This window comes from Halobacillus seohaensis (genome assembly GCF_042663045.1).
GTDB classification, from domain to species: Bacteria; Bacillota; Bacilli; order Bacillales; family Halobacillaceae; genus Halobacillus_A; species Halobacillus_A seohaensis.
The window spans coordinates 1-57671 of record NZ_JBHSZV010000051.1 but is presented as its reverse complement, the minus strand read 5'-3'; the positions used below and the strand labels follow the sequence as shown (position 1 = coordinate 57671).

Here is a 57671-nt window from a genome sequence, read left to right as displayed (position 1 = left end):
TCTTGAAATGGTCGAGGAAGGTGCAGATTACATTTTCCATGCTGCCGGATTTACCGGTGTGGGAGTAATGAAAGAAGCTGAAAGACAAGGGGTTTATGCGTTTGGTGCAGATAGTGATCAATACTATGTTGCAGAAGATGCTGTAGTTTCCTCCATGATGAAAAATGTGGATGTGGCCCTTTACGATGTAATGAGCCAGCTGGTTCAAGGTGAAACTCTAGAAGGTGGTTTAAAAGAGCTTGGTATTGCAGAAGAAGGAGTAGGCCTTGCCCCGATCCGTCTTATTAATTTATCTGATGAAGAACAAGATCGAATCAATGAGGAGGTTGGGCAATGACTATAGGCAAGCGTTTATACACGATGACACTAATCCCCTTACTATTGAGTTTATTACTGATTTCTTATATCGTTTTTCAAATGATAAGCTTTGAGAGCTCTACAAATAAAGACGTTGAATTTTTACTTGAAGCAAAGGATGTGAACAGCCAGCTTATTTCAATTGAACAATCTTTAGATACATATGGATACAATCCTTCCGAAGCTACTAAAAATGATGCCACTACTCAAATGGAAGCAACTAGTGAGTCGTTTGAGAGCTTAGGATCTATGGTTGTTACACCCTCTCAAGAGCAATGGTATGAACAGGCAAAAGCAAAGTATAGTGATTGGCAGCAAACAGCGATAACAGCTTTAGCAGAAGAGGATCAGAACGAAGTACAACGGCAAGCTTCTCGTACTTCTGGGATTTTAAATGATATGTATATGTTACAGCAAGAAGCCCAAGCCTGGTACGATGATAAAGTTTCTAGTCAGGCGGATGCGATTCGAAGTCTCATCCTCTTTGCCCTTATTGCAGGTGTCGTTTTAGTTCTCCTTTCCGTCTACTCAACCTCTCGTTTAACGAAGCATATTGCAAAACCAATGAGAGATTTAGCTAAACAAGCCTCGCGGGTCGCCAAAGGAGATTTAACTACAACCATTCATCTGTCAGAAAAAGATAAAGACGAAATTGGACAGCTAAAGCATGCCTTTCAAACAATGATTGATAATTTAACATCTACTCTTCAATCTGTTCATAAAATTGGTGGGAATGTCGGAGAGTTCAGCTCTAAACTTAATAAAGAAATGACGGGTCTATCCGAAGTGAACGAACAAGTAACAAGCTCAACAGATGAGTTAGCTCAAGGAAGTCAGTCGATTTCTAATGACATTCAAGATGTAGCTTCACTGATGGAACAAATGAACCGTAATTTTGAATTAAATACAGAAGAAAGTCAGAAAGCTTCAGAGAAGAGTACTCAAGCACTAACTTCAGCAGAAGAAGGCCAATCGGCTATTAACGACCAGCGTCAAGTCATGGAGAAAAACAGTCAATCGATTTCCAACGTCGAAAGCTCGGTAAACGAATTTATTAGTTATACTGACCAAATTGAAGTGACTGTGAAACTCGTGAACGACATTGCTGAGCAAACCAACTTACTCGCTTTAAATGCGGCCATTGAAGCCGCTAGAGCTGGTGAACACGGAAAAGGGTTTGCTGTCGTAGCCGAGGAAGTAAGAAAATTAGCGGATCAATCTACAAAAGCTACAGGTGAAATTTCAAGCATGGTTCAGCAGATTAAATCAGGTGTGACTACAATAGAAAAAGAAATGCATGAAACGATGAAATTATCAGACCAGCAGCATCAATCTTTGGATGCATCTGAAGGTGCCTTTCAAGTAATTCATAAGCAAGTGGATACCATTTACAAACAATTAAATGATTTAGTTGAAGGAATGATTCAATCAAAAGACCAAAGTTCACAAGTCTCTTCTTCTGTTGAAAATGTGAGTGCGATCACTGAAGAAACAGCAGCTGGTACAGAAGAAATTTCTGCCTCCACAGAAGAGCAGAAGCTTGCGTTTAATCAGTTGATGAAAGAAGCAAATGAACTAGAATCAATGGTAAATGACATGAACAAACAACTTGAACATTTTCAGTGGGAAAATGTTCAAAATCCGGCAACTGAAGAGGTTCTTACCTTAGACGAAGAAAGTTCACCAAAAGCTGCTAGCTGATGCTCTTAATATTATAAAGAACATCTTCTTAACGAAGTAATATTTTCAGGCATAAACGTTGACATATATATGTAAAATGGAGCATTGAATTACAGAATAATTTAATGCTCCATTTTAATTGTCATATCAAAACCCATTAGTTAAGGGTATGATGCTTTTTTGTATTTTAAAACGTAACCACTTACCCAAACGCAGCAGATAATCTTTGTCTATGTAGCTACTTACGGGATGGTCTCGCCTCTGGCCGCTCAAGTGATAACAGGTCTTCATCTAAATTCATCACTTTCTGCTCCACCATTAAACGTGCATCTTCAACCCCTCTGTTATACATAAAAGGTCCCAACTCCTGTATCATAAAATGAAGAAGTTGATCTGCAGCTAATTCACCTAGTTGCTCATCACGTTCTAACTCAAAGTATTCTTGAATCTGATCCAGCATATATGCTTTTTGTTCTTTAGATAATGATTTATTCATTCTATCCCTCCCCATTCACAGCTTCTGATTCTATCGTAGCACAGACCATCAAAAAAGCAGAATCCTCAAAATAAGTAGTTCCGTTTCGGCGGAAAAACATACGAATTAGCAGACCAAATCGCATATGATTTGGTCTCTTATTTTCCCCTTATAATTCAATGGTTATCGGTTGATAACATATAAAATAACACACGGAACCACAACCCAAATAACATTATGACAACATCCATTGTCAACGTCTAATTACCACGTTAATTGTGGTGCTATTTGCTGTGTTAATATTTAAAAAGAAAATTGTAATTTTATGTTAAAATAAACATAGGGATTGTGAAGAATTGTTCTTAAACTAACCTAGCAGTATTGTTGAAGACTCGATTCCAAGATTGTGTGGCTGTTCCGTCATCGGTAGGAGGAGAAGGAGGTCGGGGAAATAACTCGCTTTCCGTGGGAGTACGGTGAGCCTCCTTGGACTTCGTCCTGCGGGGTCTCACCATGTCCTCTAATCCCACAGGAGTCACGTCATTTCCCCGACCCCCTTGCCATGAAGAAGAGGGACGGAACATCTACGAATCTAAGAAGTCGGCACGTAGCTCTTGTTATAACAGCATGTTTATCCTCTATTTTCATTATGGAGGAAGGCCCCTATTCGGGTCCGTTTGTGAAAGTAAAGAAACGAGCCCCACAGAGCAAAGTGAGCCACTAAAAAGTCTTTACAAAGAAAAATACAATGAGACCACCCACTATATCGGTGTTTGTCTTCTTTATATTGATTGATTTAGTTCTTTTTCTCTTATATTATCAATTTTTCAGTGTCCTCAACGATTCTCTCGCATAAGACGTTCTGCTCACGTGAAGTAGCTTAACCGATACTTCCGTTCTCCTTACGAAAGCAAGAAGGTCCGGGAAATTGCGAGACTCCTGTGGGATGAACATGATCGGTGAGATCCCGCAAGGCGTAGCCTGTGGAAGCTCACCACATGCCCACGGAAAGCGAGTGATTTCCCGGACCTTCAAACGCCATCCTTGGTAACGGAAACCACCGGAATATCTGAAGTTGAGTCTTTCGTAATCTTGGGCTATAGCTGCACTGTTGCTAGCTTGTACTAGCGGGCAGTTATCTGGAAGGAAAGCTCATTCCGAGTCATAGTGGTTCGTTACCATATAGGGATAGGAATGTGTCTTACCTATGCTATAGAATAGAGCATCACCACCCCACACGATTCTCACGTATGAAGCTTCTGCTCACGTGAAGATGCTTCCGTTCTCCTTACGAAAGCAAGAAGGTCCGGGAAATTATGAGACTCCTGTGGGATGAACATGATCGGTGAGATCCCGCAAGGCGTAGCCTGAGGAAGCTCACCACATGCCCACGGAAAGCGAGTGATTTCCCGGGCCTTCTAACGCCATCCTTTGTATCGGAAACCACCAGAATGTCTCGAATCTGAGTATTCCACAATCTGACGCTTTAGTTTAACAACAGTATATAAAGATAGAACGCATGGAAATCAAAATTCAAGCGTTTTTGTTTGCCATTTATACTATTACTTATGGTGCTTTTTAGATTGTTAATTCATCTGTTTTTTTACATTTTCTCCACGGTATCGGAACTACTTACTCTCAAAAACACAACTCTTTTCTCCCCTGCAAAATACTCGCAGCACATGCAACGCTTCATAAGATGGCAAAAGAATGCGTTCAAAAGTCCTTAAATGAACGCTATCGAAAGCAATTACATTAAATAGTTGATAGTTTAAGCACCTTTTTCACCGGTAACCGAGCCGATTCAAACTGTTCAATCGTTTCCCAAACGATCTAAATATTTGTATGATAGATGACAGAACCGAATTCGTTCTCCTGTTATTTTTATCGAAAGGAGGATTCACATGAAACGCTTTTTCATCGTTGTCTTTATTCTAATATTAGCAGCTTGCACTCAAAAGGAAACTACTCCCTCTTTAGAAAATATAACCGAACATACTTGGTCAGATATTGAAAAAACAGCAGCCAGCTCTGAGGTTCGATTGTATATGTGGGGTGGAGATGAAGGAATTAATCAATACATTGACGAGTGGCTTAAGCCTAATTTGAAGGAAACACACAATATAACTCTTGAACGCGTACCGATGGCTACCGAAGAAATTTCACAAAAGCTACAAACAGAAAAACAAGCAGGTGAACAAGATGGAGCCATTGATATCATTTGGTTAAACGGAGAAAACTTTAAAAATGCTAAAAATAATGATTTACTGGCAGGTTCCTTTGTTAATCAATTACCTAATTTCATTGACTATTATCAAAGCGATGATCCAGCCTTCACTACCGACTTTGGTACTTCTGTAGACGGTATGGAGGCGCCTTGGGGTAAAGTGCAATTCGTCTTTCATTATGACCGTGAGAAGTTAGACCACCCCCCTTCTTCTTTTGAAGAATTACGTGCATGGATTGAAGATCACCCTGGAGAATTTACGTATCCAGCAGCAGCAGATTTCACCGGAAACGCTTTTCTTAGGCATCTATTATATGATCAGGTCAAGGACCCATCTACTATTTATGATGAACCTTTACAAGAGGAAGAAATATCTGAAAAAGCAAACGGAATGTGGGAATATTTAAACACCATTAAGCCGAATCTATGGCGCTCCGGTAACCATTACCCCAATTCCTTAACTGAACTTGATCGCTTATATGGAGAAGGTGAAGTAGCTATGACAATGGGCTATAACGAAGCTAGAGCTGAATCTCTTATAGAAGAAGGTGTCTTTCCCGAAACTACAGAATCCTTTGTCATGGACTCCGGTTCTATCGGTAACACCCACTTCTTATCGATTCCCTATAATAGCACCAATAAAGAAGGAGCTTTAACTGCTATCAATTATATGCTTTCACCAGATGCCCAACTAGCCAAACTTAAACCAGATTATTGGGGAGAAAATACGCCGATCAGCTTCGAGAAATTATCTGATACACAACAAGAGGAATTTGAAAATGTTAAGCGTGGAAAAAGTGTATTAGATCAGCAGGAGTTAGAAGAGAGTTTTTTACCAGAAGCTGATGCAAGTTATGTAGATTGGATAGAGGATCAGTGGTTCAATGAAATTATTCAAAAATAACCCATGGATCCTACTTTTTCCTTCTCTATTGTTTATGATTATCCCTATGTACGGGCTTGCGATCGCTGTGTTAGAAAGTACTACAGGGACCATGGGTTTCACTTTAGCGTCCTATCGTCAATTGTTGGAGTCCGACCGTTTCCTATCATCTATCTTATTCAGTTTAAGAACTTCCTTCATTGCTACTATACTAGCACTGCTTGTTGGGCTCATCATCACTCGGAGTTTTTCCCATTATTTAGAAAGAAATCTCCCTCGTCTTTCTTTATGGCTTCCTATGATTTTCCCTCATTTTGTATGGGGATATGTTATTATCTTGATCTTTTCAGAAACAGGTCTATTCGCTCAAATGTTTGTTTCGATGGGATTGATTGCTAATACAGGTGATTTTCCTATCTTAACAAGAGATTCTGCGGGCATGGGGATTCTTCTTACTTATATTTGGAAGGAAGTCCCTTTTGTTGTTTTAATGCTATTCCCTGTATACAGTGCGATTCCTCAAAGTTATTATGACCTAGTGGAAACATTAGGCGGGAATCGCTGGGAGCAATTTAAAACGGTAGATTGGCCTCATATTCAATCTGTTTTAATTGAAACCTTTTTTATCATCTTTGCCTTTACTTTAACGGCTTATGAAGTTCCTGCTTTGATCGGGACCAATTTTCCAGAGATGGTCTCAGTGTTAAGCTACCAATGGTTTTATAGTGGAAGTTGGGACGATCGTCCTCTAGCTTTTGCTGCCATGACATCCATTAGTCTATTTATTACACTAACCGCTTTCTTAGGCTATATGTACCTTAACCGCAAGCGTTTGAGGGCTATGAGAGGGCGGTTATAATGAAAAAAGTAAACATCTCTTTCTATCTAGTAGTTGGCACTTTATTTATATCTCCAGCACTTCTGCTTTTGTTTCAAAGCTTTACAGCTCCTTGGAGATTTCATACAGGAGAAAAGTTAAACTTCCAATGGACGAGTTGGAATACTTTATTTTCAGAACCAAACCTATTGACCGCTACAATCTGGTCTATTGGCATTGGAGCATGTGTGTTATTGATCAATTTAGGTATAGGTTTAACAAGTGGTAAAGCATTAGCCCTTTATCCTTTTAAGGGGAAATCATTCATAGAATCCCTATTACTTGCCCCTATTCTCATTCCCGTCCTTGCGGTAGCCATGGGACTCCATCTATTTATGATTAGAGTAGGAATAGCTGATACTTGGATAGGAGTGGTTGTCATTCACCTTGTTCCTACTATCCCGTATAGTATAAGGATTTTCCACCATGCGTATAGCCAATTAGGTAAGGACTTAATAGAACAGGCGGAGCTCCTTGGTGCGTCCATGAGGAAACAGTTTCTAACCATAGAGCTTCCTTTACTTCGTGCAGCTATTCGCAGCGTTACATTTTTAACGATTGTTATTAGCTTAAGCCAATATGCTATTACATCAATCATTGGTGGGGGACAAGTAATCACGCTTCCCATGATTTTCTTTCCGTTTTTGGATACAGCAAATACTTCCATAATGGCCGCTTTTGCTGTTTGGTTCGCAATTCCACCTCTTGTTATGTACGTTTTAGTCGAAGGACTGTTACTTCTGCTACCCTACTCGAAAAAGTACTGGAGGAATTAATCATGACAATCGCAATTGAAGTCAATCAACTTACTAAAAAATTCCGAACGGAGACTGTACTTAATCAGTTAAGCTTTAAAATGAATGAGGGCGAAAAACTAAGCATTGTTGGCCCGTCTGGTAGTGGAAAATCAACACTGCTTCGAATTTTAGCAGGGCTTGAAAATCCTTCTCATGGTTCTATTATTTTAGGAGGCAAAAACGTTACAACTATTGGAGCTCGTAAACGCAATATAGGTTTAGTTTTTCAACAGCCGCTGCTTTTCCCTCATATGACGGTAGAAGAAAATATAGCATATGGGGCTAAGGTGATGGGTGGTCACTCAAAAGAAAAAACGACAAATCTCCTAGAAGCTATTAATCTAACAAAGGCTAAGTCTCAATTTCCTAATGAATTATCAGGAGGCCAACAGCAGCGCGTTGCCTTGGCAAGAGCACTGGCTACAGAACCTGATATATTACTACTTGACGAACCTTTTAGCAGCCTCGATCCTAATCTAAGACAAGAGCTAAGATATTGGGTTAGGAAGCTTTTAACGAATCATTCGATCACCTCAATATTTGTTACTCATGACCATGAGGAAGCTATGCTCATGGGCGATAAAATCGGATTATTTCATGAAGGGAAATTTCAACAAATAGCTAGTGCTTACGATATTCATAATTCTCCGGCCAATCCCTTTGTTGTTAAGTTTTTTGGTAACCATCTTCTTCTTGATGACAACCATTATGTTCATTTAGAATCTATTTCACTCTCTAACCCAAAGGATAAAGGAATAACGTTTCATGCAGAACTTTTACAAACAACCTATTATCAAGGACAAATGATGGCCCACCTTTTTATAATAGATTTGGCTGAAAAAATCACCTTACGTGTTACACATACCAGTTTATCGAAACATCTAACCATTCATATACCAGAGAATTCTATTCACCAATTTAACAAAGGGCAAGGGACCTATGAATAAACAAACACTCGTACGAACCGGAATTTTTCTATTCATCTTTATTGCATTAGCATGGGTGGTTCGAACTCAAATAGATAGCTCTCCTGAACAAATTCGTTCCTATATCCTTTCATTTGGTTTCTTGGGTCCCCTCCTGTTTATGGTTCTCTACACAGTAGGACCTATCGTTGCTTTTCCTACATCTATTCTATCTTTAGCCGCAGCCTTTGCGTATGGGATATGGCCTGGAATGTTATACATCATAATTGGAGCTACTGGGGCTTCTGTTACAGGTTATATAATGGGGCGTTTTTTTGGCGACTCTATCATAAAGTTTCAAAGAACCAAATGGGCTGACGCTTTATACAATCGCATGAAAGAAAATGGCTTTGTCTATGTATTAGTCTTGCGCTTAATCCCTCTTGTTGGATTTGATATCTTAAGCTATGCAGCAGGGATAACTAGAGTTAAAATCCGTTCCTTTATTCCTGCAACAGTTGTTGGGATGATTCCCGGAACCTTTGCTTATAGCCTAGTAGGGACAAGTTTAGCTAGCGGCAATTCCACGTTAATCTTCGCTGCTCTCAGTATATTTGGCCTTTTATTATTAACTACCTTTATTTTTAGAGAGACCGTTCGTAACTGGCTAACCAAATAGATCAAACGTCCGTTCAATTATTGAATGGACGCCTTATTTGTATTTTTTCATAAAATTTGTATCTATTTTGTTTTTTAATTTCCATGCCTGATGACTATGGTGTGAAAACTTTCCATATAATAAAAGCCCCTTTTCCCCACCTGTAGATAAAATATAAAGAGCCTTTTTCTGAGGTTCATACGACTGCAAAGGTTGATTGTTTATATAGCGATGAAGATTTTCAAAAAGAATCGGACCTTGCCTTACCGCATAAACTCCGCTCTTGTCAAGGTTAGGGTAAGATCGTAGCGTTACACAATCACCCGCTCCAAACATAAAGCTATACTTTTCAAATTGAAGAGCATCTGTTATAAAAGCAAATCCCTTTTCATCGACGGCAAGATTAGATAACTGAAAAATAGGTTCACCGATAGGACCACCTAGCCATAACAAACCACTGTGATGAATGTGGTTATTGAAAGAAGTCTCAATGTAATCATCGTATATATCACTTACCCTTTCATTCTCCCAAACTTGGACACCCGATCGCTCCAATAGAGATTTAATCTTTCCCGACGTTTTGTTAGATGAAGAGGATAAAACTTTATCTGCTGTTACAATTCGGACATCTCCCTTGATCTCTCGATTGTTTTTATACGCCTGAATAGAAAGAGCAAGTTCGCAACCTGCTGCACCTCCCCCTACTACAAGAGGAGTAGATGACTCTCTAATTTCATTGATTTGTTCTACAAATTGGAAATTAGGCTTCACAGAACAAACTTGGGAATGTACGAATTCAGGTGGAATACTTTTAGATCCCAAATCAAAACTTATCAGATCAAAAGGATAAACAGCACCGTCTTCACAAAAAAGTTTCTTCCGCTCTGGAAAAACTCGACTAGCCGATTTCTTTATAAAATTCACACCACATTTATTCGTGAGTTCCCTAAGGTTAATCCGTATATCATCTTCATCATACAAACCTTCTGTATAACCAGAAAACATCCCTGAATAATACTGATAATCTGATGGAGAGATCAAATAAATCTCTATATTCCCCAGTGGCATAACACTATTCAAACGAATAACCTCCAAATGAGCATGCCCCGCCCCAACCAAAATCAAACGCAACCTCAAAAAAACACCCCCTGACTTGAAGTGCGGAGAGGGGCGGTTAGGCCTGAAACGCATAAGCAAAATACCGTAATCGGGACGACCTAACCCGATGAAGGTAGATTGCTTATGTCGCGAAGGCCTGCCCCTCCTCTAAAAGCATAAAAAACCCACACAGCAACAAACCATGTGGGCGTGATCGTTTACAGATGAATCTGTAAAAACTCTTCTACTTCTTCAGGTGTTTTTGCATTAGCACTGTGTAAATGGGCAATTTTATCGCCTTCTTGAAACACAAGAATACTAGGTATCCCCATCACTTCATACTTTTCTGCAACCTCAGGCAGTTCATCATTATTTATATCGTACCACTTGTAGTCTTTGTATTCCTCTAGAATATCTCCAATAAACATATCCATCCGACGGCAATCCGGGCACCAGTCAGCCTGAAACTTTATAACTATTGGTTTACTGCTTTGGATAACATCTTCAAATTCTTCAATCTTATGAATAGATTCCATTATCATTATCTCCCATCTCTCACGAATTAACATACAATTTTTATCATACTTGAAATTAATCCTGATGTCTTATAATCCGCTTTTACTTATATTCAACTCGACCAAGTAGCCAAGCTGCAATTAATCCAGAAATTAACGTTAGTATACTAATACCCCACATGAAGCCATCTTCAGGAACGCCTGGAAAGATAACAAACACTGAGCCTATAACTAACCCAATAATTAAAGCAAACGTTGCGGAAGTGTAATTTTCCAAGAAAAAATTAATTACTTTACTCATGACTATGATGCCAATAAAAATACCAAGACCGACAACTAAAATTATATCGAACCTGAAATTAGCGATTCCATAGATAATCGTGCTAAACATTCCTATAATTAGTAACAAAAAGGAACCGCTTATTCCTGGAAGGATCATGGCACTACTCGCTAGCCATCCAGAGAAAAATAACCCTATATAGGAAGCCAGTGTCAAATCAGTCATCGGGTCTCTTTCAGCCACTTGAAAAACTGCCATCGATCCAACTAGGATAACTCCTATTAATAATAAAACATAATGTCTACCTTCAAATTGGTGTTTCATATCAGCTTTATTGGCTAAATAAGGAAGCACACCTATAATCAACCCTAAAAAAAAGAACTGGGTCGGGTTTGGATAATGTTCAAATAACCACTCAATAAGATTGGCAAGCAACAAAATAGAAGTGATAATTCCTAAACCTAATGGGAGTAAAAATTTCAAATGGCGTTTCCATTCTTTACTGAAAAATCCGTTAATCGCTGCAATTAAGTCATCATATATTCCTAATACAACTGCAATCGTACCCCCACTTACCCCTGGAACAACATCACTTGCTCCCATAAGTATGCCGCGGAGTATATTTTTCCAATGCCACATAAGTACTGTTCTCCTTCTCCATCTATATTCTATAAGTTAATCTATTTTATTTTATCAAAGTTTTCCTATATATATGGCTTATTATAAAAATTAAGACGGCAAATTTAACCTAAGTAGTTCTGACACTGTAGAGAGAACGTGAAATAACAGTCTTTTCATCATATTAAAACACGGCATATTTAACACCATTGAAACAAAGCGTTCTGGACTATGCGATATTAGTATGTTTCTACCACCGAAATGAAACTACTTAGATTTAGTTATAGATTTTTATTATCTTGTGCATATTCATAAAACACATGAACCTTCGTTCAATATAAAAGCTTTTCTAGCCATGGGTGATTGGGCTGATGTTGAATCAATGCCTGTTTTAGCCATTCTTTTTGATGTTCATTTAAGTGAGGAAATACATACGCAAAGTCAGCACGATCTTTTTCTCTAGTTTTGTTTGCTTTATACAAGAGGACGATTTCAGGATTAAGATAAGGAATTCCTTGTTCTGACCGTAAATTCATGTTGGAAAGAGGAAAAGTGGTATGTTCATCCCTTCGAAATATCCAGGATCCTTTACTTTTATCGTTCAACAGAATTTCCAGTTTTTCTTCTTCCTGATAGGCATGTATCTCGTGAATATGAGCATCTAGAGGTTCATTTACGTCCCACTTCACTAATTGAGCATGATTTGTTATGAACGTTTCCCACCCCTGAAGCAACTGCACTAATTGTGGCAAGTCCTCGCGGAAGATAGCAATTTCAATATCATCATGGTCTCTTGTTTCCTCTCCGATATGTAAATCAATAGCCCAACCACCAGCAATCATCCATTTTCCATCAAACTCCTCCATGAATGCTTTGATTTGTAAGCATCGTTCAAACATTTCACATGTCTCCTTCCTCACATAAGATACGATTCCCTAAAAAGAATAACCTACAATACTTTTCAATTATAAAGTTCATATTATGATACCCACATATTACAAAATGAAAGAAAGCTAACCTTATAATTAATAAGGAGGAGCGACGACGAAAAAAACAATCACAAAATCCTGTCTTCATTATTTCAGCTATCGTTATAAGTATTCTTGTCGTGCTCATTCTTAGTAACATCTGCTGACTCTTCTACTTATATACTAGCTAGTATGACTTCGAATGGAACTTTAACACCACCGCTCCTCGTTAAAATTGTTTGGGGTGTATTGATAGCAGCAATTGCTGGCGTTCTACTTTTAGCAGGTGGTTTAGATGCCTTACAAACGGCCTCCTTAGTTGCGGCATTGCCTTTCACGGTAATCATAATCATATTTGCGTATGGTTTTCTTAAGATGATTCGAAAGGAATCGCTACCCGAGCAGAAAATTAAACAAAATAAAAGACCCTAAACCAAAGAAGTGTACTCCTCGATACGAGCACACTTCTTTTATCATTATTCTATAAATGCCTCTTTATGATCTCTAATGAATTCTTTTAAATACCGAGGTTCTCTTTGTAAAGTCCTTTCAGTATCCAAACTTATACGTTTAGAGAAACCATTTTTAACTGAGGTGTATACATTGGCCAATTGGGCAGTATATTCATTTGAAAACCCACGATGAAGGTATGTCTTGATAAACTGATGTTTCGTTGGATTAGTATATATAATTTTGCAACCTATTTCATCCGATAGAATCTCTGCTACATGATACATAGACAGAGACTGTTTCCCAGTCATCTTGTACACTTCATTCGAGTAATGCTTTCCCATTAAAGATAAAAAGGCAGTTTCAGCCACATCTCTACTATCTATAAAACTAGTCTCGCCTAAACCTGCAGGAATATTTAATACATGATGTTCTCGAATATCTGTTTGTTGGTACTTTAACAAATCTTGCATAAACAAACTTGCCCTTAGTATTGTGTAATTAAATCCTAAATGGATAAGTAATTTTTCAATTTTCCGATGGGGAAGAAATGACATCTTCTCTGAAGCTAGGACCGACAGAAACACAACTCGGTTTACTCCAAAGAATTTTGCAGCTCTCAACGTATCTTCCATCGGTTGAAGTTCTCTGAGTACTGTAGGGCGAATTAAAAATAAAGTTTTTACCCCTTCAAATGTTTGCTGATATGTACTAGAGTCTTCAAAGTCAAATCGTACACTTTCAACGTTCAGGTCATTGAACAGTTCCTTTGTTTCTATAGGATAACGTGAAGCCGCACGATAGGGGATCCCTTTATCTATAAACCAGGCTGACAATGCCCGGCCCACGTAACCCGTTGCTCCTGTAATCAATATGATATTTAAGCCCCCCCCCCTTGGGTTACATCACTACGTTAATATGTATCCCATTTATAATTCAATTGATTTATTAAAATATTTGTGTAACAAGAAACCAAATATTCCACACAGACAGGGTCAAAACGATCATTTTTTCTGTAGAGGAACCAGTTCTAAACGTGAATAAGAATCGAAAATGCCTTTTATAAAAAGGATAAAAGATCGGAATACCACGCTTGGTTATAAGGTCACCCACAAGATGAGAAAATACCCCCGTAATAAATCCAATAAAAAAATAATATGGGATCGCGAAGAAGTTAGTTATGATCAGATGATAGATGAATAGCACTCCAATAAAGAAAATAGAGTGGGTCATTTTCCTATGACTTCTCACCATTATGAGAAGCGGTAACGTTAACATGACGAATACCTTAAGTTCTTCCCTATAAGAATTTAAATAATTTGGAGCATATAAATACAAACCAAAGGCGACCATTAAAACAAATATAAGAAGTCGCCAAAACTTTTGACCCAACTTAGAATGTGGGGTATCTATATCAGGAAGCAAGGATCCAAATAAGACAAACACAAAAAACAGAATAGCTTCTAATGGTGTTTGCGGGAGAATCCCTATGTGGGGTAATAATGTAATTGCAATTAAACCGCTTGTAAAACCTACTATTTGGTGTCCTGTTGCCATCATGGTGTCTGAACTTACCTTTCATCTCTAAAATATATGCCGATTTATTTGATCAGCCTCTCTATCCTACCTTATTTCAAATTTCTTCGTAAATAACTTTATCGTTACCAAACCGCAATTGAACCATCCGAACGAGAGTCGGTTCCGCCTGCGAGCACTCCTGTTTCAGGATTTCTTGAAATAATTTGACCACGCCCAAATTCATTTGTTTCCAAGGTGACAGATACTTGATGGCCTTTTCGTTCCAAACCTTGTGCGACGTGATTCGGAAAGGAAGACTCCACTGAAACTTTTCTATCTTTCAGCCACTTCCATCTCGGTGCATCTAGCGCCATTTGAGGATTGGCCTTAGCATCAATTAATTGACTGACCACTTGCATATGGCCTTGAGGCTGCATCATGCATCCCATAACACCAAAAGGACCAATCGCTTCATCACCTTTTGTTAAAAACCCTGGAACAATCGCGTGAAAACTACGCCTTCCCCCTACAAGAGCATTCGCATGTTTCGAATTCATCGAAAAACTACAGCCTTGGTTTTGTAATGAAATACCAGTACCAGGAACAACAAGACCTGATCCAAAACCTTCATAATTACTTTGGATGAACGAAACCATATTCCCCTCTTGATCAGCTGTAGCCAAGTAGACTGTGCCGCTTTGAGAGGGCTCACCTGACTTAGATGTTCCGGCCTCTTCTCCTATTAAATCGACACGTTTTTCCGCATATATTTGGGAAAGCAGTGAATCTATAGAATGCTTCATATTCCCTTTTTCAGAGTTTTGTATATGACCATCACTATAGGCTAATTTAAGTGCCTCGATTTGCTTATGATAGTCTTCTACACTGAATGTAGATTCAAACCGGAAGTTCTCGGCCATGTTTAATCCCATCAATGCAACGAGCCCTTGCCCGTTCGGAGGAAGTTCCCAAACATCATATCCTCGATAGTTTATTGAAATCGGTTCAACCCATTCAGGTTTATATTCAACCAAGTCTTCTTTTCTAAGAAAGCCTCCATGCTTTCTAGAGAATGCATCCATTTGATCCGCAATCTCCCCCTTATAAAAAGCCATCCCTTTCGTTTCTGCAATAGCTTTTAAGGTCGAAGCGTGTTCTTCTGAAGACCAAACCTCTCCAACTTCAGGTGCCCTTCCTTTAGGAGCAAACGTATCAAACCAATGCTGAAATAGCTCTTCGGTTAAAGTCTCTTTATATTGTTGATAAATTCTTTTCCATTGCTTCCCTACAATAGGTGTTATCGCAAATCCCTTTTCTGCATAGGAAATCGCCGGTGTTAATAATTCATGAAAATCGAGCTTACCAAATTTGTCGGATAGTTCTGCCCATCCTGCTGGAGCACCAGGGACCGTTACAGGTATAAACCCCTGAGCCGGAATTGCTTTGTATCCACGTTCTTTGACAGCAGGTATAGAGATGGATTGTGGAGATGGTCCACTCGCATTTAGGCCGTATAAATTGCCTCTCATCCATACAAGTGCAAAAGCGTCCCCTCCAATACCATTGGACGTAGGTTCAACTACAGTCAAACAAGCGGCTGTAGCTATGGCTGCATCAACTGCATTCCCACCTTTTTTTAAAATATCCAAACCTGCTTGAGCTGCCAGAGGTTGAGATGTAGCTACCATCCCTTGGGTAGCATGTTTAGTCATTCGTGTGGAAGAGTGAGGATTGTACAGTGGATCATATGTATGCATAATGAATTCCCTCCATTTTGATACAAAAAGAGCTTCTTACCTATGAGTAACGGGTTCCGTTTCCTATCACAAACACTATAAAATGCACCTAAATTTGTATGACTAATTGCAATGAATTTTAGTGGTATTTTTATTTTCAATTGCTTCTTCAACTAAAGCCCCAGATTGTTTAATAAAAAAGTGGCGGTTCCGTTGCTTTTTATCGGAGCATGGGGGATGAGAAGTGGAACGGAACTCTTTTTATGAAAATCGGGGTGCTGTGTGAATATTGCCATTGAATTGATCTGCTTGTGCCATGAAATTGATCCACTTCCGCCATTAATAGATCCTGTACTATTGATCTGTAATATAAATTCAGAAAAGGTCTTCACAAGGAGAAGTGGTATACACACCAGGTAAGCTCCTAGCTGTCGTTTATGGTCTGAAATTATTGCCACAGAGGTTTTTTAAAAGGTCCCTTAATAGGTACACTTCATATAAACAGGCTATCACACCCGATTTTTAACAACTTATCTAATGGCTCAATAGATCTGTGTGATGGCCATATTCCTTGGTCTGTATCAGGCTTCAATTGGCGTTATATCAGATATCTCATGTTTTAACAGGGACGGTAGAACAGCACGATTTTGATAGAAATATACGGCAAGGGGCGGTGGGAAAGGGGGAGACTCCCTGTGGGATACGCAGGGTAGATCTGACCCCGAAAGACGCCAGCCTGAGGAGGCTCAGCGCACGCCCATGAAAAGCGACCCCTTCCTCCACACAATCATCTCGGAATCGAGTCTTCAACAACCCTGCCCGTTTGTTTAACCGTTATCCTATGAGTAGCTCTTTTTTTCATTCAAGACAAGTTTAACAACCTTTCTCAGGAAGCCCGAGCATTTGAAATTTCGGGCCTTCCATCGTTGCTTTACCTTCAACAATGAGTTCTTCTGTTAAATGTATTATTTTCTGATCAATAGCCACAGGAATCGAATTAATGTGATGAAGCTCATCATCCGCTTCAGGTTCAGCTATGGTCATACCTATATCAGGTTCTCCGCAACCATAACCAGCGAAATATAGTCGTAAACAACCTTCATCTACATCTTCTAACAATTGATCTAACAAATCACGAGCCTGATCTGTGATTTCCATAACATTCCTCTCCTTCAACCAAACTTGATACTTCCTATTATGAAGGTATTTGTTATTTTCTAGTAAGAATATGCTCATGTATTATTAACCATTTTCTTAATCAAATAAAACAAGCCTCCAATTCTAAAGGAGACTTGTTTTATATAAGAGGATTATACAGCTTTCGCGTTCAGCTCCACATCAATATTACCTCTTGTTGCTTTAGAGTAAGGGCAGAAGTCATGAGCATCTTTAACTAACTTATCTGCTTCATCTTGAGAAACACCATTAACGCTTACATTTAAAATGACGCCTATTTTAAAGCCACCATCTGATTCATCCTTAATGAGACTAACATCAGCAGTTGTTTCAGATTCTATGTCCTTCTTTTGCTCTTTAGCAACGTGGTTTAAAGCACCATCAAAACAAGCAGAATAACCTGCTGCAAATAGCTGTTCAGGGTTGGAGCCTTCTTTATCGTCGCCGCTACCGGGCATTACAAGGTTCACATCAACAACACCATCATCAGATTTCACGTGACCTTCACGACCGCCTTTTGCTGTTGCGTGGGAAGTAAACATAACTTTACTCACAATAATCACTCCTTCAATTAGTTAAATCATTTCACAAATAGTATGTACCTCATTTCCAAATTAACTAAACATCAGTTTAATTGAAATTCTTCTTTTAAAGACTCTGGCGCCATCTTTACTATTTGTTGTAAAATAAAAGCTAACACCGCAACATCATCGACTAAACCGATAAATATAAGGAAGTCAGGGATCAGATCCCAAGGAAATAAAAGATAACCGATCATTAGCAAAACAGATAAAAATTTTTTATTGAAACTCACCTCCGAAGATTTAAAGAACTTCAATAAAAATGGAATCGACTTTTTGATATTTGCTAAAAACTTTAACCTTCTCCATATTTTCAACACAAATTCTCCCTCTTTTCGACAGCACAAGTGAACACTAGGGCGACCAGTCACAATTGCTTATTTAATACGTATCATTTAACATAATGGTTGATAAAGCTATGTTCTTAGAATAGCGCATTTAAAAGAATATTATCCTTTTGCAACCTTTCTTATTTCAGTTTATAACCTTGAAGATGCATTAAGTTAAATGGAATAAACAAAACTTGAAGTCTTGTTATATTTGAACCACTTAAAGGAGAGACCACGTCATGAAGATTCTACTTCTTAACGGAACCATCGTTGGAACTAAAACCCAAACGTTGCTAAATGAAATTGACAAATATATTGAAAAACTAAATAAAAACTACAAAACAAAATTCATAAACTTGGAAAATTATCAAATGGAATTTGTAGATGGACGTCCTTTCGAACAATATAATGAAGACATGCAACATTTGATTGAAGAAATGGAACAAGCCGATGCTTATGTCATAGCTACTCCTATTTTTCAGGGTTCCATTCCGGGGACACTAAAGAATTTATTCGACGCTGTTTCTCCTCTTGCCATGCGTCATAAGCCCGTTTCAATCGTAGCTAATGGCGGAACACTGCAACATCATCTAGTGATCGAGAACCAACTTAAACCCATTCTAAATTACTTCCGTTGCCTCGTCACACCTAATTATGTATATACTCATACCAATCATTTTTCAACACAAGGTGAATTAATCGACGAAGACGTGCATAACCGTCTCAAAGAAATGACACAAGTCTTCCACCAATACATTCAAATGAGTAAAGAAATCTAGATACACGGGAGGGGCCTGGTAGACACAACAAACATAAGCAGGTGATAGTAAAGTAACGGGTTCAGTTTTCGAGTACAAAACATGAAATAACATACGAATGAAGAGACCAAATCGCATATGATTTGGTCTCTTATTATTCCTTGTTATATCAACGATTATCGGTATTTAACATATAAATTGCATACGAAATCAGAGATTGTGCTTGAATTCGAGATGTTTGTGTGAATGTAGGGGCTGCGGGAAACGGCTCGCTTTCCATATAAGTGTCTCGATACCACTTTAAGAAAAGGCAGCCATTCCTAAGTTTGCATGCAAATCTTGATAGCGGGCGGTCCTATTAAAATCCTTGATATAGAGAGGTTCATTGCAATAGAACACGGATAGTGGAAGATAGTCCTTCTGGGAAAGGGATTCGTTTCTCACACATCGAATGGGGGCTTGGGAATCTCCCCGCTTCCTAGCCACCCATCCTTTGCTTTTAATGAACGGCCCTACTTCCATGAGTCGTCTTCTGTGTTCGCTACACCATATGGAACAAGTGTGCAGTTGCAAACTCCCATTTATGAATAGCCTACAATTTGAAGAACCAATTACTACATGATCGGCGATAGCCCGAGGAAGCTCGCCACATGCCCATGGAAAGCGAGTGATTTCCCGGACCTCCAAACGCTTTCAATCATAACGGAAACAACATCTCTCGAAGCTAAGTAGTTGAAGAAGAAAATATAAAGAAAAACGCTTGGATATTAACATATCCAAGCGTTTTTCTTTACCAATTGTAATGTTATTTAGTATGTTAATTGGTCCGATAATTCTGTTGCTATTTTTCCCTCTACATATGTTTTTGTACTCCAAAACCGAACTATTTATAGTAAAGTGAGCTGCTTATATTCCGAACAAAAGCCCCTCCATGATAACAAATGTCATGAAGGTTTTTTTTCGTTCAACCTACTATTTTCTTTACATAATTTTGTGTTTCCTCGAAAGGTGGAATTCCTCCATACTTATCTACGTTTCCAGGTCCTGCGTTATAGGCAGCAAGGGCAAGTTTCTCATCACCATTGTAACGATCCATCATTTGCCTTAAGTATTTAGTTCCGCCCATTAAATTTTCTTGAGGATCAAATGGATCGGTAACTCCAAGACCTTTTGCAGTTTCCGGCATTAACTGCATAAGACCTTGAGCTCCCGCATGACTTACTACATTCGCATCAAAATTTGATTCTGCTTGTACTACGGAACGAACGAGAGATTCATCAACCCCGTTTTTCTCAGATGCTTCTTTAATTAATGCACTTAACCCTTTATCTTCTACCTCAATATTTGATGAAGTTACTTTGTTGACAGAACCATCGGAAACCAAGTCAGGGTACTTAATATGTATAGGTTGTTCCTTAAAAGCATTAAAGCTCGTTAAGTTTTGCGCATTTCCTTGTAAACCAGCAGATGGAGAGGAAGCTGATAAAAACACGTCTAAGACATTATGAAAAGACGTATCATGCATCCCAGCACTAGACGAAGGGCTTCTTTCCCCACTCATTAAATTCATAGCTTTCATTTGCATCAGACTTCGAATACTAGTAAAATCCATAAGTCCACCTCTATTTTAGTTATTCATTTAATCTTACAGTAAAACATTTAACGATACAATATGCTTACATATTAAATAATTCCATAATCCTCCAAAACTTGCGAAACTATTACATGAAATCGCGTATTAATTCGCTTTCACTAATGTTTTTTTCCCAAAGCATACACCATCAAAACGATGTTATAATGACTTATAGCAAAAGAGACCCTCCTATTCTTGAATGTGATCCAGTTCAACACATGCAAGAGCGTCTGGTCATATGTCTCAACATACGTAAACTCTCTTTTGTCTCTAATGTCGATTCACCCTTTTTATTCTTCTCTATCGAGAATGAATAAACCTGTAGATTTCATGGCAGGCTTACTCAATTTGAGAAGTCACTCTGTCATCCCCTCCCTTAAGTTAGATTAAGAGAGGGTTTTTTTAATCTACAATTACTTCAATATGTTGAGGCTTTACCTCCATGGAAACAGGGAGAGGGTTACCTTCTTCACCATCCACATTTGTATGTAATTTTTGGGATGAAGAAACGTACAATTTCTTCGCTGTAAAATGTTCTACATCTTTATCTTCTTTAAGATTCCCACGCAAGACGGATGTTACAATGGAAATCAATCGTATGGTAGGTACATCTTTTATTATATAACCATGTAATACTCCGTCATTCACCTTAGCCTCCGGAGACAACTTTTCAAATCCACCCGTTGAGTTTGTCAATGTTGCAAGAAATAAAAAAGAATTCCCTGACCACTCTTTGTCATCATATTTAATGTGTAATGGATAAGCATTAGTTCCGGCTAAAGTCTTCGCTCCTTCCATTAGATAAGCCAACGGACCGAATTTTGTCTTCTGTTCAGGTGACACTTCGGAGGTGGCTTCTGCAATAGCTCCAATGGCCACAATATTCACAAAATACCGATCATCAAAACTTCCAATATCTACTTTTTTTGAGTGATCAGACTTTAACGTGTCTATAGCTTCTTTAGGGCTCAAAGATATGTTTAAAGCTCTAGCAAAATCATTTACAGTTCCTAAAGGAATAATTCCCAGCTTAGGACGATGATTTTGATCGACCATACCATTGATCGTCTCATGTAATGTTCCATCCCCACCTAAAGATACAATAAGTTCATACTCCGCTTCACAGGCATCCGAACAGTATTTGGTAGCATCTAATTCCTTTTCAGTTAACATGGTCCTGACTTTATATTGTTTACCTTCAAGAATCTTTACAATCTGTTCTATATAATTTAATGCTTCTTCCTTTCCAGAGGAAGGATTAACGATGATCATCGCTTTTTTCATAAGATACCTCCTTTAACTTAGGACCCATATCACTCTAAATTGTTCTTTTTAAATATTGTTTCATTGGGTGAAAAACCTAATGACTTTATAAATTCCTGAGGTTTTATCAGGTCCGGAGGCTGCACGAATTTAATCATTTCTATCTGATCACTCTTCATCCAGTCAAAAAGGTTCTGAAACAGCATAGTACCGATCCCTTCGCGCCTATAAAACTCATCAACAAAAATTTCTTCCACTATACCGACACGTTGGTTACTTTCTTCTCGTAAAATTCCATATACATAGCCAACCATTTTCCCAGCCACTTCAGCTACAAGCAAACATTGATTAGAATCATTATTTAATAAGTGATCGGCTGCCCAATCCTTTCTTTTTCTAAAGAGCTCACTTCCGGACGTTTGTGGTTCACCACTTATACTTACTCTAGTCCATTCAATGGCATATCTAGTAAAATGCATCAAGTCCCTCTCGGCTGGCTTCCTTATGATTGCTACCATACATTGAACCTCTCCCCATCAAATTATTTCCACAGAACATTATACATCTTGCACAGCATAACCGATCCATTTAGTAGCTACTTCATTCAGGTAATCCTCTCCATTATATACCCTTTTCCATATTGGGCTATGCAATGAATAAAAGAATTTCTTCTGTTAGAATAAAAGGTAAAGAGGTGAAACGATGACAACGACTATAGCCATTATACAGATGGACATTGTATATGGAGATCCCAAAGCGAATCGAGAACAAGTTATCCCTCGTATTGAGGAGGCCGCCTATAATGGAGGAGAAATTATACTTCTTCCTGAATTATGGACAACAGGCTATAATTTGAGCCGTTTTGATGAAATTGCTGAAACTTTAAATGGTCCAACCCATGAAATGATGGCAGAGCTAGCACAAAAACACGGAGTAACTATTGCAGGATCTATAGCTGAAAATGACAATGGAGAATTTTACAATACGCTAGTTGCTTACAATAAAAAGGGTGAACGCTTATTAAACTACCGAAAGGCTCACTTATTCAGGTTAATGGAGGAAGAGAAATTTTTACAATCTGGACATCAAAAAGGAAATTTCATTTTAGATGACTCTTTAGTAGCTGGAGTGATTTGCTATGACATTCGCTTTCCTGAATGGATTCGTACACACATGTTAAATGGAGCTCGAGGATTATTCGTTGTTGCTGAATGGCCAAAGCCACGCGTAGAACACTGGAGAAACCTTCTGATTAGCCGGGCTATTGAAAACCAATGCTTTGTTATTGCCTGTAACCGTATAGGATCCGACCCAAATAACGAGTTTGGTGGTCATTCAATCGTTATAGACCCTTGGGGCAATATTGTCGCAGAAGCAGGAGACGATGCTGAAGTACTAATTTGTGACGTGGAGTTTTCAAGGGTGGAAGCAATTCGTGAACAAATTCCAATTTTTCAGGATCGGCGCCCAGACCTTTATGAGTAAGATCGTAGTGAAACCTTAAATAAGTTCTCTGTTGCTGTTTCGGTGGAGAAACTTACGAAATAGCATAGCTGTTGTCAATGTGCTAATTACTATGTTAATTGGTAAAAATAATTGAAGAGTCTGTGAAGGATGGTCCTTAAACTAATAGAGCAGGATTGTTGAAGACTTGACTCCGGGATAATGGTGTGGAGACTATCGGAATCGTGCCGTTCTAGCTGTCTTCCATATAAGGGCAAAAGTGGATCATTTCATTGGCGATATTCACAAAGCACCCCGATTTTCATAAAAAGGGTTCCGTTCCACTCTTCATAGTCATGGGGGAAGGGAAACCTCTAGACTCCAGCGGGAAAGGATAGACTGGCGAGACCCCGCAGAGCTTTAGCGAGGCCACTGAAAAAGTCCTTTTCTATTAATAATGAACTTTTGAAAAACACGATCCCAAAATCTAACGGTTTCATTTTTCGAGTACAAAACATGAAATAACATACGAATGAAGAGACCAAATCGCATATGATTTGGTCTCTTATTATTCCTTGTTATATCAACGATTATCGGTATTTAACATATAAATTAGCATACAAAATCAGAGATTGTGCTTGAATTCGAGATGTTTGTGTGAATATAGGGGCTGCGGGAAACGGTTCGCCCCTTTACCATATAAGTGTCTCGATACCCCTTCAAGAAAAGGCAGCCATTCCTAAGTTTGCATGCAAATCTTGATAGCGGGCGGTCCTATTAAAATCCTTGATAAAGAGAGGTTCATTGCAATAGAACACGGATAGTGGAAGATAGTCCTTCTGGGAACGGTATTCGTTTCTCATACATCGAATGGGGGGCTTGGGAATCTCCCTGTTTCCTAGCCACCCATCCTTTGCTTTTAATGAACGGCCCTACTGCCATAAGTCATCTTCGTGTTCGCTATACCATATGGAACAAGTGTGCCAGTTGCAAACTCCCATCTATGAATAGCCTACAATTTGAAGAACCCATTACTGAGGTTTCCGTATGCCTCACAATGGCAAGGAGGGCCGGGAAATCGCGAGACTCCTATGGGATGAACATGATCGGTGAGATCCCGCAGGGCGATAGCCCGAGGAAGCTCGCCACATGCCCATGGAAAGCGAGTGATTTCCCGGACCTCCAAACGCTTTCAACCATAACGGAAACAACATTTCTCGAAGCTGAGTCTTCAAGTAAATGATGCTTTAGTTGAAGAAGAAAATATAAAAAGTACGCTTGGGCATTAAAAATCCAAGCGTTTTTGTTTGTTATTTCACCTGTTATTTTAGATTTTCTCACGGTATCGGAACTACTTACTGTTGCTGCGAGCTTCTTTAGTATAACCTTTAAAATACACGATTTTGATAAAAGTAATTCGGTGTATCCATCCGATCTTCAAACGACTGATGGAAAATTCTCGTTGAAGCCGGTGAAACAGGTGGGATTAACCATGTCCAGTCTCCCGTCGCATAACGCCCACATTGCTTCTCTTTATTTTGAAAGAGTTGAAACTGTTGGGAAGCACTGTGATGGTCGACGATGCTCACTTTATTGCTCTTATATGAATGGAGGACTGCTTGATTCAGTTCAATAAGAGCTCGATCTTTCCACAATGAAGTGTTTCTTCGTATGTTTAAACCCATTTTTTCAGCTACTACTGGCAACATATTATAACGAAAATCGTCAGCCAAATTCCGCGCCCCAATTTCTGTTTCCATATACCAGCCATTAAATGGTGCCGCACTATAATTAATTCCTCCGATTTCTAAACGCATATCAGAAATAAAAGGCACGGCATACCATTGAAGCTCTAGATCTTCAAACCAATCAAATTCAGGATGACGCAGCGGAACTTCTAAGATCTTCTCTGCAGGAATCTCAAACCACCTAGGCTCACGGTCACCAACTTGAATGACTAACGGAAGCACATCAAAGTTTCCTCCCGCCCCTTCCCAACCAAGTTGCTGACATTTTTTCGTGAATTCCACTGAGGCGGGGTCACCAATAATTCCTCCACTTTCTTCATAACCCGCGTAACGTATGAGTTGATGATTCCAAATTCTAATTTCCTCACCATCAATATCCGGACGAAATATAGAAATCGTAGAACGTACCCGCCCTTCATTAGTTGCATAATCAATATGTTCAAAAATAGCATCGCGAATATCTTCCTCTTGTTCGAGCGTCCGATAATCAAACACATTTAAACTTTCCCAAAAAAGCCGCCCTATGCAACGATTACTATTCCGCCAAGCTACTTTTGCTCCGTACTCCAGTTCCTCGTAAGTATGTTTATAACTCCCGGTATTTTCTATTTCTTCCTTAACATCACAGAGTCTTCCATCTATAGATTCGCTTTCATCTAATTCCTTATAGCATTGACGTATGAAGGATTCTGCTTCTCGCCACATCATATGTTTCAATCCTCTCGTATCGTATTATACATTTTTATAGTACCATACCCTTAAAATCTTCAAAAAAATAAACAGCCTATCAAAGACTGTTTATCCCCTCTTATCCACCAAAGAAAAAATCAAATATATTACTAGCTTTTGAGGATTGAGTATTATAAAACTCAGAGTATCCACAGTTCTTACAATAGACCACTGTGAATTTATTATTTTGAACATCTAACATTTTTGAGAAACCAGAGCCTGTCATCGATACATCCTTTTTGTCCGCATCTGTACTTCCACATTTAATACAACCTTTTTCACTCATTCATTGAACCCCCTTACTAAAATATATATGAATAGGTTGAGTCATCCGGGTTATATGTTTCACTTTGCTCTTCTTGCAGCTTGTTGAATAGGATCCCACACACTGTTATAAGGTGGAGCGTATGATAGGTCAAGCTCAATTAGCTGGTCAATAGTCATATTGTGATAAATGCCTGTCGCCAACACATCTACTCGCTTATCGACACCTTCTTTCCCAATAATTTGCCCTCCTAAGAGTTTTCTTGTTTTTGCATGGTAAAGAAGTTTTAAGGTCATCGTTCCTTCTTTTGAATAATAACCAGCTGCATGGGTTGATTCAATAGAAACAACTTTATAAGGAATGTGGTCCTGTTCAGCTTCTTGCGATGAAATGCCTGTTCGGCCTAGCGTTAAATCGAAAAATTTCAGTATAGAAGTTCCCACAATCCCATGAAAACTATGATGTTCATTAACCATATTAAGACCGGCGATTTGTCCCTGCTTGTTGGCATGCGTTCCCAAGGGTATGTAATCATGGCGCTCTTTCACACGATGGTACTGTGTTGCACAATCACCTGCAGCATAGATATCCATAATACTCGTTTCCATAAATCCATTAACTTGAATGGCATCATTATAACTTTTATAAATACCTGTACCTTCTAGAAAGGATGTATTAGGCGTAACTCCAGCTGCTACTAAAACATGATCTGCGGGATGCCGACCTGTATCCGTTTTGACATACTCTATCCTTTCCTTACCTTCAAATCCTTCCACTGATTCTGATAATGACAGATCAACCCCGTTTCGTTTAGCTTCATCATGAATCAGTTCACCCATATCTTCATCAAAAATCTTTGCCAACTGGCTTCCACGATCAATTATTCTTACATTTTTCCCTAGACTCACTAAATTCTCTGCCATTTCAAGTCCAATATATCCTCCACCAATAATTACCGTATCTTTTACATCTTCAGTTAAGTCGTTCATGATGGCTTTTGCATCTGGTATCGTTTTTAAGGAGAAGACCCCTTGCAAATTTCTCCCTTCCCAAGGAGGCAGTACAGGGTCAGCACCCGTTGCAATTAACAATCGATCATAGCGTTCTTTGAATTCTTTTCCCGTTTCACGATTGATACCGTAAACAACCTTTTGATCACAATTTACCTTTGTTACTTCATGGAGTACTCGAGCATCAATACCATACTTATCACGAAAGGTTTCTGGATCCCTCGCAATTAAGTCATCTGTAGATTCCACTTCTCCCCCAATTGCATAAGGAAGCCCACATTGACCATAGGAATAAACTTCTCCGCGCTCTAGAGCGATGATCTCGTTCCCCTCACTATTCCTTACAATTTGCATAGCCGCACTCATACCAGCTGCGTCCCCTCCAATAATCACGAACTTCATATAATCACTCCTTTAAACCTTCTTATCTAGTTATACCCTAATATTCTCTTTCCCAAAATAGCAACCCTTTACAAATAGCCCTCCCCACGTTAATATTAATTATTAAACTTTTCAAAAAAGTCTGCAAGGGGGCATACCTTATGAAAGACTTCCAGCAATCGGAAGCACTGAAACGTTTACCTGATCAATTCTTTGCGAAACTTGTAAAGAAACTAAATACATATCAACAACAAGGACATGACCTAATTAATCTCGGGCAAGGAAATCCTGATCAGCCAACACCAGACCACATTGTACAATCCCTGCAAACCGCCGCTGAAAATCCCGTTTACCATAAGTATTCTCCTTTTCAAGGCTTTGATTATTTAAAAGAGGCTGTAACTACTTACTACAAAAGAGAATACGATGTTGATCTTGATCCTAAATCGGAAGTAGCTATCTTATTTGGAAGTAAAGCAGGTCTTGTGGAATTAAGCCAATGTTTCCTGAACCCAGGTGATACAGCTCTTGTCCCCGATCCCGGTTACCCTGATTACTGGTCAGGAGTCGCGCTTGCGGATGCAGTAATGGAGCCACTCCCCTTGTTAGAAGAAAACGACTTTTTACCTGATTACACCAAGATAGATGCAGAGACCTTGGAAAAAGCCAAGCTAATGTTTTTAAACTACCCTAACAACCCAACCTCTGCAGTAGCTAATCGAGACTTTTTTGAAAAAACAATCGACGTTGCGGATAAAAATGATATTTGCGTGGTGCATGACTTTGCTTACGGAGCCATAGGTTTTGATGATGAAAAACCGCTTAGCTTTCTCCAAGTCCCTGAAGCCAAAAATGTTGGTGTCGAGATATACACAATGTCAAAAACCTATAATATGGCAGGGTGGCGGATCGCCTTTGCTGTCGGCAACCAAAGTGTTGTAAAAGCTCTTGAGCTTATTCAAGACCACTATTATGTTAGTTTATTTGGCGCTGTCCAGGAAGCATCAGCCACTGCGCTGTTAGATTCACAGAAAAATGTAGAAAACCTCAAGGATACATATGAGCATAGGAGGAACCTGTTATCAAAAGGTCTCAGGGAAGCTGGATATGAATTCACCCCTTGCAAAGGTTCTTTTTTCATGTGGTTGAAAGTTCCTGAAGGCTATACATCTGAATCATTCGCAGATGCTCTGTTAGATAAGGTCGGACTATTCGTGGCTCCTGGAATTGGCTTTGGAACATACGGAGAATCTTATGTAAGAATTGGCTTAAACAATTCAGAAACCCAACTTCGGGATGCGGTCAAACGGTTCAAACAATTTAAAAATTCATAGTAAACAAATCGCCGAAGCTTTTCTGAGCTTCGGCGATTTGTTTTGCAAGTGCTATTTAACTTTCATAAGCATGTCCACATGTGGGATCTCATCCTCCAAATACACATTAGATATCTCTTCAAACCCAAACGATCCATAAAAATGCCTTAAATACTCCTGACCATGTAAACCTATAGAAAGAACTCGTAAATCATCGGTTAATAAGTGAATTGCTTTATCCATAATTTCACGACCATAACCTTTACCTCTAGCTTCTTCTACGACCAATACTCGACCAATCGAATAGGAATCATCTGTTGATATTGGTGGAACAATACGACAATAGGCTTGAATGTGCCCATCTTCTTCTTTCCAGATATGTATACACTCATCGTCTCGTCCATCAACTTCTTGATAAGGGCAAGTTTGTTCGACAACAAATACTTTCACACGTAACTCTAATATTTTATATAATTCATCTTTCGTTAACTCTTCAAACGTTTTATTAACCCACATATTCTCACCTCCTTTAAATATATACTTTCTTCCTTTCTCTTAACTATACAAAATAATCTTCCCGTTTAAAATAACGAACACAGGGAATATAATGTCTGTCAATATTATATTAGAATAGGAGATTAGAGCAATGTTTCTTAAATTTCTTCCTCTTTCCATTAAAAAATATTTCGAAATGTCGAAAAGGCAGCGAAAGCATGAAGTGCAGATGACACTATGGTATATGCCTTTTATGTATATTATGCTGTCACTTTTTTTAGTGGCAATCACTTTATTTCTAGATCTTAAAGTAGGTTTAAAGGAGTACTCTCCTGACCTGATCCAGTTTCAAGCATCTGTTACTAGAACTCTAGTGAGTACATTAATTGGAGGCATATTAACCCTTAGCGCCTTCACTTTAAACTCCTTACTCGTTGTGCTTACAACATTTAGTGGTCAATTTTCACCACGTATGCTTTTAAATTTTGTATCAGACCGCCAAACACAGCATGCATTAGGTATTTTTAATGGAAGCTTTGTTTATGTCTTAATGATTTTCTTATTTATCGGAAACTCGTCATATGAAATCTTTGTTGCTACCCCCGTTATCACAGTAGCATTAGCTTTTTTAACAGCCGTTATCTTTATCTACTTTATTAATCATGCAACAACTTGGATGCAAGTACACAATATTACGCATAGCATGAAGAATGTTTCAAAGGATATCATATTCCATTCACTGCGGAAAGATTTGGATGAACACCGAACAAAAGAACCTGGTGATCTAAAGGAAGACTTTCGAGAAGATAAACAATATGTTTTAGCAAGATATTCTGGATATTTACAATTAATTGACTACCGTAATATGATTGCCCAAGCTAGAAAAGATAATGTTATCATTCAGCTTCATACTCAAATAGGTGATTACATACTAGCAGGTAATGAATTGTTCAGCTACTGGGGACCTGGCACTGAAAATGTTGATGATTTGACCTATTACGCTATGATTGAAACGGGTCATAAAGAGACAGAACTTCAAGACATACAAATGGGGATGCACAAACTGGCTGAGATCGCTATTAAAGCTATTGGGAATAATGACCCTAAAACGGCTTCTAACACGATACACCAAATGGCCGAACTCATGTTAACAATTGATGGCTACATTACCTTTAGTCCTTATTTGACTGATGATGAGAAACAAGTGCGTATTATTTTAAAAGAGGAAACCTTTGACTACTACATTTATCGCGGTTTTGGGTTTATCAGGCATTACGCTCATGGAAATCACCTGGTTATCACAGATATTATAGGAGCTTTAGCCATGGTTGCTGAATCGATCGATCCATCGAAGCACCCTCACCTATGGCAGTTCGCCATCAATACAATGGATCATATTGAGACTGAATTAATTTATGAACTCGATAAAACTTTTTTACTTCGAGAAGTGCATAAACTCGCAAGAATTACTGATCATTTAAGTCAGTATCCACGTATAGAAGCTAAATTTTACCCTAATGCTAATGAAAATGTTTAGAGAGTATTGTTAATGGATGGGAATCTCTGTTGGCATTCTGCGGAACGATTCAGCTGGTTCTCCTACGTTACTCGTTCACTACGGGGGTTCTCTAGCGTTTTTCCGAACGTTTTTCACAGATTACCATCCAATCAATGCCATGGGAGAACCCTATACAACATAAAAGTTCCGCTAAAAAGTCAATAACTAAGAATTCACCTTTGCTACAGACATTTTCTAATTCAACTCTCTTGCAATTTACGGTGCATATATTGCCTGACTTTTATTTTAATAAAGTTGACACTGTTAGAAGAGTTCTTTAGTATCATATATATGAATATATATACACATAAAGATATATAGGAGGATTAGCAATGGGGCATCACCACCATCATCATGATCATACAACCGGAAATATAAAAATCGCCTTTTTCTTGAATTTTGGCTTTACGATCATTGAGCTCATTGGCGGAATTTTAACGAACAGTATGGCGATTATGTCTGATGCCTTACATGACCTTGGTGATTCCATTTCGTTAGGTCTTGCATGGTTTTTACAAAGGTTTTCTAAAAAAGAAAAGAGTTACGACTTTTCTTTCGGATACAAGCGCTTTTCACTTCTCGCTGCATTGATTAATAGCACAGTATTAGTTGTTGGCTCTATTTTCATTTTAACGGAAGCAATCCCTCGTTTGATGAATCCAGAACAACCTCACGCATTAGGAATGATGGGGCTTGCTGTACTTGGAATTCTTGTAAATGGAGCTGCTGTTTTTCGTCTACGCGGTGGGGAATCCATGAATCAAAAAGTCATGACCTGGCATTTACTCGAAGATGTATTAGGCTGGGTGGCTGTTTTTATTGTTAGTGTAGTAATGATCTTTGCGGATTTACCTATTTTAGATCCGCTTGCATCCATTGGAATTACACTATATATATTGTATAACGTGATCGTAAACTTAATTAAAACGATGCGATTATTTCTTGAAGCCGTGCCAGAAAATATTGATCTTGATGGTATAATACAGAAAATGAACCGGTTGTCAGATGTTCAATCTACTCATCATACTCATTTATGGTCCTTAGATGGAGAGCATCACGCGTTTTCTACTCACGTAGTTGTCCCTTCTTCCTCAACGAAAGAAGATGTATGTTTAATTAAAGAACAAGTGAAAGAAATCATTGATTCCATTCACCTTGACCATATTACGATTGAGATTGAATATGAAGATGAGTATTGTGCGATGCTCGAACAAGACCAAGGAGGTTTCCCACATGGATAACTCATTTTATTCCAAAGACCTAGACGAAGAAACGTTGTTTGTCGTTACACAAACATTCAAGGCATTATCTGATCCCACGCGAGTGCGAATCCTCAACCTGCTTTTTGAAAAAGAATATAGCGTTAATGAAATTTCGGAAACTTTGCATTTAAGACAAACAACCGTTTCTCACCAACTTCGTTTTTTAAAAAACTTGCGTCTTGTCAAGTATCGGCGAGAGGGAACTACAATGTATTATTCCCATGATGATGAACACGTCATAAATGTCTTACAACAAATGATTCAGCACGCTCTACACCATTAAAGAGAGCTCCAAACTCAGTTCTGGGAATTGCAGTGTAATTTGCACCTTATTTGTTTGATGACAATATCCAGTGTATGTCTAGATTTCGACCTACAAATTGGCATACATAAACCTAGCAATAAACTGTAAATTGATTCGTTTTCGTTTGTCTTTACAAGGTACCCCAATATTTGCGCTAAAATAAATATCGAGTTTGTGGACAATTACACTTTAACTAACCCAGCAGGATTGTTGAAGACTCGATTCCGAGATTGGGTGGCTGTTCCGTCATCGGTAGGAGGAGAAGGTGGTCGGGGAAATAACTTGCTTTCCGTGGGCGTACGGTGAGCCTCCTTGGACTTCGTCCTGCGGGGTCTCACCATGTACTCTAATCCCACAGGAGTCACGTCATTTCCCCGACCCCCTTGCCATGAAGAAGAGGGACGGAACATCAATGAATCTAAGAAGTCGGCACGGTAGCTATTGTTGTAACAGCATGTTTATCCTCTATTTTCATTATGGAAGAAGGCCTCCTATTCCGTTCCGTTCGTGAAAACAAAGCAGAGAGGGCCAAAAAGCGGACTAGACGAAACCCACAGAGCAAAGCGAGGTCACTGAAAAAGTCTTTACAAAGAAAAATACAATGAGACCACCTACTATATAGGTGATCCCATCGACTTTGCCTTATATATAGATTGATTTAGTTCTTGTTCTCTTATATTATCAATTTTTCAGTGTCCTCAACGATTCTCTCGCATAAGGCTTTCTGCTCACGTGAAGTAGCTTAGCCGATGCTTCCGTTCTCCTCACGAAAGCAAGAAGGTCCGGGAAATTGCGAGACTCCTGTGGGATGAACATGATCGGTGAGATCCCGCAAGGCGTAGCCTGAGGAATCTCACCACATGCCCACGGAAAGCGAGTGATTTCCCGGACCTTCAAACGCCATCCTTTGTAACGGAAATCACCGTAATGTCTCGAAGCTGTCTTCCACATAAGGGCAGAAGTGGATTATTTCAATGGCAATATTCACACAGCACCCCGATTTTCATAAAAAGGGTTCCGTTCCATCCCCAATTCTCCGATGAAAAGTAACGGAACCGCCACACTTTTATTAAACAATCTGGGGCTTTAGTTCAATAAGTTCCCCTAAGCCCCTTTCTCTGTTTCTAACGACGGAACCAGGATGCTTTTTCTAACATTTGTATATAAGACAAATTGCAACGTTGACACCAAAAGTGAACTACTTACCACCTTGGATAGATTCTTTTCTTATAAATCTAAAACTTCCGGAGTCGTTTCTCCAACATTCATTAAACGAATGGTTTCAGGATATATTTCTAATACGATATAATTAGAGTCACCTTTTCCAGTAAACCAACGATCCATTCCTTCATCCCAAAGCCAATCTTTCACCTTTTGATCATCACGGATTTTAGCCTGTCCTTCCACTTCTAAATATGCGTCACCATAACCTTCTCCTTCATAACCAATTAAAATATGAACATCAGGGTTCGCTTCAATCTCCTCGGCCTTATGAGTCTCTTTATGTGTGGGAGTATAGAATGTAAAATCATCATCATTTGAAAACGTCATAAAGCGGGAATGTGGTTTACCTTCTTTAACAGTAGCCAGTGTACCAATTTTATGTTGATCTAACACATTGTAAATTTTCTTCTTAAGCTCTTGTTGGTTCAATGATATTCTCCTTTCGTTTCAGAATTTCTCACTTAGCTTTCCAGTAACAAGGAAAATATAAACATAATAATGCGCTGCCTTCCATAACAATTCTCCCCTCTATAATTAACTGTTATTATTAAGGGAAGATTATAAAGATAAATTAAACTATTAATTAAGCCATTATAAAAAATTCTCATAAAATAAAAGGAGTTGTATACAAATGAGAAGCGGCAATCCTGTTCTAAAAAGCAAAACGTTTGCTCGTTCAAATAGTACGAGCAAGGTCATGACACTTGGGGGCACCGTTTTTAAAACGACAATTCTTTTTTTATTTTTATTAGGCTCTGCTCTATACACTTGGCATCAATATTCTCAAGGCGTAGATGTCACGATGATGATGATCATCGGGGCTATCGGAGGTTTTATTTTTGCTTTAATTACGATTTTCGTCAAAAAAGCCGCCCCAATTACTGCCCCGATCTATGCAGCTTTACAAGGATTTTTCATAGGTGGTATTTCTTCCTTAGTAGAAGCAAGTTATCCAGGAATTGTCATTCAGGCTGCTTCGTTAACCTTTGCAGTTTTAGGTGGTTTGCTTTTTTTATATGCTACAAGAATAATAAAAGTTACTCGTAATTTCAGATTAATGGTTGTTTCAGCAACTCTCGGAATTTTCTTCGTATATTTAGTTAATTTCTTGTTGAATATTTTCTTGCAAACAGAAGTCCCATACCTTCATTCCAGTGGATGGATTGGAATTGGTATTAGTTTATTCATTGTAGCTGTCGCAGCATTAAACTTAGTTCTAGATTTTGACTTTATTGAAAGTGGAGTTAACAGGGGCGCGTCTAAACACATGGAGTGGTATGCCGCTTTTGGGCTAATTATTACTCTCGTATGGTTATACATCGAAATTTTACGATTACTACAGAAAATAAGAAGATAAAAATCATAGGAAAGTCAGTCAGTTAAATGAGATGTCCTTTCCACAATATTATTGTAATTTTTGTAACATAATTGAAATAATAGGTATAATAATGTTTTAAATTGTATTAAACTTGGAGAAGAACATTATGGGAGGACACCATGTTTAATACGATGCTAAATGACCAGAAAAAGTTTATGGTTCTGACAATTTTATCTTTCTTACTCGGTAGTTCACTATTTTTCGTTAATTCTACTCCAACACGTTCCGAAAAACCAACAGAACTTATACCTACCGTCTTCGTTCATGGATTTAAAGGCGGACCTGCTTCTTTTAATACTATGTTAGATCGATTTGAAAGTAATAATTGGGGAACAAAAAGAATGATTATTTATGTTTCGGATTCTGGTGATATTAGAACTCGTGGAAATATCCCCCATACGATGAACCCATTTATTCAAGTTATTTTTGAAAATAATCGTGCAAGTATAGCTAATCAAACAAATTGGATAAAAAAAATAATGAGGAAATTAAACCAAGATTATGCAATCTCAAAGTTAAACCTTGTCGGCCATTCAATGGGAGGTCTTGCTACCACTAACTTCTTACTTAACAACCAGGATGGCAATTATCCTGATGTTGAAAAATTAGTTGCGATTGGCACTCCCTTCCTCGGTATCAGTTTAAATGATTATTTCTCGATGAATACTGGGGCAGCTACGATTGACTTACAAGTAAACTCAAATGCCCTAGTTACAATGCTCAATAGTAAAGAAAACTTTGACCAATATGTTCACTCACTCTCTATTGCCGGCGTGATTAACAATAATGCCAAAGAGATTGATGAGTGGGATGGCCTTGTAACTAAACCAAGTGCCCATGGACTTAAAAACATTGTTCCACAAAAAAATTACTATAAGAAAACACTTTCGGACCCTTTAGCGACTCATTCAGGTTTACATGAACATAAAGACGTCGACCAAGCCGTCGCTAAGTTTTTATGGAATCTCCATTAAAAGAAGATCAAGAACCCTCATACTAAATAATTCAGTTTTGTAGTACAAAAATACTAAATCGCCCAAGCATCCATGGCAGAGTATTCTCCAGTGTATTCCCTTTGTACCTCTATTTGTTAGATGACAACAGCCAGTGTATATCTACATTTTGACCTACAAATCCGTCTATAAATTGGCCTGCATAAACCTACCAATAAACTGTAAATTGATTCGTTTTCCTTTGTCTTTACAAGGTATCCCAATATATTTTGTGAACAATTACGCTTAAACTAACCCAGCAGGATTGTTGAAGACTCGATTCCGAGATTGTGTGGCTGTTCCGTCATCGGTAGGAGAAGAAGGAGGTCGGGAAAAGCGGACTAGACGAGACGCACAGAGCAAAGCGAGGACACTAAAAAATTCATTACAAAGAAAAATATTATGAGACCACCTACGATATCGGCGATCCCATCGACTTTTCCTTCTTTATATTGATTGTTTTAATTCTTGTTCTCTTATATTACGTTTTTCAGTGGCCCCAGTCGTTTACCACCCCCGCTCTCCGATGAAAAGCAACGGAACCGCTATTCTTTTATTGAATAATCCGAGGCTTTAAGCGATATGCATGAAAGCACCTTCCAGCACAATTCTCACTCATAGGGAGTGCTTTTCACTTGAATCACCACATCTGATGCTTCCGTTCTCCTCATAAAAGCAAGAAGGTCCGGGAAATTGCGAGACTCCAGTGGGATGAACATGATTGGTGAGATCCCGCAAGGCGTAGCCTGAGGAAGCTCACCTCATGCCCACGGAAAGCGAGTGATTTCCCGGACCTTCAAACGCCATCCTTTGTAACGGAAACCACCGGAATGTCTCGAAGCTGTCTTTCCACATAAGGTCAGAAGTGTTGAAAACTCAATTCCGAGATGATTGTGTGGGTATGTTGCTATCGAAATCGTGCTGTTCTACCGTCCCTGTTAAAGAATGAGATATCTGATATAACACCAATCGAAGCCTGATGCAGACCAGGGAATATGGTCATCACAGATTGAGCCATTAGATAAGTTGTTAAACATCGGGTGTGATAGCCTGTTTATATGAAGTGGAGGAGCTTACCTGGTATGTATGCCTACCATCACCAACTCTCCTTGTGAAGACCGTTTCTGAATTTATAGTACAGATCAATAGTGCAGGATCTATTAATGGCAGAAGTAGATCATTCTTCATAGTCATGGGGGATGGGAAACCATGAGACTCCTGCGGGAAAGGATAGACTGGCGAGACCCCGCAGAGCTTTAGCTCGAGGAGGCTTGCCGTCTTCCCCGCGGAAAGCGAGTGGTTTCCCATCCCCCATGCCCCGATAAAAAGCAACGGAACCGCCATTCTTTTATTTAACAATCTGGGGCTTTAGTTGAATAGAATGAGCATTTTCCAATAAGGAATTTGCTCTTTTTTTGTAGACAGATTCACACTGTACTTTGCAAGTTGAGTTGCAATCATTAAGTAATTATTTCATATCAAATCAAGTTACTTTTCTTCTTGTAGAATCTTATTCAAAAGACAGATAAACGCTGACTTATCAACAATTTGATCTTCTTATTTTATAAGTCTATATATCCGTCCATCACAATTTCTCCAATAGCTCCAATTGTTTTATCTTTAAAAGTTAGAGACACGCTCTCATCTAAAGGGTTTTTGTAATAAAGAGCTCCTCCCTCAATACGTTTATATCCTAATTTCTTTAATTTTATTATTAACTTTTCCGGAAGTTCATTAAGACCTGTGCGCTCTTTAAAATAAGCAGTCGGATATATTTTTACATCTACATCATTTGCACCTGTGTAAACTATAAATAAATCACCTGCTTTTTGCGCGATCCACTGTCCTTTTGAATAAAGAGAAATGCGAAGTTTCTCTAAGGAAGAAATCCCTTCCAAATTGACCCCAAATATCTCCAAGATAACTCTTCGAATTTCACCAGGGGAAATTTTTTCGCCATAATCTTTAAGATACAAATCCATAGCCTCAACTTTCGTCAATGAATCTACGTATGCTTCGGATGCTTGTTCACCCTTATGTACAATTGCTTTTTTTATACGTTGTGTAATTTCTTCTGAATACATCGTCATTTCCTATCCTTCTCTCTATAGTTTGGTGCACCCTCCATTATACGTGAGAATAAATGATCTTCCTATCATTCAAAAAGCATAAATGAACAGAGGTTTGAACAAAAATAAAAAATACCTACTCTGGGACTCATAAGAATTCAACTTTCACACAAAATAACGGTGTATGTATTAAAACGAGAAGGGTGATTCAAATGAAAGTTGCAGAGTTACTTGTGAAATGCCTTGAAAATGAAGGTGTTGAATTTATTTTTGGTGTCCCTGGCGAGGAGAATATTGATTTAATGGATGCCTTAATTGATTCGGAAATTGATTTTATTGTAACTCGTCATGAAACGAGTGCCGCTTTTATGGCAGGTACTTACGGTAGGTTAACAGGTAAGCCTGGTGTTTGTTTGGCGACACTCGGACCTGGAGCAACGAACTTGTTAACTGGAGTCGCCAATGCAAACATGGACCATTGCCCTTTAATAGCGATAACGGGACAGGCTGGATTGAATCGTCAACATAAGACCTCTCACCAGTATTATGATCTTGTGGATATTTATGAGCCAGTCACGAAATGGAATGCTCAAATTAAAACAGCAGAAATCGTTCCTGAGGTCGTAAGAAAAGCGTACCAGCTTGCTGTTCAGGAAAAACAAGGAGCTACTCATATTGATCTGCCTGAAGATATTGCCAAAATTGAAATAGAAGCGACACCACTCAAAGTTCCACAAAGTTCTTTATCTAGATCCAGCGAGAAGATTATTCAGGAAGCAAATACAATCATTAGTAATGCTAAACATCCCATGATCCTTGCTGGAAATGGCATAACACGAGGAAAGGCAACGGAAATATTTCGTCAGTTTGTTGAAAAAACACAAATCCCAGTTGTTCATTCGTTCATGGGCAAAGGGGCTGTTTCTTGGAAAGATGATTTAAGCTTGCTAACTGCTGGTATTAGCGGGAATGACTATATCACGTGTGGCTTTAAAGATTCTGATTTGATTATTTGTGTTGGATTTGATATCGCTGAAACCCCTCCAGAAAATTGGAATCCGAAAAGTGACACTCCTATTTTACACATAGATACAGAAGAGGCTGAAACCGATTCCCACTACCCTGTAATTTTAAATGTAATAGGAACTATTAAAGAAAATATTAGTGAACTCATGAAAAGCATGTCTACCAAAGAAGACAAGCCTGACTGGGGAGATCCCATTAGAAAGCAAGCTCTAAGCGAATTGGAAAATTACAAGAATGATTCAGGATTTCCTATTAAACCGCAGAAAATTATTTCTGATTTGCGCGAAGTATTAGGTGACGATGACATAACTGTATCAGATGTTGGTGCACACAAAATGTGGATGGCAAGAATGTACCACACAGCCCAACCGAATACATGCCTCATATCTAACGGTTTAGCGTCAATGGGTGTCGCAGTACCCGGGGCAATCGCCGCTAAAATAGCCCAACCCGACAAGAATATTGTAGCTGTATGTGGAGATGGAGCTTTTTTAATGACAGGAGCAGAACTGGAAACAGCTGTCCGTCTAAACCTCCCTATCATTATTTTGCTATGGCGTGATGATGGATATGGCCTCATTGAATGGCATCAAATGAAAGAGTTCCAGCGACCATCTCATATTAGCTTCGGCAATCCAGATTATGTTCAACTAGCCAAGTCCTTTGGCTTTGAGGCTATGAGAATGGAAAAAGCGGAAGATTTAAAACCTGCTTTAGAGAAAGCCATTAGTATGAACAAACCTGTACTGATTGATTGCCCTGTCGATTACAAAGAAAACATGAAGCTAACGGAAACATTGAAAAACATTAACTGCTAACGAGGTGGAACTATGAGAATCGGTTCAATTATTAACGGGATAGAAAACAATGAAAAAAACCGTGACACGCTGACTGTACGTAATCCATATAACCAAGAGCAGGTAGCCGAGATCACACTAGCTAATAAAGCAGACTTAGAAAATGCCATTGATCAAAGTTTTGAAACTTTTCACCAAACAATGAACAAGATGCCAGCTTACCAACGTTCTAATATCCTAAGAAGAACGGCGGAGCTTTTAGAGGAAAGAAAAGAAGAATTTGCAAAAACAATAGCTAAAGAAGCCGGCAAACCTCTTAAATTTAGCCGCGGGGAAGTTGATCGTTCCGTTCAAGTTCTTCGCTTTGCTTCAGAACACGCCAAACAAATTAGTAGTGAAGTAATTCCAATGGATGCGGCCGTCGGAGGAGAAAATCGACTAGGGTTTACGAAACGAGTTCCATTAGGTGTAGTAGCTGCAATTACACCATTTAACTTTCCACTTAATTTATCGCTTCACAAACTTGCTCCAGCCATTGCAGCTGGAAATACTATCGTTTTTAAACCAGCTGAAAAAACTCCAGTCTCTGCTTATATGCTCGCGAAATTATTTCATGAGGCTGGCCTTCCTAAAGGCGCTTTAAACCTAGTTTTAGGACTTGGAGAAGAAGTAGGTGATCCCCTAGTCGAACATGACAAGGTTCAAAAAATTACGTTCACTGGTAGCTTGCCTGTAGGAAGAGGCATCCTAAAAAAAGCTGGTTTTAAAAAAGTAACATTAGAATTAGGCTCCAACTCACCTAATATAATATTTGAAGATGTTGATACGGATGGTGTTGTTAACGACTTAGTAAAAGGAGCCTTTGCTTTTTCTGGACAAGTCTGTATATCTGCCCAACGGATTTACGTACACCACAGCAAGTTTGACAATTTCTTAAAAGAATATGTAAAACAAACTGAAGCTTTATCAACAGGAGACCCACTTCAAGAGGAGACTGATTTCGGCCCAATGATTGATGAAGAATCAGCCGAAAGGGCTAAGCTATGGATTGATGACGCCGTTTCTAAAGGAGCAAAAATAGAAACAGGTGGAGACCTGAGCGGAACGATGCTGACACCCACAATATTAACCCAGGTACAAAATGATATGAAGGTCATTGCTGAAGAAGTTTTTGCTCCGATTGTATCCGTTATTCCCTTTGAATCAGAGGAGGAGGTCATCAAACTCTCGAATGATTCAATCTATGGTCTGCAGGCTGGTGTTTTTACAAAAGATATCAACCGTGCACTGCGTGTGGCAGATCAACTTGAGATGGGAGGAGTTTGGATAAATGAAATATCAACATATCGCCAAGATAACCACCCTTATGGCGGAGTGAAGCAAAGCGGTATCGGTCGTGAAGGTGTTAAATATGCAACCGAGGATATGACAGAGCTTAAATTTATTGGAATTAATCTTAAATAAAAGGCTATGTTAGGCGTTAATGTTGATATGGACGAATGTCTACTCAACCGTCGGGCAGGATTGTTGAAGACCTCGATTCCGAGATATTTTGTGAAGAAAGGGGCGTTGGAGAACTACTCTGGCCATATGAGGTTCTTTAGAAGCGGCCAAAACGAGAAAATATCGCTCAAACACCCACGGTAGAAAATTTTCCAGTATGCTCCCTTTATGATTTGGGAAGCCACTAAAAAAGTGAATTTAATAAGAGAATTAGCTCAATCAACAACTATACGCGAGTGATTTCTTCTTTAACATCAACATGTTGACTGTGATCCTCTGACCGTAAACACTTTTTCAGCGGCATCTGATTTGGAATGATGGTTTCGCTCCTATAATCATGGTAGTGGGGGCTTGGAAATGGTGGACTCCTGCGGGAAAGGATAGACTGGCGAGACCCGCAGAGCTTTAGCTCGAGGAGGCTTGCCGTCTTCCCCGCGGAAAGCGAGCCATTTCCAAGACCCCATTTCTCCAATCAAAAGCAACGAAGCCGATCTTAAAGATAAGTGGGCTTTAGCGGATAAAATAAGCAATGTAGCTTCATAAAGAAATCAATACATTTTATAACAGTAACCAACAACAAAATTTAACACAGCCAAATAAAAAAAGGAAGGCAAGTGACTGATCGAAGTCATTGTCTTCCCTTTTTCTTATAAAACCTACATTAAGAATTTGCCTGTAAATCTGAATCTTTGATCCATCCACGTGCACTTAGTGCTTTGACAATATGATTAATACCCACCATGTACGCAGCTTGTCTCATTCGACAGTCTTTCTCATTTCTCATATTAATTACACTTTTAAAGCCAAACTTCATATGTTCTTCTAACTTTTGATTAATTTCTTTTTCATCCCAATAATAATTCATTGAGTTTTGCACCCACTCAAAATAAGAGACAGTTACACCACCCGCATTACAAAGAATGTCTGGTATCACGAAGATACCCTTTTTCTCTAGAATTTGATCACCCTCGGGCGTTGTTGGACCATTTGCCGCTTCTGCGATAATTTTAGCTTGGATATGCGGCGCCGTTTCTTTTGTTATTTGATTTTCAATTGCTGCCGGAATCAAAATATCTACAGGAAGACCAAACATATCTTCATTGGTGATGGAATCTGCCTTCGTATATTCAGATACATAATTCCCTTTTTTCACAAATTCTAATAGCTCTGGTATGTTAAGCCCTTCTTCATTGTAAATCCCGCCGTGTGCATCGGTTATAGCTAAAATTTTAACACCTAATTCATCTAAAAACTTAGCTGTCATCGAACCCACATTTCCAAAACCTTGTAGAACAGCGGTCGATTTACTAAGATCCATTTCTAATACTTTGGCTGCTTCACGAATGGTCAAAACAACTCCGCGTCCGGTTGCTTCTAAACGTCCAAGCGATCCACCAATTATTACAGGCTTTCCTGTTAGCATACCCGGAATATTATATCCCCTCAGTTGATCAAATTCATCAATCATCCATCCCATCATTTCAGGGGTAGTGTTAACATCCGGGGCAGGAATGTCCTTTTCCGGTCCAATAATCGGCGTAATTTTTCTAATATACGTGCGACTTAGCACCTCAAGTTCACGTTCAGATAAATTAATTGGATCAACGATCACTCCCCCTTTCCCTCCACCTAAAGGAAGGTCAAGAATCGCTGACTTTAGCGACATCCATATAGAAAGAGCTTTTACCTCGTCAATATTCACTTTAGGATGAAAGCGAATCCCTCCTTTTGTAGGTCCCAATATGTCAATGTGTTGACAGCGATAACCAGTGAAATTTTCTATGTGTCCATTGTCCATTCGTACCGGAATAGATACCTCAAAAACTCTCATTGGTTTTTTAAGAATTTGATAAATGTTGTCATTTAAACCTAACTTAGTTACAGATTCCCTAAGTAACCCTTTCACTATGTCGTAAGGGTTATGATCTTGTGTTGTTATGTCTGACTCTGCCTTATCTCGATTGCTTCCCATGCTCTAGCCTCCTACTATTAATCACTCTTTATAAAGTTCCAAGAAAGCAGGCTTTTTATACAGAACATGTTGGAAAGGATGAGAACAATGATTATTTTTTTAATTATTAAGCACAATAATAAACAACGCAAAGTATAAGTGAGGGTGAAATGAATGTCTTATTGGAAATTGCTGAAAAAAGGAAACAAATCATCTGGGATTGCGGCGGTTGGAAACGCATTATTGGCAGTTATTAAGGGTATTGCTGCTGCGGTGAGTGGAAGTGGAGCGATGTTTGCTACAGCAATTCACTCCGTTGCTGACGCTACAAACCAAGGATTTGTTTTCTTCGGAAGTGCACTAGCGGAGAAAGAACCGACAGAACGATTCCCTTCTGGATTTGGGCGAGTAGTAAATCTTTTTGTTCTGATAGCAGTTATTATTGTTACCATTATGTCTTATGAAACCATTTTAAAAGGATGGGGACTGATTCAAGACCCCAAATCCTCTTCGAACATTTGGCTTAATGTTATAATTTTAATTGTATCAATCATTGTTGACGGATATATCTTGATTAAAGTTATGAAAGAAATCAATGAGGAGAGCCGAGCGGGTTCTAAAGGCTTTAATATTTTTAAAGATTCATTCAAAAATGCCAAACTTTCCTCACCGCCGACACGACTAGTTTTTTATGAAGACCTTGTCGCAACGTCTGGTGCAATGATTGCCCTCATCTTTGTAGTCCTATCTTACTTCACGGGACTATATTTTCTTGACGGACTAGGCACACTTATTATTGGAATATTATTAATTGGAATCGCCATTAAAATTGGATATGAAAACACGATTGGTTTAATTGGCGTGGCTGCCCCTAAAATTATTGAAGAACGAGTAGCTGAAGTGATATTAGGTGATCAGAATGTCGTTGATATTAAAAAACTCCGTATCCTCCAAGAGGGAAGAGAGTATCATGTTGAAAGTTATATCGAGCTGATTAAGGGGCTCTCTCTTGCAGAGGCAGACGATATTAAATATAAAGTTCGCGATAAGGTCTTAGAAGATTCTAGTATCTCGGATGTCATCTTAGGTATTGTAGAAAGCGATGAAGAAAAAAACTGGTCGATGGATCAATACGATGATAAAGAGCAACGTTAGAAGGTCCGGGGCACCTCACCCTCCTTCACTTGAATTATCATACAAAATCGTAACCCAACTAACATAATGACAATAGCTATTGTCAACGTGCTAACTACTACGTAAATTGGTAGTTATCTATATATTTTTTAACATAAATCCCCACATTCCTTTTGGTTTACCAAAATCAACATTACAAATTGCACCATAATTAGCATAGTATTTAGCACGTTGACTGATTGTGGACGATTACAATTAAACTAACGAGACCGTATTGTTGAAGACTTGAATTCGAGGTGTTTGTGTGAATGTAGGGGCTGCGGGAAACGGCTCGCTTTCCATGGGGCGGGCGCTGAGCCTCCTCGGACTTCGTCCTGTGGGGTCGGGTCTCAGCTGTCCCGCACATCCCATAGGAGTCTCCCCGTTTCCTAGCCACCCACTCCCATCTATGAATAGCCTACAATTTGAAGAACCCATTACTGAGGTTTCCGTCTGCCTCACAATGGCAAGGAGGGCCGGAAAATTGCGAGACTCCACTTTTAAAAGCGGAGGCGCCTTGGTCAGCGGCATATGGACTGGACTGAGCTGTCGGAGATAAAGGAAACACGAAGAACATCGTGATTCGATGTTGACTTATCGTACCGAAGCGAGGGAAGTCTCACTAGCCGCTAGGTGCTGGAGCTGGATAACGCCCGATAGGATTGATGAACTAGATGTAGCCTTCGTCCTTATAAGGCGTAAGAGCTGGGATGAACATGATCGGTGGGATCCCGCAGGGCGATAGCCCGAGGAAGGCTCAACACATGCCCACGGAAAGCGAGTGATTTCCCGGACCTCCAAACGCTTTCAACCATAACGGAAACAACATCTCTCGAAGCTGAGTCTTCAAGTAAAAGATGCTTTAGTTGAAGAAGAAAATATAAAGAAAAACGCTTAGATATTAAAATGTCCAAGCGTTTTTGTGTGTTATTTGCACTGTTATTTATGGTGCTAAACATAGTGTATTTAGTATGTTATTCCAACAGTTATTTTAGATTTTCTCCACGGTATCGGAACTACTTAGTTTGCAAGGAACATCATGGTTTGGTATTAATTACTTTTGATATGATTCGCTTTTCTATGGAACCTATATCTCCTGATTTATTTCCTTCACTCTTTTTCAAATATAAATACCCACATAAATGTAAGAGACTGTTGTAATTCTTTCGCAAAACCAGCCGCGTCCTGTTCTTCAACCCCACGTTTATATACACCGTGCCCATCTATATGCTTCCAACCAGTTTCAATCGCCATTTGTTCCAGCTCCCAAGGCATCATCGTATTACAAATCACTTTGTCCCCATACACTCGGCGGTAGCTATTTTTCCGAGGCATCGCTGTAGGTCCTAAGATTCCGATACACAGCCTCCCCCCTGGATTTAGCACACGTTTCATTTCTTCTAATCCTTGATAAGGTACTTCCACCCACTCTAAACAGTTGATAGCCATAATCGAATCAAAACTTTCCTTTTCAAATGGGAGGTTCACTAGATCACCTTGTGTGAATTGGAGGTTTTCATTTTCTACCCTTGATTTCGCCCGTTGAATCATATCTACTGAAATATCAAGGCCTGTAACACGATAACCTTCTTTTTCTAATTTAAACGATCCATATCCATCTCCACAGCCAAGATCCGCAATGTGTCCCCCTTCCTTTACATATTTTTTTAAAAAGGGGATAATTGTTTTTCGACTCCCCTCGTCCCACATGGTCTGACTATTGGTATTCCAGAATTCAGCTCGTCCATCCCATTGCTTTTCTGCTTCCTTATGCCATTCAAATGTCATCTTGAACCCTCCTCTTACTCCTTCATTAATCACAAATTAACACGAGTATTCCGAAAAATTTATTACACATCTCTAATTTTCTTTAAGACTGCAAAGTTCTCCACTTTATTATACCAGTTCATTAAAAATAGTTGCACATCATAACAATCTCAGTTATGCTTAAAACACAATATAAGCTAAAATTTTAAAGTGAAAATACCATATATAGTATCCGCGAACAGAAGATGCCATAGGCTTAATAGGGAATCTGGTGTAAAACCAGAACTGCCCCCGCAACTGTAAACACTCGCGAAACGGAAGAACCACTGTGCAAAAATCACGGGAAGGACCGGAGTAGAATTGGGTGTGAGTCAGGAGACCTGTCTTTGTTCGCAGAAGTTTCAACTTCTTCGGGGTTTGAGAAGATGAAGCGATGAAATGAAAGGGGTTCTTTAATAGCCTCTTTCATTTCATCGTTTCACCCGCTCATCAACTCTGAGCGGGTTTTTTTATGGAATTTTTATTAAAATACTTAATAGAGGAGTGAACGTATGGATTCCGTTATGACATCCTATTGGAAAGAATGGTTAGAGGGACAAGCAGAACTCTTTCCATCCCTTCAAATGGAGCGCATGGTAACAAAGGCTAAGAGCGTCCAAGGAGATAAAAATGAACAAGCTAGGGCTTTAATTCTTGAATGCTTAGCTGAGATTAGTGAAACAACACCAAATTGGACCTATCTTGCCAGTCGTATACATTTACAGCAAATGTATGAAAAATCAACAGTTAATCGTGGGAGTTCACAAGCATACCAAGAGTTTCACCAATTAGTTAAAATATTAGTAGAAGAGGATATTTATAATCCAGATATACTTAACCAGTACTCAAAAGCAGAAATGGATGAGCTTGAAAAAGCAATTGTTCCTGATCGAGACGATTTATTCACCTATATTGGTATTAAAACATTAGGGGACCGTTATTTAGCCCGTTCTAAGTCTGGCCTAGTCTACGAGCTCCCGCAAGAACGATTTATGATTATCGCTATGACATTGATGGCCCATGAAGATTCCGTTCGTCGTTTAGAATTTGTTAAAGAGGCCTACTGGGCTTTAAGTCATCTATATATGACGGTGGCTACACCAACCTTAGCCAATGCCGGGAAGCGTTATGGTCAATTAAGCTCGTGTTTTATTGATACTATTGATGATAGTTTACAGTCGATTTATGATAGCAACACGGATATCGCCAACTTAAGTAAGCACGGCGGCGGAATCGGCGTTTACTTAGGGAAAATCCGTAGCAGAGGCAGCGACATTCGCGGATTTAAGGGTGTCTCTTCAGGTGTTCTACCTTGGATGAAGCAAATTAATAATACCGCGGTAAGTGTTGACCAATTAGGACAAAGACAAGGTGCAGTAGCTGTCTACTTAGACATTTGGCACAAAGATATCTTCCCTTTTCTCGATAGCCGCTTAAATAACGGAGATGAGCGCCAGCGTACACATGACTTATTTACAGGAGTATCAATCCCGGACTTATTTATGGAAGCTGTTGAGAAAAGAGAAGATTGGTACTTATTCGATCCCCACGAAGTTCGTAAAGTCATGGGCTTCTCGCTAGAGGATTTTTATGATGAAACACGAGGCAACGGTTCATTCCGAGAACACTATCAGGCTTGCGTTGAGAGTAACCAGTTATCGAAAGAAAAAGTTCCGGCAATCGAAATCATGAAACGAATTATGGTTGGACAACTCGAAACAGGTACGCCCTACATGTTCTATCGAGATGAAGTAAACCGCATGAATCCTAACAGTCACAAAGGATTGATTTATTGCAGTAACCTTTGTACAGAAATTACACAAAATCAAAGCCCTACGGTGCAAGACCAGCAACATATTGAAGACGGAAAAATTATTACTGTCAAGACTCCTGGTGATTTCGTAGTCTGTAACTTATCAAGTATTAACTTAGGACGAGCTGTTCCTCAAGGTGTACTATCAAGATTAATCCCTATTCAAGTTCGTATGCTAGATAACGTCATCGATCAAAATACCATCCCCGTGTTACAGGCACAGCTCACTAATCAGTCTTATCGCGGAATTGGTTTAGGTACGTTTGGCTGGGCACACCTATTAGCCCAAAATAAAATAGTTTGGGAATCCGATGAGGCTGTGGACTATGCAGACAAAGTTTATGAAGAAATATCTTATTATACGATTTCTGCAAGCAATCAGTTAGCTAAGGAAAAAGGAAGTTACCCGTTATTCGAAGGATCTGACTGGGATACGGGGGAATTTTTTGTTAAACGGACGTTTGATCAAGGCGGATCCTTTGACTGGAACGAATTAAAACATGACGTACATTCAAATGGTATGAGGAACGGCTATCTTATGGCCGTAGCACCCAATTCCAGCACCTCTCTAATTGCTGGAAGTACGGCAAGTATCGATCCCATTTTTAAAAAATTCTACTCTGAGGAAAAAAAAGATTTCAAAATTCCTGTCACAGCTCCTGACTTGACACCAGAAACATATTGGTACTATAAATCTGCATATGACATTGATCAGCACTCTAGTATTAAACAAAATGCCGTTCGTCAAAAATATATAGACCAGTCGATTTCTTTTAATCTTTACGTGAAGAATTCTATCAAAGCAAAAGAGCTGCTTGCCTTACACATTGACGCCTGGAAGTCAGGACTGAAAACTACCTACTATACACGTTCCACTTCCAGCCAAGGAGACTTTGAAGAATGTGAAAGCTGCTCATCTTAAGGAGGTGGACAAGATGGATAAAACTATACAGCAACGGAAACTCGTCGACTATCATGCCCCCAATGCCTCAACAGGCATGGTCAATGGCCGCAGCTCAAACGTATTAAATTGGGATGACACCCGTTATTCATGGGCCTATCCTATGTATAAAACAATGCTAGCTAATTTTTGGATTCCAAGTGAAATTAATATGAGCAACGATTTAAAACAATGGCCGGAGCTATCGGAACAAGAGCAAGCTTCTTTTAAAAAGATAATTGGATTGCTCGCCTTTCTAGATTCTATTCAAACCGATTACTCTAGTAAAATCGCTGACTATATAACTGATTCTAGTGTCTCTGCTTTAATGCAAGTGCTCGCTTTTCAGGAAGTCGTACACAATCAGTCATATTCGTATGTCTTATCTACACTAGTGGATCAAAGCGAACAAGAGCGCATTTTCGAATACTGGAAACATGATGAAATTTTAATTGAACGCAATCAATTCATTACCAATGGTTATGAAGATTTCGCCGAACAACCAAATGTTGAAACCTTTTTGAAGTCAGTCGTTTATGATGTTGTATTAGAAGGCTTATTTTTCTACGCAGGATTTGCCTTCTTCTACAACTTAGCGCGAAATCAAAAAATGGTATCAACAAGTACAATGATTAATTACATTAATCGCGACGAACAAATTCATGTGAACTTGTTTGCACACATCTTTAAAGAGACTTTAAATGAGAATCCTGGACTTGACCGTGATTGGTATGAAAATTTCGTAACGGAAACCTTTAAAGAAGCCGTTGAGCTTGAAATTAAGTGGGCTCATCACATTATTGGCAATGAGTTCCCAGGCATTGCCATAAACGATTTAGAAGATTACATTCGTTTTATTGCTAATAAGCGTTGCAAGTTAATGGGAGTCGATAAACCTTATCCTGAATATCAGGAAAACCCATTGAAATGGATCCGCGCTTATCAGGAAGTGGATGAAGGAAAATCGGACTTCTTTGAACAAAAATCAAGGCAGTATACTAAGGTTTCTGAAGATAATGGATTCGACGATTTGTAAAACCCTATAATGCTCCCTTTACACAGGTCATTTTTTTAAAATGACCTGTGTTTTTTTATTTGTGTCAACTTTTCTTACATTATTAAAATTTATCTATTGATTTTTCTGAATATTTGTTTTATAGTAGGACTTAACATAACTTATTGTGTTAAGAAAACTAACACGAAATTCAAAGGAGGAAATTATCCATGAAAAAAGTGGAGGCAATAATACGCCCCGAAGCTTTTCAAACGTTACGGGAAAATCTTGACGTTATGGGTGTCAAGGGATTAACCGTTTCTGAAGTCGCAGGGTGTGGTCAGCAAAAAGGACAAGAGGGTATCTTCCGAGGTAACCGTTACGAAGTGAAACTTTACCCGAAAGTGAAAGTTGAAATGGTTATTGAAGACTCTGAAGTACAAGAAATCGTTGAAACCATTACAAACACTTGTGCTACAGATGAAGTTGGAGATGGGAAGATCTTCGTATCTTCGATTGATGAAGTTTATCGAATTCGCACAGGTGAAAGCGGAAAAGCCGCACTAATATAATACTATTTGGAAGGATGGAAAATATAATGAAAAAAATACTCCCGTTATTATTGTTAGCTTCTCTTAGTTTTCCAGTTGTAGCAAGTGCTGCGGCACCTACTCCTGCATCAGTTCTAGAATCCGTTGATTTAATTTGGGTTATGGTCGCAACCTTCCTAGTGTTTTTCATGCACGCAGGATTCGCAATGGTAGAGGCCGGGTTCACCCGCTCGAAAAACGCTTTGAATATCTTAATGAAAAACTTTATGACGATGTCCATTGCTTCTATTCTATACTTCATCGTTGGATATGGATTCATGTTTGGTTCCTCAGGTGGTGGTTTTATAGGATTAGATGGTTTTCTATTAAGCGGTCATGAAGATCAAATTGGTTTCTTTGTCTTCCAAGCCGTATTCGCAGCCACATGTGCGACAATTATCTCAGGTGCAGTAGCTGAAAGAATCAAGTTCAGTTCATACTTATTGCTAACAATTGCAATGACTGCTTTTATTTATCCCGTTGTAGGACACTGGGTGTGGGGCGGTGGATGGTTGTCACAGATTGGATTTATTGACTTTGCCGGATCTACCGTAGTTCACTTAACAGGTGCTATTGGAGCCATTGTAGCTGTCATGTTCCTTGGACCACGTTTAGGAAAATACAGTGGTGGTAAAGTAAATGTTATTCAAGGCCATAACATTCCTATTGGTGCTTTAGGGGTATTCATCCTTTGGTTTGGTTGGTTTGGCTTTAACGGTGGTAGTACACTAGCTGCTGATACTTCACTTATCCCTACCGTTATCATGACAACATTGTTATCTGCTTCTGCCGGGGTTATTGGTTCGGGTTTTTATTCCTACATGAAATATAAGCGCATTGATGCATCACTAACTTTAAACGGTGCTTTAGCTGGTCTTGTAGGTATTACTGCAGGAACCGGAGACCTTTCAGCCATTGGAGCAATCATTACTGGTCTAATCGCAGGTGTTATTCTTGTAGAGGGTGTTCAACTTCTTGACCGTAAGCTTCACATTGATGATCCAGTAGGTGCTATTGCTGTTCACGGAATTTGCGGTGTTTGGGGTACACTAGCTGTAGGACTTTTCGCAGTAGACGGCGGTCTATTTTATGGCGGCGGCATTGCTCAACTAGGTATTCAAGCCGTTGGGGTACTTGCAGTTATTGCTTGGACAATGGGTACTACAGCTATTGTGATATTCGTTCTAAAATCTGCATTTGGTATCCGTGTATCTCGCGAAGAAGAAATCTCTGGTTTAGACTTTGCTGAACATGGTTCTAGCGCTTATGAGTCTTCTAAGAGTATCTTTAACGAGAACCCTAACCCTACTGTCGATAAAGACTTTGGTGTTGGATTATTGTCCAGACTTGACAGCTTGGACAGAAAAGATAAGAAAAGCAAAGAACGTACAGCTCAATAGTTAATAGTTAACAAACCACCTAAGGACAACATGTCCTTAGGTGGTTTTATTTTCTCTTAGCCATGTTAAACGTTTTGATCATTATTCTCTTAAATTATCAGTTTTTCAGTGGCATCTGTTATGGATTTACTCCCCCCCACCCCATCCCCTCTCTCTTTATTAACGGAACCATTCTTTTTTAGCAACTCTTTAATCAACAATACTGCTCGAATAGAAAACAATCACATCTAACAATAAGTAGTTCCGTTTCGGTGGAGAACTCACGAAATAGCATACGAATTAGCAGACCAAATTGTATATAATTGGCCTCTTATTTTTGCTGATAATTCAAATGTTACGGATAATAACACTTGAATTAATTATCATACAAAATTAATGACAATAGCTGGTGTCAACGTGCTAATTACTATGTTAATTGGTATGCTATTTGCGATTTTGATTTTTATATCTGGGGGATGGGAAACCTCGAGACTCCTGCGGGAAAGGATAGAATGGCCAGACCCCACAGAGCTTTAGGAGGCCACTGAAAAACTGATAGTATAAGAGAATAAAAACAAAATCAATCAATATATAGAAGGAAAAGTCAATGATATCACCGATATTGTACTTTTCTTTGTAGAGGCTTTTTCAGTGGCCTGCAAAGCTCGAGAAGACTCGACGTCTGTCAGCGGAAAGCGAGTCTTTCCCATCCCCCCATTCTCCGATAAAAGTAACGGAACCGCCATTCTTATATTGAATAGTGGGGCTTTAAGCGATATGGAAGAAAGCATTCTCCAGCACAATTCTCACTCATAAGGAGTGCTTTTCACTTAAGCCCCACATCTGATGCTTCCGTTCTCCTCACGAAAACAAGAAGGTCCGGGAAATTGCGAGACTCCTGTGGGATGAACATGATCGGTGAGATCCCGCAAGGCGTAGCCTGAGGAAGCTCACCACATGCCCACGGAAAGCGAGTGATTTCCCGGACCTTCACACGCCATCCTTTGTAACGGAAACCACCGGAATGTCTTGAAGTTAATTTTCCACAATCTGGAGCTTAGTTTAACAAGAAAATATAAAAAAAGAACGCTTGGGCATTAAAAATCCAAACGTTTTTGTTTGTACTGTTATTTTATGGTGCTAAACATAGTATGTTTTAGTACGTTAATTCACCTGTTACTTTAGACTTTCTTCACAGTATCGGAACTACTTAATCTAACAAGCAACCTAATTATTTTATGATTCAATTTTCACATCTATTAATTTCAAGAGTAGATCTTGTGTTATGCTAGACACATTAAACACGGTGAATAGTTTCTATTTAACTAAAACCTCATAGAGGGGAGTGTCGTCTATTTAATGAGGTGGGACAAATTGATAGGAAAAGAGCGCACTGAAGAAACTGCTGATAAAACCAGAAATAAAAGTTCATTAGAAAACAAAATGGAAGAATGGATTCACCTGTATAGTCATGACTTGAAATGGATTGCCTATTCTTATGTAAAAGACCACGCTCTTGCTGAAGACATTATTCAAGAAACCTTCATTAAAGCTTATCAAAAATACCGAACCTTTAAACAACAGTCTAGTGAAAAAACATGGCTCTACAAAATTACAATTAATTTATGTAAGGACCATCTCAAAAGCTCATACTTTCGTCGAGTGATAAGAAAAGGGGCTGAAGTGTTTCAACACATCCCATCTAAAAATAGCACACCAGAACAGCACACTATTAATAAAAGTGAGAACGAAGAGTTACTAGAACATGTATTACAGCTTGAGGATAAATATAGAGAAGTGATTATTCTGTTTTACTTTGAATATTTCGAACTGAAAGATATGGCTCAATTGTTAAATGTGAGTCCAAACACTGTCAAAACTAGATTGCGTCGGGCACGCCAGCTATTACAGGAACAGTTAGCCTCAGAAGGGAGCTCCTACATATGAACGAACTTATGGATCGTCGTTTGAAAAAGATGAATCATAATGTCAAATACCAAAAAGTTCCTATGGATGAACAAGAAGTAAATAAATTAGTAAATAAATTAACAAAACAGACAAGCAAACCAACGAAAAATTGGGCTAGAGCAGCTTTACCTGTACCCGCAGTAGCTGTCCTCGCCTTCGTTTTCTTCCAACTTAACTACCAACCTCCTTACTCTTCTGCAAATGATATATCTTTATTATCCCAACGATCAATAAACACTGAAATGAAATCTCAACAGTTCATTGAAAATGAAGAGGCTCAAGATTCAATAGAGCATGCAAGCGAACAAGGAGAAAGGGAAAGTTCGACTATCGTTCGCCACACTTATATTATTCATAATGACAACATGTTCGTCCAAACAGGAAAACGTGTAGAAAAATCAGATCTTAAGGAATCTTTAGGGAGCGTAAAACCTGAAAATCCACTTGACCAACAGCGCGTAAACTCCGTCAACTCTGAAGAAAGAATATACAGCATTCAGGGTGTAGATGAGCAAAGGCTTGTCGCTATTAAGAGTAGACGAAGTACAGGTATCGGTTCAAGTTCCATTAGTCAACAAGGTTACTTTATTTTCGAAAGAGAAGATTCCCTTCCTATAGCTCAATGAACAAGATTCAGACCCGCATCTCCCCCAGGATGAACGGGTCTTATTAACGCTTTAGCTTCACGTGGTGGTCATGCTTTATCTATCAGTAGTTCAGCAGAATATAAAAATGCAGGCCATTCTTAAACTACCAATATTTCAGTAATTTTGTAACCTTTCCCTAGAATACGCTCTAAAGCTACGCTGACAAGAGTAATGTGTTCTATTTAGTAATCTAAAATTGTAGTGCTAAAATTTCTTTTTGATTCGGTTTTCGATTAGCTTTCCTTCGACCACCTGAACCCATTTTTATTAAATGTTCTGGTAATTCCACGTTTCGCACCCCTTTTTAATAAACCAAACTCGAATAGGTGAAACGCTTCACTCACCTCATTTGAAACACAAAATAAGTGGTTACAAAATAACCTAAGATAATTAGAACAGAAGGGATAGCATAACTCCATGACGGCCGTTCCCTCTTCCGTGTGATGTTAAAGATAATAAGTAAAATGAATACAATGGAAACACTTCCAATAATTAAATTAGAAGGACTTGATTTCCCAAACAAGCCTCCTCGCAAATAAATAAAATCTGTAATAGCTAATACCATTATATTAAAAGCATTACTCCCTAATAAGGAACTAATCCCTAAATTGAACCTTCTTAATTTCAAAGCAGTCCCTACGCTAACCGCATCTGGTAATGAGGTGCTAATAGCCACAAGAAAAGCACCAACAAAAGATGCACCCAAACCTGTAATGGTTGCAATCCTTTCAGCAGTAATAGTTAAAACACTCCCAATAATCATAATGCCAAAAGCAGATAAAATAAAATAGGTCATTACTTGTTGATAGGAATAATCTTTATACCTTTTATTTTCCCGTTTAATTTTTCTTCCTTTATACTCTGTACGATCGTTAATCCATTTGGACCCAATAACGTACAACAGCACAATCACTATTGTAGAATAACTAATATGAAAAATATGAGTAGGAAAAGTAAAGGTTAATCCAAAAAGAACGATAAGCGTTAGAAGAATTACTAACCATCCATAAAGCTTACTTTCTATTGAAGCATACGTCATAATTTGATAACGACGATATACTAAATCAAAAATTGCTAACCCCATTATGTTAAATAAATTACTGCCGATTAAATTGCCAACAGCCAAGTCTGGTGCATCAATGGCTACTGCTGTAACGCTTGATGTTAATTCGGGCAGGGAGATTGCAATCCCAATGATCACTCCCATAAAAGACGAGGAAGCTTTGGTTTTCTCCTTTACAGCATCGCCGAACATTGTTAATCGTGATGCTACAAAAAAAGTTGAGACAGCCGCTACTATAAATAATACAAAAACGATTACGTCACTCATATCATATGCCCCTCAAATCCTTACCGCTTATGCATACCGTCCGTTCCCTCATTCTATGATTTCAAAACTAGCAGATAATACAAGCTGACCTTATAGCGACCCATCTAAGATGGAACCACCCAAACAGAATAAATTTAGTAAAGTTTCACCATTTGAATCACCTTACTATAATGGCAATTAGCACATTAAATAACTTGTCAAGATTCCACTGGCTACGTATGATAAATACTATAGGTCCCAACCATTCGATAAATATGTACATTTTAGTGAACCATTAAACACATGAACTAGTTAGAGAATCTGCCAGACTTTTACTAACACCCTATTCATTTTAGACGATTATTTTATTCATAAAACTCCGCTGGAAAGAAGGAATTTTTGCCAATGGAAACAATTTACTGGATTTTCATTATAAGCGTCGTTATAGCTACCTTCTTTATCATCTTTAAAAAGCTAACAAAATCGAGTTACTTTATCATCATTACAATCGGCGTTTTATATGCCGTTATATTAATTGCATCCTTTATAATTCCATAATAAAAGACAGAGAGAACTCTGCCTTTTATTTTTGGTTCTCTGTCAAATGTGGTGGTGTATTTTCCATTCCACAACTCTTTTAAAGGCTCTTTTGTATAAAAGTAGATTATGCATAGGCCGCCTAGAAAAAACGGCTGTGGGGTCTTCGAATCGCTCGCTTTTCAGCCAGGAGTCTTGCAAATTTCTGCTTCGTGATCTATCCCAAATTCATTTAAACTAGAGCCTTACTAACCTCTTGTCGCCACAATATTTCTCTTTTAATCGTTTACACTTTCAATATATCTGCTATTGAACAGGAATATAAATGACTGCAAAATCTCCTGCTTCCAACGTTTACATGTCTTAACCTTTTTGTGAAATGCTTCAATAGTAGAAACTTTCATTGCTAATAAACATTTTGATTCATTGATATGACTGAGGGCACCACCACATTTAGTATAGAGCCTTATTTTTTTGATTGATTTTGCTGTTGGCGCTGTTTATTGACGGCTTCTCGAATATGATAAAGCTCTGCGTACATAGCTGCCGCAAATACTGTAAGAATACTAAGAAACATAGAAAGCACAAAAACAGAACCGTCCAGTTCAAAACCTAAAACAGCACTAAATCCTACAACTGCCCCTATTGTCACTCCAATCCCTAAGAATATTAATATTTTTTGTAAAGTTACTGAATAAAACATCCAAATCACCTCTCTGCAAATTGCATCTATTAAAGGTATACCCAATTCCAAGGGTGAGCACACATAAACACTTACTTCGACTTTAAAACTTATTAAGTTGTTAGGGGCATTTGTAAGCGTGTTATATTGTGTTATGAGCGAAACGATGGATGCGAGTAAACCTTGTGTGACCGTCATTTAAAATGAAACAGTTTCTGCTAAAAACTGACACACTTTACTCGAAATTATCATCCCATTTTATAGTGAATTGCATTCTCTAATAACAAAACATCTGTTAATCATTGTCCTGATTCATACGGTGAAGGTGAATAACAAAGAAGCAAAACATACATTTTAATGAATAAAATAATGTATGTTTTCGTTCTTCTTAGATATTAGAGTTATTGAACTAACGCCCCAGTTTGTTTCATAACAAGAGATCCGTTTGCCGTATGGAGTTTGGGAGGGCAGGGAAAACAGATCGCTTTCCGCGGGCAGACGCCGAGTCTCCTCGAGCTTCGCTCTGCGGGGTCTCGTCTAGTCGGTAGTGTCAAGAAGTCTGTGTAAATCAAGGAAGGTTCTCCTATGTTAAACATTAAGTTT

At 38.8% G+C, this 57671-nt stretch carries 51 protein-coding genes and 1 riboswitch (1 of these 52 running past the window's edge); of the genes, 27 read left to right on the top strand and 24 right to left on the bottom strand.

All coding sequences use genetic code 11. From position 1 onward, the window contains the following. Both ACFQIC_RS17895 and ACFQIC_RS17890 read left to right on the top strand, forming a co-directional pair. Nucleotides 1-337, top strand: the end of a protein-coding gene (locus ACFQIC_RS17895) for a BMP family lipoprotein (RefSeq protein WP_390217580.1). 620 nt of this gene lie to the left of the window's left edge; the window shows 337 of its 957 coding nt (coding positions 621-957); the start codon falls outside the window, past its left edge; the stop codon is at nt 335-337. Next, nucleotides 334-2058, top strand: a complete 1725-nt coding sequence (locus ACFQIC_RS17890; RefSeq protein WP_204711089.1) for a methyl-accepting chemotaxis protein — start codon at nt 334-336, stop codon at nt 2056-2058. The genes ACFQIC_RS17895 and ACFQIC_RS17890 overlap by 4 nt, the downstream gene beginning before the upstream one ends. A gap of 217 nt (nt 2059-2275) precedes the next feature. Here the strand turns inward: ACFQIC_RS17890 and ACFQIC_RS17885 are convergent, their stop codons facing one another. After that, nucleotides 2276-2533: a DUF2164 domain-containing protein gene (locus ACFQIC_RS17885; protein WP_204711087.1), complete on the bottom strand. Its 258-nt coding sequence runs from the start codon at nt 2531-2533 to the stop codon at nt 2276-2278. Nucleotides 2534-4416: 1883 nt separating this feature from the next. Here ACFQIC_RS17885 and ACFQIC_RS17880 point away from each other — a divergent pair. The 5 genes from ACFQIC_RS17880 to ACFQIC_RS17860 are packed head-to-tail and all read left to right on the top strand — an operon-like array spanning nt 4417 to nt 8880. After that, nucleotides 4417-5643 carry an ABC transporter substrate-binding protein gene (locus ACFQIC_RS17880; RefSeq protein WP_204711085.1) on the top strand — a complete coding sequence of 409 codons (1227 nt, stop codon included), beginning with the start codon at nt 4417-4419 and terminating at the stop codon, nt 5641-5643. Then, nucleotides 5624-6481 carry an ABC transporter permease gene (locus ACFQIC_RS17875; RefSeq protein ID WP_204711083.1) on the top strand — a complete coding sequence of 286 codons (858 nt, stop codon included), beginning with the start codon at nt 5624-5626 and terminating at the stop codon, nt 6479-6481. Before ACFQIC_RS17880 ends, ACFQIC_RS17875 begins: the two co-directional genes overlap by 20 nt. Then, entirely contained in the window at nt 6481-7275 is a 795-nt protein-coding gene (locus ACFQIC_RS17870; protein ID WP_204711081.1) for an ABC transporter permease, read from the top strand. The genes ACFQIC_RS17875 and ACFQIC_RS17870 overlap by 1 nt, the downstream gene beginning before the upstream one ends. 2 nt (nt 7276-7277) lie before the next feature. Then, a complete protein-coding gene (locus ACFQIC_RS17865) occupies nt 7278-8243 on the top strand; it encodes an ABC transporter ATP-binding protein (RefSeq protein ID WP_204711079.1) in 966 nt (321 codons plus the stop codon). Beyond that, nucleotides 8236-8880 (top strand): TVP38/TMEM64 family protein, encoded by a 645-nt coding sequence (locus tag ACFQIC_RS17860; protein WP_204711077.1) that lies wholly within the window; start codon nt 8236-8238, stop codon nt 8878-8880. Before ACFQIC_RS17865 ends, ACFQIC_RS17860 begins: the two co-directional genes overlap by 8 nt. Nucleotides 8881-8913: 33 nt before the next feature. On the opposite strand, the gene ACFQIC_RS17855 is transcribed toward ACFQIC_RS17860, so the two are convergent. The 4 genes from ACFQIC_RS17855 to ACFQIC_RS17840 form a co-directional block, all read right to left on the bottom strand. Further along, complete coding sequence (locus ACFQIC_RS17855) at nt 8914-9996, bottom strand: FAD-dependent oxidoreductase (RefSeq protein WP_204711075.1); 1083 nt, start codon at nt 9994-9996, stop codon at nt 8914-8916. 179 nt (nt 9997-10175) lie between these two features. Next, complete coding sequence (locus ACFQIC_RS17850; RefSeq protein ID WP_204711073.1) at nt 10176-10493, bottom strand: thioredoxin family protein; 318 nt, start codon at nt 10491-10493, stop codon at nt 10176-10178. Between the two features lie 82 nt (nt 10494-10575). Continuing rightward, nucleotides 10576-11391 carry a DUF368 domain-containing protein gene (locus ACFQIC_RS17845; protein ID WP_204711072.1) on the bottom strand — a complete coding sequence of 272 codons (816 nt, stop codon included), beginning with the start codon at nt 11389-11391 and terminating at the stop codon, nt 10576-10578. A gap of 311 nt (nt 11392-11702) precedes the next feature. Next, nucleotides 11703-12269 (bottom strand): nucleotidyltransferase domain-containing protein, encoded by a 567-nt coding sequence (locus tag ACFQIC_RS17840; RefSeq protein WP_204711071.1) that lies wholly within the window; start codon nt 12267-12269, stop codon nt 11703-11705. A gap of 204 nt (nt 12270-12473) precedes the next feature. Between ACFQIC_RS17840 and ACFQIC_RS17835 the strand changes: the two genes are divergently transcribed. Further along, nucleotides 12474-12770: a BCCT family transporter gene (locus ACFQIC_RS17835; RefSeq protein ID WP_204711070.1), complete on the top strand. Its 297-nt coding sequence runs from the start codon at nt 12474-12476 to the stop codon at nt 12768-12770. Nucleotides 12771-12814: 44 nt separating this feature from the next. Here ACFQIC_RS17835 and ACFQIC_RS17830 read toward each other — a convergent pair whose 3' ends face one another. The 6 genes from ACFQIC_RS17830 to ACFQIC_RS17805 all read right to left on the bottom strand — a co-directional run bounded on the left by ACFQIC_RS17830 (nt 12815) and on the right by ACFQIC_RS17805 (nt 18032). Continuing rightward, complete coding sequence (locus ACFQIC_RS17830; RefSeq protein WP_390217576.1) at nt 12815-13660, bottom strand: NmrA family NAD(P)-binding protein; 846 nt, start codon at nt 13658-13660, stop codon at nt 12815-12817. A 76-nt stretch (nt 13661-13736) separates the two neighbouring features. Next, nucleotides 13737-14345 carry a metal-dependent hydrolase gene (locus tag ACFQIC_RS17825; protein ID WP_390217574.1) on the bottom strand — a complete coding sequence of 203 codons (609 nt, stop codon included), beginning with the start codon at nt 14343-14345 and terminating at the stop codon, nt 13737-13739. 104 nt (nt 14346-14449) lie between these two features. Continuing rightward, nucleotides 14450-16063, bottom strand: coding sequence for a gamma-glutamyltransferase family protein (locus tag ACFQIC_RS17820; RefSeq protein ID WP_204711067.1), 1614 nt, complete (start codon nt 16061-16063; stop codon nt 14450-14452). An 852-nt stretch (nt 16064-16915) separates the two neighbouring features. Next, a complete protein-coding gene (locus ACFQIC_RS17815) occupies nt 16916-17200 on the bottom strand; it encodes an iron-sulfur cluster assembly accessory protein (RefSeq protein WP_204711065.1) in 285 nt (94 codons plus the stop codon). Between the two features lie 152 nt (nt 17201-17352). After that, nucleotides 17353-17772, bottom strand: a complete 420-nt coding sequence (locus ACFQIC_RS17810) for an organic hydroperoxide resistance protein (RefSeq protein WP_204711063.1) — start codon at nt 17770-17772, stop codon at nt 17353-17355. Between the two features lie 71 nt (nt 17773-17843). Continuing rightward, nucleotides 17844-18032 (bottom strand): YkvA family protein, encoded by a 189-nt coding sequence (locus ACFQIC_RS17805; RefSeq protein WP_390217592.1) that lies wholly within the window; start codon nt 18030-18032, stop codon nt 17844-17846. A gap of 335 nt (nt 18033-18367) precedes the next feature. Between ACFQIC_RS17805 and ACFQIC_RS17800 the strand changes: the two genes are divergently transcribed. After that, nucleotides 18368-18907, top strand: a complete 540-nt coding sequence (locus ACFQIC_RS17800) for an NADPH-dependent FMN reductase (protein WP_204711059.1) — start codon at nt 18368-18370, stop codon at nt 18905-18907. A 943-nt stretch (nt 18908-19850) separates the two neighbouring features. Here the strand turns inward: ACFQIC_RS17800 and ACFQIC_RS17795 are convergent. The 3 genes from ACFQIC_RS17795 to ACFQIC_RS17785 form a co-directional block, all read right to left on the bottom strand. After that, complete coding sequence (locus ACFQIC_RS17795; protein WP_204711057.1) at nt 19851-20498, bottom strand: lytic transglycosylase domain-containing protein; 648 nt, start codon at nt 20496-20498, stop codon at nt 19851-19853. 423 nt (nt 20499-20921) lie between these two features. Beyond that, nucleotides 20922-21803, bottom strand: a complete 882-nt coding sequence (locus ACFQIC_RS17790) for a diacylglycerol/lipid kinase family protein (protein WP_204711055.1) — start codon at nt 21801-21803, stop codon at nt 20922-20924. Between the two features lie 29 nt (nt 21804-21832). After that, entirely contained in the window at nt 21833-22261 is a 429-nt protein-coding gene (locus tag ACFQIC_RS17785) for a GNAT family N-acetyltransferase (protein WP_204711053.1), read from the bottom strand. A gap of 223 nt (nt 22262-22484) precedes the next feature. Between ACFQIC_RS17785 and ACFQIC_RS17780 the strand changes: the two genes are divergently transcribed. Next, nucleotides 22485-23267 (top strand): carbon-nitrogen family hydrolase, encoded by a 783-nt coding sequence (locus tag ACFQIC_RS17780; RefSeq protein WP_204711051.1) that lies wholly within the window; start codon nt 22485-22487, stop codon nt 23265-23267. A gap of 1346 nt (nt 23268-24613) precedes the next feature. On the opposite strand, the gene ACFQIC_RS17775 is transcribed toward ACFQIC_RS17780, so the two are convergent. The 3 genes from ACFQIC_RS17775 to ACFQIC_RS17765 form a co-directional block, all read right to left on the bottom strand. Next, nucleotides 24614-25681: a nitric oxide synthase oxygenase gene (locus ACFQIC_RS17775; protein ID WP_204711906.1), complete on the bottom strand. Its 1068-nt coding sequence runs from the start codon at nt 25679-25681 to the stop codon at nt 24614-24616. A 100-nt stretch (nt 25682-25781) separates the two neighbouring features. Then, a complete protein-coding gene (locus tag ACFQIC_RS17770) occupies nt 25782-25988 on the bottom strand; it encodes a zinc ribbon domain-containing protein (protein WP_204711904.1) in 207 nt (68 codons plus the stop codon). A gap of 59 nt (nt 25989-26047) precedes the next feature. Further along, entirely contained in the window at nt 26048-27379 is a 1332-nt protein-coding gene (locus ACFQIC_RS17765) for an FAD-dependent oxidoreductase (RefSeq protein WP_204711902.1), read from the bottom strand. 140 nt (nt 27380-27519) lie between these two features. On the opposite strand from ACFQIC_RS17765, the gene ACFQIC_RS17760 reads away from it, so the two are divergent. After that, a complete protein-coding gene (locus ACFQIC_RS17760; protein ID WP_204711900.1) occupies nt 27520-28692 on the top strand; it encodes a pyridoxal phosphate-dependent aminotransferase in 1173 nt (390 codons plus the stop codon). Between the two features lie 51 nt (nt 28693-28743). On the opposite strand, the gene ACFQIC_RS17755 is transcribed toward ACFQIC_RS17760, so the two are convergent. Further along, the gene (locus ACFQIC_RS17755) at nt 28744-29187 is read right to left on the bottom strand and encodes a GNAT family N-acetyltransferase (RefSeq protein ID WP_204711898.1); all 444 of its coding nucleotides are present in this window, start codon (nt 29185-29187) and stop codon (nt 28744-28746) included. Nucleotides 29188-29317: 130 nt separating this feature from the next. Between ACFQIC_RS17755 and ACFQIC_RS17750 the strand changes: the two genes are divergently transcribed. The 4 genes from ACFQIC_RS17750 to ACFQIC_RS17735 all read left to right on the top strand — a co-directional run bounded on the left by ACFQIC_RS17750 (nt 29318) and on the right by ACFQIC_RS17735 (nt 32269). Beyond that, nucleotides 29318-30703: a DUF2254 domain-containing protein gene (locus ACFQIC_RS17750; protein ID WP_204711896.1), complete on the top strand. Its 1386-nt coding sequence runs from the start codon at nt 29318-29320 to the stop codon at nt 30701-30703. A 16-nt stretch (nt 30704-30719) separates the two neighbouring features. Further along, nucleotides 30720-30866: a hypothetical protein gene (locus ACFQIC_RS17745; RefSeq protein ID WP_390217569.1), complete on the top strand. Its 147-nt coding sequence runs from the start codon at nt 30720-30722 to the stop codon at nt 30864-30866. Between the two features lie 190 nt (nt 30867-31056). Next, a complete protein-coding gene (locus ACFQIC_RS17740) occupies nt 31057-31965 on the top strand; it encodes a cation diffusion facilitator family transporter (RefSeq protein ID WP_204711894.1) in 909 nt (302 codons plus the stop codon). Further along, complete coding sequence (locus ACFQIC_RS17735; RefSeq protein ID WP_204711892.1) at nt 31958-32269, top strand: ArsR/SmtB family transcription factor; 312 nt, start codon at nt 31958-31960, stop codon at nt 32267-32269. Before ACFQIC_RS17740 ends, ACFQIC_RS17735 begins: the two co-directional genes overlap by 8 nt. 1248 nt (nt 32270-33517) lie before the next feature. On the opposite strand, the gene ACFQIC_RS17730 is transcribed toward ACFQIC_RS17735, so the two are convergent. Then, nucleotides 33518-33943, bottom strand: a complete 426-nt coding sequence (locus ACFQIC_RS17730; protein WP_204711890.1) for a pyridoxamine 5'-phosphate oxidase family protein — start codon at nt 33941-33943, stop codon at nt 33518-33520. Between the two features lie 202 nt (nt 33944-34145). Between ACFQIC_RS17730 and ACFQIC_RS17725 the strand changes: the two genes are divergently transcribed. Together ACFQIC_RS17725 and ACFQIC_RS17720 are read left to right on the top strand one after the other, a co-directional pair. Beyond that, on the top strand, nt 34146-34871 hold the full coding sequence (locus ACFQIC_RS17725) for a Bax inhibitor-1/YccA family protein (protein ID WP_204711888.1): 726 nt from the start codon (nt 34146-34148) through the stop codon (nt 34869-34871). Nucleotides 34872-35011: 140 nt separating this feature from the next. Then, nucleotides 35012-35866 carry an alpha/beta hydrolase gene (locus ACFQIC_RS17720; protein WP_204711886.1) on the top strand — a complete coding sequence of 285 codons (855 nt, stop codon included), beginning with the start codon at nt 35012-35014 and terminating at the stop codon, nt 35864-35866. A gap of 1580 nt (nt 35867-37446) precedes the next feature. Here ACFQIC_RS17720 and ACFQIC_RS17715 read toward each other — a convergent pair. After that, complete coding sequence (locus ACFQIC_RS17715; protein ID WP_204711884.1) at nt 37447-37968, bottom strand: hypothetical protein; 522 nt, start codon at nt 37966-37968, stop codon at nt 37447-37449. 197 nt (nt 37969-38165) lie between these two features. On the opposite strand from ACFQIC_RS17715, the gene ACFQIC_RS17710 reads away from it, so the two are divergent. Next, the gene (locus ACFQIC_RS17710; protein WP_204711882.1) at nt 38166-39797 is read left to right on the top strand and encodes an acetolactate synthase large subunit; all 1632 of its coding nucleotides are present in this window, start codon (nt 38166-38168) and stop codon (nt 39795-39797) included. Between the two features lie 12 nt (nt 39798-39809). Beyond that, nucleotides 39810-41240 carry an aldehyde dehydrogenase family protein gene (locus ACFQIC_RS17705; RefSeq protein ID WP_204711880.1) on the top strand — a complete coding sequence of 477 codons (1431 nt, stop codon included), beginning with the start codon at nt 39810-39812 and terminating at the stop codon, nt 41238-41240. A gap of 700 nt (nt 41241-41940) precedes the next feature. Here the strand turns inward: ACFQIC_RS17705 and ACFQIC_RS17700 are convergent. Beyond that, entirely contained in the window at nt 41941-43251 is a 1311-nt protein-coding gene (locus ACFQIC_RS17700) for a Glu/Leu/Phe/Val family dehydrogenase (protein ID WP_204711878.1), read from the bottom strand. Between the two features lie 153 nt (nt 43252-43404). Between ACFQIC_RS17700 and ACFQIC_RS17695 the strand changes: the two genes are divergently transcribed. Then, complete coding sequence (locus tag ACFQIC_RS17695; protein ID WP_204711876.1) at nt 43405-44385, top strand: cation diffusion facilitator family transporter; 981 nt, start codon at nt 43405-43407, stop codon at nt 44383-44385. 1128 nt (nt 44386-45513) lie between these two features. Here ACFQIC_RS17695 and ACFQIC_RS17690 read toward each other — a convergent pair. Further along, nucleotides 45514-46191: a class I SAM-dependent methyltransferase gene (locus ACFQIC_RS17690; RefSeq protein ID WP_204711874.1), complete on the bottom strand. Its 678-nt coding sequence runs from the start codon at nt 46189-46191 to the stop codon at nt 45514-45516. A gap of 204 nt (nt 46192-46395) precedes the next feature. Further along, a riboswitch (cobalamin riboswitch) is annotated at nt 46396-46572 on the top strand. 149 nt (nt 46573-46721) lie between these two features. On the opposite strand from ACFQIC_RS17690, the gene ACFQIC_RS17685 reads away from it, so the two are divergent. From ACFQIC_RS17685 to ACFQIC_RS17660, 6 genes are all read left to right on the top strand, one after another. Continuing rightward, nucleotides 46722-48944, top strand: a complete 2223-nt coding sequence (locus tag ACFQIC_RS17685; protein ID WP_204711872.1) for a ribonucleoside-diphosphate reductase subunit alpha — start codon at nt 46722-46724, stop codon at nt 48942-48944. 13 nt (nt 48945-48957) lie between these two features. Then, nucleotides 48958-49998, top strand: a complete 1041-nt coding sequence (locus ACFQIC_RS17680) for a ribonucleotide-diphosphate reductase subunit beta (RefSeq protein ID WP_204711870.1) — start codon at nt 48958-48960, stop codon at nt 49996-49998. A 188-nt stretch (nt 49999-50186) separates the two neighbouring features. Beyond that, a complete protein-coding gene (locus tag ACFQIC_RS17675; RefSeq protein ID WP_204711868.1) occupies nt 50187-50528 on the top strand; it encodes a P-II family nitrogen regulator in 342 nt (113 codons plus the stop codon). A gap of 26 nt (nt 50529-50554) precedes the next feature. Further along, on the top strand, nt 50555-51946 hold the full coding sequence (locus ACFQIC_RS17670; RefSeq protein WP_204711866.1) for an ammonium transporter: 1392 nt from the start codon (nt 50555-50557) through the stop codon (nt 51944-51946). Between the two features lie 1338 nt (nt 51947-53284). Continuing rightward, nucleotides 53285-53872, top strand: a complete 588-nt coding sequence (locus ACFQIC_RS17665; protein ID WP_204711864.1) for a sigma-70 family RNA polymerase sigma factor — start codon at nt 53285-53287, stop codon at nt 53870-53872. Then, nucleotides 53869-54519 (top strand): hypothetical protein, encoded by a 651-nt coding sequence (locus ACFQIC_RS17660; protein WP_204711862.1) that lies wholly within the window; start codon nt 53869-53871, stop codon nt 54517-54519. Before ACFQIC_RS17665 ends, ACFQIC_RS17660 begins: the two co-directional genes overlap by 4 nt. Nucleotides 54520-54880: 361 nt before the next feature. Here ACFQIC_RS17660 and ACFQIC_RS17655 read toward each other — a convergent pair whose 3' ends face one another. Continuing rightward, nucleotides 54881-55870 (bottom strand): sodium:calcium antiporter, encoded by a 990-nt coding sequence (locus tag ACFQIC_RS17655; RefSeq protein WP_204711860.1) that lies wholly within the window; start codon nt 55868-55870, stop codon nt 54881-54883. A 384-nt stretch (nt 55871-56254) separates the two neighbouring features. Here ACFQIC_RS17655 and ACFQIC_RS17650 point away from each other — a divergent pair, with 384 nt between their 5' ends. Next, nucleotides 56255-56407 (top strand): hypothetical protein, encoded by a 153-nt coding sequence (locus ACFQIC_RS17650; RefSeq protein WP_204711858.1) that lies wholly within the window; start codon nt 56255-56257, stop codon nt 56405-56407. Nucleotides 56408-56852: 445 nt separating this feature from the next. Here ACFQIC_RS17650 and ACFQIC_RS17645 read toward each other — a convergent pair whose 3' ends face one another. Continuing rightward, nucleotides 56853-57089, bottom strand: coding sequence for a hypothetical protein (locus tag ACFQIC_RS17645; protein WP_204711856.1), 237 nt, complete (start codon nt 57087-57089; stop codon nt 56853-56855). Between the last annotated feature and the right edge of the window lie 582 nt (nt 57090-57671).

Excerpts from the sequence above, each read along its gene's own strand:
- ACFQIC_RS17670 (WP_204711866.1), top strand. The coding sequence starts at position 50,555 with ATGAAAAAAATACTCCCGTTATTATTGTTAGCTTCTCTTAGTTTTCCA.
- ACFQIC_RS17865 (WP_204711079.1), top strand. The coding sequence starts at position 7,278 with ATGACAATCGCAATTGAAGTCAATCAACTTACTAAAAAATTCCGAACG.
- ACFQIC_RS17825 (WP_390217574.1), bottom strand. The coding sequence starts at position 14,345 with ATGGCAACAGGACACCAAATAGTAGGTTTTACAAGCGGTTTAATTGCA.
- ACFQIC_RS17860 (WP_204711077.1), top strand. The coding sequence starts at position 8,236 with ATGAATAAACAAACACTCGTACGAACCGGAATTTTTCTATTCATCTTT.
- ACFQIC_RS17695 (WP_204711876.1), top strand. The coding sequence starts at position 43,405 with ATGTCTTATTGGAAATTGCTGAAAAAAGGAAACAAATCATCTGGGATT.
- ACFQIC_RS17790 (WP_204711055.1), bottom strand. The coding sequence starts at position 21,803 with ATGAAAAAAGCGATGATCATCGTTAATCCTTCCTCTGGAAAGGAAGAA.
- ACFQIC_RS17775 (WP_204711906.1), bottom strand. The coding sequence starts at position 25,681 with ATGATGTGGCGAGAAGCAGAATCCTTCATACGTCAATGCTATAAGGAA.
- ACFQIC_RS17655 (WP_204711860.1), bottom strand. The coding sequence starts at position 55,870 with ATGAGTGACGTAATCGTTTTTGTATTATTTATAGTAGCGGCTGTCTCA.
- ACFQIC_RS17820 (WP_204711067.1), bottom strand. The coding sequence starts at position 16,063 with ATGCATACATATGATCCACTGTACAATCCTCACTCTTCCACACGAATG.
- ACFQIC_RS17795 (WP_204711057.1), bottom strand. The coding sequence starts at position 20,498 with ATGGATTTTACTAGTATTCGAAGTCTGATGCAAATGAAAGCTATGAAT.
- ACFQIC_RS17845 (WP_204711072.1), bottom strand. The coding sequence starts at position 11,391 with ATGTGGCATTGGAAAAATATACTCCGCGGCATACTTATGGGAGCAAGT.
- ACFQIC_RS17685 (WP_204711872.1), top strand. The coding sequence starts at position 46,722 with ATGGATTCCGTTATGACATCCTATTGGAAAGAATGGTTAGAGGGACAA.
- ACFQIC_RS17700 (WP_204711878.1), bottom strand. The coding sequence starts at position 43,251 with ATGGGAAGCAATCGAGATAAGGCAGAGTCAGACATAACAACACAAGAT.
- ACFQIC_RS17650 (WP_204711858.1), top strand. The coding sequence starts at position 56,255 with ATGGAAACAATTTACTGGATTTTCATTATAAGCGTCGTTATAGCTACC.
- ACFQIC_RS17680 (WP_204711870.1), top strand. The coding sequence starts at position 48,958 with ATGGATAAAACTATACAGCAACGGAAACTCGTCGACTATCATGCCCCC.
- ACFQIC_RS17765 (WP_204711902.1), bottom strand. The coding sequence starts at position 27,379 with ATGAAGTTCGTGATTATTGGAGGGGACGCAGCTGGTATGAGTGCGGCT.
- ACFQIC_RS17840 (WP_204711071.1), bottom strand. The coding sequence starts at position 12,269 with ATGTTTGAACGATGCTTACAAATCAAAGCATTCATGGAGGAGTTTGAT.
- ACFQIC_RS17785 (WP_204711053.1), bottom strand. The coding sequence starts at position 22,261 with ATGCATTTTACTAGATATGCCATTGAATGGACTAGAGTAAGTATAAGT.
- ACFQIC_RS17740 (WP_204711894.1), top strand. The coding sequence starts at position 31,057 with ATGGGGCATCACCACCATCATCATGATCATACAACCGGAAATATAAAA.
- ACFQIC_RS17880 (WP_204711085.1), top strand. The coding sequence starts at position 4,417 with ATGAAACGCTTTTTCATCGTTGTCTTTATTCTAATATTAGCAGCTTGC.
- ACFQIC_RS17890 (WP_204711089.1), top strand. The coding sequence starts at position 334 with ATGACTATAGGCAAGCGTTTATACACGATGACACTAATCCCCTTACTA.
- ACFQIC_RS17850 (WP_204711073.1), bottom strand. The coding sequence starts at position 10,493 with ATGGAATCTATTCATAAGATTGAAGAATTTGAAGATGTTATCCAAAGC.
- ACFQIC_RS17705 (WP_204711880.1), top strand. The coding sequence starts at position 39,810 with ATGAGAATCGGTTCAATTATTAACGGGATAGAAAACAATGAAAAAAAC.
- ACFQIC_RS17875 (WP_204711083.1), top strand. The coding sequence starts at position 5,624 with ATGAAATTATTCAAAAATAACCCATGGATCCTACTTTTTCCTTCTCTA.
- ACFQIC_RS17725 (WP_204711888.1), top strand. The coding sequence starts at position 34,146 with ATGAGAAGCGGCAATCCTGTTCTAAAAAGCAAAACGTTTGCTCGTTCA.
- ACFQIC_RS17675 (WP_204711868.1), top strand. The coding sequence starts at position 50,187 with ATGAAAAAAGTGGAGGCAATAATACGCCCCGAAGCTTTTCAAACGTTA.
- ACFQIC_RS17760 (WP_204711900.1), top strand. The coding sequence starts at position 27,520 with ATGAAAGACTTCCAGCAATCGGAAGCACTGAAACGTTTACCTGATCAA.
- ACFQIC_RS17800 (WP_204711059.1), top strand. The coding sequence starts at position 18,368 with ATGAAGATTCTACTTCTTAACGGAACCATCGTTGGAACTAAAACCCAA.
- ACFQIC_RS17755 (WP_204711898.1), bottom strand. The coding sequence starts at position 29,187 with ATGTGGGTTAATAAAACGTTTGAAGAGTTAACGAAAGATGAATTATAT.
- ACFQIC_RS17710 (WP_204711882.1), top strand. The coding sequence starts at position 38,166 with ATGAAAGTTGCAGAGTTACTTGTGAAATGCCTTGAAAATGAAGGTGTT.
- ACFQIC_RS17720 (WP_204711886.1), top strand. The coding sequence starts at position 35,012 with ATGTTTAATACGATGCTAAATGACCAGAAAAAGTTTATGGTTCTGACA.
- ACFQIC_RS17780 (WP_204711051.1), top strand. The coding sequence starts at position 22,485 with ATGACAACGACTATAGCCATTATACAGATGGACATTGTATATGGAGAT.
- ACFQIC_RS17665 (WP_204711864.1), top strand. The coding sequence starts at position 53,285 with ATGAGGTGGGACAAATTGATAGGAAAAGAGCGCACTGAAGAAACTGCT.
- ACFQIC_RS17645 (WP_204711856.1), bottom strand. The coding sequence starts at position 57,089 with ATGTTTTATTCAGTAACTTTACAAAAAATATTAATATTCTTAGGGATT.
- ACFQIC_RS17750 (WP_204711896.1), top strand. The coding sequence starts at position 29,318 with ATGTTTCTTAAATTTCTTCCTCTTTCCATTAAAAAATATTTCGAAATG.
- ACFQIC_RS17715 (WP_204711884.1), bottom strand. The coding sequence starts at position 37,968 with ATGTATTCAGAAGAAATTACACAACGTATAAAAAAAGCAATTGTACAT.
- ACFQIC_RS17815 (WP_204711065.1), bottom strand. The coding sequence starts at position 17,200 with ATGGAAATCACAGATCAGGCTCGTGATTTGTTAGATCAATTGTTAGAA.
- ACFQIC_RS17735 (WP_204711892.1), top strand. The coding sequence starts at position 31,958 with ATGGATAACTCATTTTATTCCAAAGACCTAGACGAAGAAACGTTGTTT.
- ACFQIC_RS17690 (WP_204711874.1), bottom strand. The coding sequence starts at position 46,191 with ATGACATTTGAATGGCATAAGGAAGCAGAAAAGCAATGGGATGGACGA.
- ACFQIC_RS17885 (WP_204711087.1), bottom strand. The coding sequence starts at position 2,533 with ATGAATAAATCATTATCTAAAGAACAAAAAGCATATATGCTGGATCAG.
- ACFQIC_RS17660 (WP_204711862.1), top strand. The coding sequence starts at position 53,869 with ATGAACGAACTTATGGATCGTCGTTTGAAAAAGATGAATCATAATGTC.
- ACFQIC_RS17745 (WP_390217569.1), top strand. The coding sequence starts at position 30,720 with ATGGGAATCTCTGTTGGCATTCTGCGGAACGATTCAGCTGGTTCTCCT.
- ACFQIC_RS17770 (WP_204711904.1), bottom strand. The coding sequence starts at position 25,988 with ATGAGTGAAAAAGGTTGTATTAAATGTGGAAGTACAGATGCGGACAAA.
- ACFQIC_RS17870 (WP_204711081.1), top strand. The coding sequence starts at position 6,481 with ATGAAAAAAGTAAACATCTCTTTCTATCTAGTAGTTGGCACTTTATTT.